The organism is Rossellomorea vietnamensis, from assembly GCF_025398035.1.
Taxonomy (GTDB): Bacteria; Bacillota; Bacilli; order Bacillales; family Bacillaceae_B; genus Rossellomorea; species Rossellomorea vietnamensis_B.
Genome location: NZ_CP104558.1, coordinates 3,287,501 through 3,345,171, shown reverse-complemented (window position 1 = coordinate 3,345,171; position 57,671 = coordinate 3,287,501). Strand labels below are relative to the sequence as shown.

Here is a 57,671-nt window from a genome sequence, read left to right as displayed (position 1 = left end):
AGAAACCCTTCATCCGGAGTAAAGCTGAATTTAATAATGAGGCCAATACGAGCGCTAACAGCACCATGATCGGTACTTGGATGACGAGCAGGATAAAGGTGTTTTTCAGTGCCGTATGGAAGATCTCATCCGACAGCAAGCGCTTATAATTATCAAGCCCCACGAACGTCAGCGTCGCTCCCTGACCTGTCTGGAAGCTGAGAATAAAAGAAGAGATGATCGGATAGAGCATGAACACACTGAACAAAATGACCGCGGGTGCGATGAATAAATATGGAATATATGATTTCGTTTTCATACATCAACCTTCTTTCCGGCAGGAAGCCGAGTGGCTGCCCTGTTTCTTGATAGAAAAAGAGAGACTTAGACCACAAGAACCCCTTGGCTCTAACTCTCTCTTTTCTTATTTCTTACTTGTTAATATCACGTTTCGTACGATCACTTAAGCGTTTTGCCGCTTCTTCAAGGGCCTTTTCCGCTTTTGTGCCATTGAATGTATCAGCCTGTGCTTTGATGGCTTCATCCAATGCAAGGGAATAGTCCTTCGTGTAGTAGGCTGTCGGGACGTCCTTCATTTCATCCGCAAACAATTTCCAGATGTTTTGTCCTCCGAAGAATTCCACTTCGCCGTTAAATACGTCTGACTCATACGTCGTATTCAGGGATGGGAACAGTCCGTAGTCCTCCATCGCCATGATTTGAGTATCCTTGTCTGTCGAGAAGTACTCCAGGAAATCGTACGCTGCATCGGCATTTTCACTTGCTGCAGGAATCATCCAGCTTGAGCCTCCGAGGTTGGAAGCACGATTGCCGCCCTCTTCGACCGCAGGAAGCAAGAACACGCCCCAGTCACCGCTTGTATCCTTCGCCTGATCGACAATCGTTCCGTAGTACCAGGCACCGAACGGGATCGTCGCAACGGAACCGTCGACTGTCGATGAAACAACACCATTCCATCCGTCTACGTTTTTAATTAAATCCGCATCGGCAAATTTCTTCTGGATTTCCATCGCCTTCACGGCTTTAGGATTTGTTAAATCGATGTTGCCTTCTTTGTCATAGTAGAAGACACCTTGCTGATTCAGCATCATACGGAAAGTCGGGTCATCCTTGAACATATCAAGCGGCATGGCGTATGAACCGGTTGCCTCCTTGATTTTCTTCCCGGCTTCAAGGAAATCATCCCATGTGTTGATGTCTTCCGCTTTCACTCCTGCTTTTTCAAACAGGCTGCGGCGATAGAACATTCCTCCAGGACCCGCATCAAACGGCATGGCGTAGTATTTGCCTTCCACTTGCGCCAGGTCATTTTTGAACGATGGGAATTGATTTTCATGATCAGAGAATCCTTTATCAGAAAGATTCAAGAACCCTTCAGGAAATGCTTCTACATAACCATGGATACGATCGTCTTCCACCAGTACGATATCCGGCAGACCGACACCGCCAGCCGCTAAGCCGGTGGATAACTTGTCATACACATCAAGTCGCCCGATATCCTCCACCTTCAATTTCACGTTCGGGTGATTCTTTTGATATTCCTTGACGGCATCATTCAGAGCCCCGACGTTGACGTTCCATGCCCAGGCAGTCAGCGTCACCTTCCCGTCCTTGCTTTCAGAACCGCTGCTTCCCGAACTGCATCCGGCAATGATCAACGTTGCAATGATACCCATTAAAACGAAAACCTTCTTCATACCCCTTGTCCCCCTTGTTTTTCATAGATTAAAAGAGCTGTAATCGTCTCCCGAAAATGCTACTTATAAGAAAGCGTTTACATCTTATGTATGATTTTAGTAAATATTCAGATATCAGTCAAGTTAATTTTAGTAAAAATTTTTATTTATTTTACTTAATAAAAAAGAACAGCCTCTCATATAGTGATAGTTGGTATGAATAAGAGAATGCTTTACACAAAAAAACCGTCCGGGATGTCAGCTATTACTGATATCCCGGACGCCGGCCATTACATTACATCATAATCCGTCACATTACGTTCCACCACCCGCGCACCTTCCACACTCACAAATGCACCCGTCGAACTTGCAAACACATTGGTGGCAATCAGGTTGTCCATCGCGGCTTTCACTGCCACTGTATCGATCGGATCGATCGGGTCATTGATGGATAACTTCGCCGACTTCCCGGTTTCCGTTTTAAATTCCAGTTCCAATACTTTCGCCATCGTTTATACCTCCTTCCCATGTGATATCACTCACCTTCTCTTACTCATTAATGTCAAAACTCTGGAGCTTCTCCACGTTGAAAAGCGCTTTGGATGAAAGACTTGCGATGGATAATGCCGCACTGTTCATCTCATCGGCTGATGCCAGGGCATTGATGTAGCTGTACGATTTGTACGCGAACTTAGGCTTGCCTTTCTCATCCTGCCCGTCATTGTAAGCGAGACGAACTCTCGTCGACTTCAGATCCGCTGTTGCCATGTGCCTCACCTCCTTTCACCCTTTATATAGGCGAAGGGAAGAAGGAAAGACACCCTGCATAAAAAAAATGAGAGGGACGGACCTCCATTCCTAGCACCAGCTCCTAGGAATAAAGGTCCGTCCCTCAAATATTAATACAGTTTTCCCTGTCGATAGAGGACCGTCGAGAGTTTCATGACGGAGTGGATGTAGCAGTTCTGGCGGAGCGGGAATGGGTCTCCGAAGAAGAGGGGCAGGACGGTGTCGAGGGTGGATTTCATTTTGTCGTAGAGGAGGTTGAAGACTTCTTCCTCTGTGTAGAACTGGGTTTCCCTGCCCTGCAGCCATTCGAAGTAAGAGACGATCACCCCTCCGGCATTGGCGAGGATATCAGGGATGATGATGACCCCCTTTTCACTCAAGTACGAATCCGCTTCTGTCGTGATCGGCGCATTCGCTCCTTCGACGATGATCCCGGCTTTCACTTTCCCTACGTTATCCTTATGCACCTGATCTTCAAGGGCAGCAAGCATCAGAACGTCAACGTCCAGATAAAGGACCTCATCTCGCTCTTGAATTTTCGCCTTGACTCCGATTTCCTTTAACTGACCATCTTCAGTAGGCAGGTCACCCTTATTCTTCATCGTAAACTCGACCAAAGCCGGAATATCGAGGCCATCTGCATTGTACATTGTCACATTCCGGTCGCTCACCGCCACCACTTTATTTTGCAGATGGGTGGACTGATGGGCTTCAAGGGCTGCAACTGATCCGACGTTCCCGAAGCCCTGGACGGCGATCGTCAGGGGTCTGTCCTCATAATCAAGGGCCGTTTTCGCAAACACATTATCCGTCTTCGTCAGCAGGCTCTTCTGTTCCTTCACGAAATTATGGACGAGGTAACGGAAGGTAAAGAACACGCCTTTCCCCGTCGCCTCCCGTCGACCAAGGGACCCGCCGTTCACGACGCTCTTCCCGGTAAAGCTGCCTCTGTAGGGCATCCCGGGGCGAATGCTCTTGTACTCGGCCATCATCCAGTCCATTTCCCGTTCACCGGACCCCATATCAGGTGCCGGGATATCCTTATCAGGTCCCAGGATATCACTGAAGTACTGCACATATTTCCTCGCGATCAAATGAAGCTCCTTCTCGGAATATTCGCGGGGATTCAGGATGATCCCGCCTTTCCCACCGCCGAACGGTACGTCATGGAGGGCATTCTTCAACGTCATCAATGACGCCAGGTTCACAACCTCTTCCTCGTTCACCGACTCATGAAAACGGATCCCTCCCTTATAAGGCCCGAGGGCATTGTTATGCTGAACCCGGAACGCCGGGATCCGGACGACCTTCTCATCATCGAGGGGAATCCTCAGATACGATTTATGTACGTGATTCGGCGTCGACAGGATCGACGTCAATGACGTAAACGCTTTCTTTCGGTTCTCTCCTTTCACTTCCGGTAAAAATGACTGGTCCTCCAGTAACGCATCCAATGATTTCTGAACGATATCTCGCGTTTGGCTGATCAAATTGGGTCCCTCCTATTGGTTTTAAGAAAATTTTGGTATTTAGTATAGGGTTACCCTTTAAGATGTGGTTAAAAACGACTATTTTCCTATCTGACACTAAAAAACCACACCTTCCCAAGAAAGATGTGGTCCCGTGATGTAAATATGCTACTCATTTCATTCCTCTACAAAAAATCTATATGTGGTAGAAGCACTATACTCTTCTCCCTTTTTTACCAATACGGAAGGGAAGTGGGGGTGGTTTATGGCATCCGGATACCCTTGGGTTTCAAGACAAAGACCAAGATGATTCCGCCCTGTGACACCACCTGTCAAGAGTTCGCCGGTGAGATGATTTCCCGTGTACAACACGACCGATTCCTGATCGGTTTCAACCGTCATCCCTCTGCCGCTTTTTTCATGTGAAAGGGAGATGACTCCATCTTCATTATTTAAAACAAAGGCATGGTCATACCCTTCCTCAAGGCCCGACTTCATCCCATCAAGGATCGTTCTTCCTTCACGAAAATCAAAGGGTGTCCCCTTTACAGGAATCAGCTTTCCAGTCGGCACATTATCTCCGGAAAGCTCAAGGATCTCCTTCGCATCCATCTTCAATCGATGGGACAGGATATCTCCTTTGTAATCACCGCTCAAATTGAAGTAGCTGTGGCTCGTCATATTGATGGGAGTATCACGGTCGGGTACAGCCCGATACGTGATCATGATTTCATTTTCATTCGTGAGCGTATATGTTACGTCCACTTTGACGTTCCCCGGGTAGCCCTCTTCTCCGTCAGAGCTCAGATGAAATAAGCGGACGCTCACTTCATCCCTTCCAACAGTCACTTCCTCGACGGTCCAGATCACACGATTAAAACCTTTGTCTCCGCCATGCAGATGATTCCCGCTTTCATTCACCGTCAGCTCCACACGTTTCCCGTTGGAAGAGTACCCGGCCCCGCCGATCCTGCCGGCAACCCTTCCGATCAGAGCCCCATAATAATGCTCATGCTCAACATATTGCTGGAGCGTATCGAAACCGAGCACGACATTCTCACATTTCCCTTCACGATCGGGGGCAAGAATGTTCGTAATGGCCCCGCCATACGTAATGAACGTCAGTTCCATTCCGGAATCATTGAGTAACGTGTACGAGTCAACTTCATGACCATCCATTTCACCAAACGGCTTTCTCTTCACATCCATCTTCATCCATCATCCTTTTCTCCGATCATGATACGTTCTACACTTCTGCTATCACGCAGTCATAAGGCTTTAACGTCAGTTCACCAAACGTTTCTTCATAGCCGTTATGATTGATGATGACCCTGTATGCCTTCCCTTCGACGGTTCTTGAGACAACTTCGACTCCAGGATTGGTTTCGACGGTTTCGATACCTGCCTCGCCAGCGGCTTTCGCTGTAATCTCTTCCACGATCCTCTTCTCGATTCCTGCTCCGATATAATACGCCTTCCCGGATCCGACTGTATTCTCCGTCACACAGGCGTACTCATTGTAAAATGGGTCATCATAGCGATAGAGGGACGTTGCCGTCGTCAGGTTCACCAGATCCCGCCAGTATTCCGCCGTCGTCCTTCGATCTGAATCGGTGGACACGACGGGTACAGACTGTCCTTCATGAAGCGATTCGGATTCTTCCACTTCTATGCCGAGAAGCGGGGACAATCCTCCCGGGATCATGCTCCCGAACACGAGATTATTGTCCTTATCCTTCACCCCTGCACGGTACGACACGATGACCCTCCCGCCGTTCCGGGTGAATTCCTCAAGCCTCTCCGTCAATGCGGGATCGATGAGTTGAGGGACAGGAACGAGTACAACCTTGTACGCTGAAAAATCCTGATCATATCTCAATACGTCGATCGCTGTATTTTGCTTATGGAACGGTTCATACAAACGAAGGACTTCTTCCGTGAAGTCGATGCTCGGGTTCTGCTGCTGGATCCGCCATGACCAGATATTATCGAAATCGTATAACAGAGCCACATCCGCTTTGACAGGAGAATTGAATAGCTCCTCATATTCTTTCACTTCATTGAAAAATTTCTTCACTTCATTGAACTTCCGTGTCGTACGGTTGTTGCTGTCAAGGATCCCCAGGCAGTATTGTTCGGCTCCCCGGTTCATCCCGCGCCAGCGGAAGAAGAGCATATTGGAACAGCCGTGGGCAAACGCGTGCCACGCCCACACTTTTGCCTGGTTCGGCCGTGGTAAATATCCGATCACATCATGCCCCTGGGCCCCCATCAGTTCTTCGACGATCCAGAAGTTCTGCTTCTTCAATCCTCTGATAAAATCCAGGGTCATGGACAGGTGGGCCGGGGAAATCGGTTCCTTCAAGCCTCCCCACACAGGATAATTATCATAGGAAACAAAATCGAGATCCCGTGAAAACTCATTGGAATCAAACCACTTTCCGAACAATCCTCCCGGAAGATTCGTCGTCACGGTCTGATGATCACCCTTCAACCGCTTCGCAAGGTCCACATGCTTCAGGGCAAATCGGCTCAACGACTTTGAACGGAAACGGGACCAATCGAGCATCATCGCCGGATTATGAACGGTGATCGTTTGTTTGGGAACCGGGATTTCAGAGAATCCGTTATACGTCTGTCCCCAGAAAATCGTCCCCCATCGCTCATTCAATTCATCAATGGACCCATATTTCTCCTCCAGGAACTCCTGGAATCCACGCAGGCAGCTACCGCAGTAGCACATGTCACTATCTTCATGCCCCAATTCATTATCGATCTGCCATGAAACGATGGCTTCTTCGTCACGGTAATGAGTGATCAATTTTTCAGCGATGCGCATGGAGTATTTCTGATACGTTTCAGAGTTAAAGCAATACTGCCTTCTTCCACCGAACGATTTTTTCACTCCATTGATATCTTCATTGAGGATATCGGGATATCTGTTTGCCAGCCACGCTGGAAATGTCGCCGTCGGTGTCCCGAACATCGCGTTCATTCCGTTCGCTTTGACTTTTTCCAGCACATGGTCAAAAAAGGAGAAATCGAATCGGCCTTCTTCCTTCTCCATCAAGTGCCAGGCGAACTCGCCGATCCTGACCATATTCACGCCCATGTCTTTCATCCGTGAAAGGTCTTCATCTATCAAATCGATATCCCAATGCTCCGGATAGTAATCGACACCTAAAAACATAGTTATCCCCCACTTTGGTTTAGTATAGAGAAAATAAGAAACCCGCACTTACTCTGGTTTCTTATTTCCCTTTCAATATTTTTTCACGATTGCTTATCTATCTGATGACTCAAACTTTTGAACAAACCGCTTGAATGCCTGCTGTCCTTGTTCATTCCGCTTGAATACACCGGCGTCTTCAAGGACGCGGGCGAATTTCTTACCGAGCTCTTCTTTGACGATGCCTGAAACATTGTCTGCAGTCACGTTCTGATAACGCTCCTTCAGCTCTCCCACCCACGGAAGATGATAATCGGCCACATGGTGATCTTCACCTGACAAGGCTTTCTCTACTTCTCCAAGTTCCTCTTTCAACCGGGCAGGCAGAACGGCCAGCCCCATCACTTCGATCAAGCCGATGTTTTCTTTCTTTATATGGTGAACATCTTCATGAGGATGAAAGATTCCCATGGGATGCTTTTCATCCGTTCGATTGTTCCTCAGGACAAGATCCATTTCATACTTCCCGTCACGCATGCGGGCGATGGGGGTAATCGTGTTATGAGGTGTGTCCCCTGTAAAGGCAAGGACGTCTGATTCGGGATCACTATACCTTCTCCACTCTGATAAAACCTCTTCCGCAGCCGCAAGCAGGGCTTCCATGTTCCCACTGTTCAAGCGGACCACGGACATCGGCCATTTCACAATCCCGGCCCCCACTTCAGGGTGATGACTCATTGAAAAGGTAAAATCGATTTCCGCCTTTTCCATGGCAAATTCGTAATGCCCTCCCTGATAATGATCATGGGAAAGGATCGATCCCCCCACAATCGGAAGGTCGGCATTCGAACCGGCAAAATAATGTGGGAACTGATCAACGAAATGAAGCAGCCGCTCGAATCCGGCACGATTGATCTCCATCGGTCGATGGGTTTCCGATAAGACAATGCTGTGTTCATTGTAATAGACGTAAGGGGAATATTGCAGCATCCAGCTTTCATTCGCAAGATTCAGGCGGATCATCCGGTGATTCGCCCTTGCCGGATGACCGATCCGGCCCTCATACCCTTCATTCTCCACACAAAGCAGGCACTGTGGGTACGTTTGATCTTTTTTCGGCATGGATTTTTCCAGGGCGATTTGCTTGGGATCTTTCTCCGGCTTCGATAGATTGATCGTAATGTCCAGTTCCCCGTACTCAGAATCCACTTTGTAGCTGATGTTTTGACTGATCCGCTTCGTCTGGATGTAGTTGCTGTCCTGACTCAGCTGGTAAAAGTAATCCGTTGCCTGTTTGGGATCCTTCTTGTAATGGGCCGCGAACGTTTGATTGATCACCGAGGGACGGGCCACCAGGCAGTCCATCACGGTTGCAGAAAGCATTTCTTTTTCATCAAACAGATCTTCGATGATGCCTTTTTCCACTGCGTATGCCGTCAGCACTTCAAGCAGGTCCGGAATCGAGGCTTTTTCAGATTGATCCGTCCCTTCCGCCTGGTACGCTTCCAATTTCAAAAGGGCAAGGATCCGGTTACGTGCATAGACTTCATCTTCTTTCCCGATCAATTCGGCCGTTACCGCTTTATCGATCAATGTGTCCACAGTCAAGAAAATGCTCATCCTCCGTCACTCTCCCTTTCTATCGTCATAACCATTCGGATGGGTTTCGTGCCACTTCCAGGCATCCCCGATCATGGTTTCAATCGAGGTGCGGGATGGCTCCCAGCCCATCACTTTTTTGGCCTTTTCCGAAGACGCGATCAGTTTGCTCGGATCTCCAGCTCTTCGTTCCCCGATTTTCTCCGGAATCGGATGGCCCGTCACTTCCCTTGCCGCATGAATCATTTCTTTCACTGAAAAGCCCCGGCTGCTTCCGAGGTTGAAGATATTGCTTTCCCCTGTACGCTTCAGGTAATCGAGGGCCAGGATATGCGCTTCGATCAGGTCGTCCACGTGGATGTAGTCCCGTATGCACGTACCGTCAGGCGTATCATAGTCCTCTCCAAAAATCGTGATATGTTCACGCTGACCGAGGGCCACCTGAAGGATGATCGGAATCAGATGGGTTTCAGGAGCATGATCCTCCCCGATTACACCCCGGGCTCCCGCCACATTGAAATAGCGCAGCGAAACAAACTTGATTCCATAGGCTTCATCACACCATCTCATCATCTTCTCCATGGCGAGCTTCGTTTCACCGTAAGCGTTCGTCGGGTCCGTCTTCATCTTCTCCGTAATCGGCACCTGTTCAGGCTCACCGTACGTTGCAGCCGTAGACGAGAACACGATATGCTTCACACCGAATTCATTCATCACTTCAAGGGTCGACTGTGTGCCGTACACATTGTTATCAAAGTACTTCAATGGATTCTCCATCGATTCGCCGACCAGGGAATTCGCGGCAAAATGGATGACTCCGTCGATTTGTTCTTTTTCAAATACAGATCGAAGGAAATCCTTGTCCCTGATATCTCCCTGATAAAAAACTGCTTCCTCATGAACGGCGCCTCTGTGCCCCGTTTCGAGATTATCCACTACGATGGTTCTATAACCCTGTTCGACAAGCTGATACACCGCATGAGATCCGACATATCCTGCACCACCCAGTACTAACACGTTCATACGATCACCTCTTTATCTAATTCTGTCGCACCATTTCCGATATCCGCTACATAGAAGGTCGCCTCATACCCGACCGCTTCCTCATACTTTCCGGCAACAGCGTCAATGAATCCTTCTACACAGTCACGTTCCACGATGGCAATCGCGCATCCGCCGAACCCTGCTCCGGTCATCCTCGCGCCGACGACACCCGGCTGCTCCCAGGCTGCTTCCACAAGTGCATCCAGTTCTTTCCCCGTCACTTCATAATCGTCCCGAAGTGAGATATGGGATGCGTTCATCAATTCCCCGAACTTCTGAAGCTGATCATTTTTCAAATATTGAAGAGCCTGAAGCGTCCGGCGATTTTCGTAAACCGCGTGCTTGGCACGTTTCCTTTCTGTCGAATCCTGAATCACATGCTTGTGGAGTTCGAACTCCTCTTCTGTCAATTCACCGAGTGAACCGATATCCGTCACCGATTGCAGGCTTTGAAGAGCCGATTCGCATTCCGTTCTCCGTTCATTGTATTTTGATCCGGCAAGCTCCCGGCGCTTATTGGAATTCATGATGATAATACTGTGATCCTCCAAATCAATCGGGGCATATTCATATCGGAGTGTGTTCGTATCCAGTAAGATCCCCGCTCCCTTTCTTCCCATTCCAATCGCAAATTGATCCATGATCCCGCTGTTGACACCAATGAATTCATTCTCCACCTTTTGTCCCGTCTTGACGAGGTCAATGCGGTCGATGGATAGATTGAATAATCCTTGGAGCATGACCCCTGTCGCCAGTTCAATGGATGCTGATGAAGACAATCCGGCCCCATTGGGAATGTTGCCGTAGAAAAGGACGTCCATTCCACTTTCGACGGAATGTCCCGCTTCCTTCACATACCGGATCATCCCCTTCGGATAATTCGCCCAGTCATGATCTATATCATACTCTAAACGATCGAGGTTGAATTCCATGACCCCCGTATGTTCAAAATTCAGCGAATACAGGCGGACCAGCCGGTCTTCCCGTCTCCGCGCCACCGCATAGGTGCCGAACGTGATGGCACATGGAAACACATGCCCGCCGTTATAATCTGTGTGTTCCCCGATTAAATTGATCCGTCCGGGAGCAAAGAAAACACGGTTCGCTCCGCTGCCGAAAATATCATTAAAGCTCCTTAAAAGTTGCCCAACATGCATGCTGATTCCTCCTACGTTTTATCCCAATCTTCCATTTTTTTCTCGTGCATTTCGCGTTGACTGAAAATACAGAAACCGCTTTCAATCTTATGATAAAACAATAGTGATGAAATTTCAATAAAATTTTAGTAAAAGTTTTACTAACTTCTTCATTCTGCTTCTAGGTAGATATAGACGAAAACAGTCAGGCGTTGGCCTGACTGTCCGTTATCGATTTTATGCTCCTATTCCCAGTGGAGAGAAAACCATATAAATGATGATCATCGCAATCGTACAGGCGACCCCGATCGGATAGACGATTTTCCATGGAGTCATATCGACTTTATGTGACTCCTCCAGCCTATATTCCGTATCTCTCGGTTTGAACTTCCCGATCAGGAGCATCAGTGCGGAACATAGCACGAACAGAATTCCCAGGATATGAAGGAAGTGAAGGCCTGTATCCCAGAACAGCTGTGTAATCGCATACAACGTAATGAATACAAAGAGGGAAATTTTCGCTGCAATGGCAGGTACCCGCTTCGTCATGTACCCGACAATGATGATGGTGAAGATCGGCACATTATAAAAACCATTTACTATCTGTAGATACTGGAAGAATCCTTGAGGCGCCTTTTCGATGAGCGGTGCCAGGATCATCGCAAATACTGCCAGCAGTACCCCAAAATACTTCCCGTTTTTCACAAGCTGCTTGTCCGACGCACCGGGCTTAACGTATGGCTTGTAAATATTTAACGTAAACAGCGTCACTGACGAATTCAACGCTGAGTTGAATGATGATAGAATCGCTCCGAACAACACGGCTGCAAAGAATCCGACAAGTGGTGTCGGCAGGATTTCATTCACCAGTCGCGGATAGGCATCCGTCGGCTCAAGATTTTCACCGAACATGTTAAACGCGATAATACCAGGCAGAATCAAGAAAAATGGTCCAATCAATTTGAGTGCGGCTGCGATCAGGACCCCTTTCTGACCTTCCTTCAGATTCTTCGCGGCGAGGGCACGCTGCATGATGTGCTGAGCCGTCCCCCAATAGAAAAGGTTGACGAGAAGCATACCCGTAAACATCGTACTGAACGGAACCGGATCCTCAGGTTTCCCGATCGCATTCAATTTCTCAGGCGTGTTTTCCATGATGGTGTTAAATCCACTGAAAAGGGAACCATCCCCGAGAACAAACAAACCGATGACCGGTATCATCAAGCCGCCGATCAATAATCCGATCCCGTTGATCGTATCGGACACAGCAACCGCTTTCAATCCACCAAAAATGGCATACAGGGAACCGATGATCCCAATTGACCATACCGTGATCCAAAGTGCAGTCGTGCGGTCCACTCCTAGCATTTCAGGAACATTGAAGATCCCGGAAAGCGCAACCGCCCCTGAATAAAGGATGGGAGGCAATAAGTTAAAGACATATCCAAACAGGAAGAGAATCGTCACGATCTGCTTCGTACTTGAATCAAATCGTTCTTCCAAAAAATCAGGAATCGTCGTGATTCCCCCTTTTAAATAGCGGGGAAGCAGATAAAACGCGACAAGAACAAGGGCAATCGCTGACCCGACTTCCCAGCCCATCACCGACATATTGTCAGAGTAACCTTGAGCATTTAACCCGATGAGCTGCTCTGTCGATAAGTTCGTCAGCATGAGCGATCCCCCGATCACCCAGCCGGTCAGGCTGCGCCCTGCAAGAAAGTACCCCTCCTGTGTGCCCAGATCCTCGTCCCTTGTTTTCCAATACGAAATCAACGCAACAAGAAGTGTGAAAAATATGAAGGAAACAATTGTGAATAACATAGGTGTAGCTCCTCTCCCTTGACCTCTCTTTTTAACCATTCATCCAAGTTGAATGGAGACTTTTCTAAATCTTTAAAACCAGTATAACGTGAAAGCGCTATTATAGTAAACATTTTAGTAAATAAAATCATTATTTTTTCCTATTTTTTTACTAGATATGGAGAATGGTGTGCAAAAGGGCTAACCATTTCAGATATTTGTGAGGGGATGATGGGAAAGAAGAGGAGGTCTTTGCCGGGGGCGGGATCTGACCTTCTAAAATACAGGTTGATATATGATTTCCACGTCATAAAAAAGACATCCCTCCACAGGATGCCTCTTGTTGGGACTTATATAGATGACTGCCTCATTCTACCAACTATGATAAACGATTGTTCCATTTTCCACCTTTAATAATTCTCCCGAGTCCCCTTCCTCGACAATATAAGGTTCTCCGCTCTGGATGACAGTGTCAACCAAGGCTGCGAACTCTTCCCTTGTATACTGTTTAGACTGGAAGGTCATCAGGTCGATAAAAAGGTCTTTATACTCCACATTGGCAGCTGATACAAGTGAAACGGTGGCGATGATTTTCCTTCCAATGATGACATACGACACATCCGAGTTTGGAGTGTAATAAAAACGCGCTCCATATCTTCTCGCAATATCGTCATATCCTTTTCCGATTTTATAGATACTGAAATCTCGACTCAGTTTAAACGTATGGCCGTTGGGGTCTGTCATCGTAAATTCCATCGGGTACAGCTCATCTTCCGGACTGCTCTCATCTACGCTTTCTTCTTTTTCTTTCGTCACCGGAACGCTTGAGTTCATTTCTTTTGGTTTCGAAGCTTGTTCTTCTTTGCGCTTTTGGGCCACTCTCTCTTCTTCCTTACGCTTATTCTCTTCAGCTTCTGCTTTCGGCTTATTGGTTTCGTCCTCCACTATGACAGACTTTTTTTTGTTTTCTAAACGGTTTTCTTGGTCCGTTATCTTCTCTGTCTTTTGGTCAACTTCCTCGACCCCCGTCCTTGGTTCCACTGCCATTTTTTTAAGATACTGAGCCGACTTCAATTTGTACTCTTCTATAGAGTTTAACATTTGGCCAGCTTCTGTACTCTGCAAGTTCCCTTCTATCTCTTCATAAACTGCTGGGTTTTCCTCCTCTGCCTGAACATATCGTTCATGTTCCGGTTCTTTCTCTGTTCCTGAAATGATGTAAATGGTAAGCAATGAAAATACGAAAATACCAAGTGCTGTTGCAATGAGACTACCCCGTTTATCACCTTTCCAAATTTTTGAAGTTCGTGAAGGGTTTTCTTTGTTTACATTTTTCATTTTTTTCCTCCTGTCATAAAGGGAAATTTTTTAACGCATGGCACGAGAAACGTGTAGATCGAATCATCCCATTCTCCCCGTTTTTCCTTTATATACATTAGACGATGCTGACCCTGTGAATATTTCATTTATTTGGATATTTTTTCATTTTATTTACAATTATCCCGATTAGGTTGACAAACCCTCCTTTTTTTCTGTTTCCAAAATAAAGGAAACCTTGACAACCTCCCCCAATATACTATAATTGTATTATTTATATTCCGACTAAACTAATAAGAATTATGAGATAAGGGGTGATGAGATGTTCATCGAGATCAACCATTTAAATAAGCAATATCTTGATAAGACGGGTAAGCCCACTGAAGTGTTAAAAGAGATTAATCTCGGGATTGATAAGGGCGAATTCGTATCCATACTGGGACCATCGGGTTGCGGGAAATCCACCCTCCTTTCGATTGTGGCAGGCTTGACCGACTCTACATCGGGAGAAGTCCTTGTCGACGGAAATCCGATAAAGAAACCCGGAAAAGACCGGGGCATGGTCTTCCAGCAGGCTGCTCTGTTTCCGTGGCTGAATGTACGGGACAACGTCACATTTCCCCTAAAAAAAGAAATGTCCAAGAAAGAAGCAAGGGCCCAGGCCGCCAAATACTTACATATGGTCCAGCTCGGAAACTATCAGGATCATTATCCCCATGAACTGTCCGGCGGGATGCAGCAGCGGGTGGCCATTGCCCGTGCCCTCTCCATGAATCCGGAGATCCTGCTCATGGATGAACCATTCGGCGCCTTGGATGAACAGACCCGCTCCCGCCTCCATCATCAGCTTGAAACAATCTGGATGGAGACGAAAAAAACCGTACTCTTCGTCACTCACAGTATCTCGGAGTCTATCAAGCTATCAGACCGGATCATCGTCATGGGGACCCGGCCCGGAACGATTCTAGCAGATATCAAAGTGGATCTCCCTCGTCCACGAGATGCCCATAAAGAAGAAATGGTAAAAATCGAAGAACATATCATGAGCTATTTAAAGAAGGAAATCGACAAAGTGATAAGTGAGGAATTGGCCTATGAACACAGCTCTTAAACGCATCATCTTCTTTGCCCTCATCATCGGCCTTTGGGAATCCGGGTCACGATTGGGATTCTGGACGGAAATCATCCTTCCATCCCCTACATCCGTTTTCCATGCCCTCTACACAGGCATTGCCGATCAGACCCTTATCATTGATTTGATCGCGAGCTTCAAACGGCTTTTCATCGGACTTGGAATTTCATTAATCATCGGCACAAGCATCGGCGTACTTCTGGCCAAATCAAAAACCGCCGACGATACGCTAGGATCTTTGCTTCTCGCTTTTCAAAGTGTACCGAGCATCGTCTGGCTGCCCTTAGCCATCATGTGGTTCGGACTAAATGAAAAAGCCGTCATATTCGTGGTCATCCTCGGGGGAACATTCGTCATGGCCCTGAATATCCGGATGGGGATCAAAAACATCTCCCCCCTCTTTTTGAAAGCCGCACAAACGATGGGCTCGAGGGGATTGGACTTATTCATCCGGGTCATCTTCCCGGCGTCGATCCCCTATGTGGTCACCGGATCACGCCTTGCCTGGGCATTCGCCTGGCGGGCACTGATGGCAGGCGAACTCCTCAGTACAGGTCCTGGGCTTGGATACACGCTTCGCTATGCCTCGGATTTCGGTGACATGAGCCTTGTGATCGCCGTCATGATCATCATTGGTGTCATCGGGGCCATCGTCGATCAATTGCTTTTCCAGCGCATCGAGAAATCCGTCATCAAACGCTGGGGATTGGAATCATAAACAAAATTTGCGGATTCACCCGCCATTAGGAGGATAAATAATGAAAAAGATGTTTTTACTACTCACGATTTTCTTCACATTCCTTGGGATTCTCGCCGGCTGCGGGACTGAAAAGAGCTCGGGAGACGTCAGCAAGAAAGTCGTCATCGGCTACTTCCCGAATATTAACCACGTTCCTGCAATGGTGGCGAAAGACAAAGGATTTTACGAAAAAGAACTGGGAGACGGCACGAAGGTTGAGTACAAAACGTTCCCGGATGGTTCGTCGTTCATGACCGCCTTGAAAACGGGTGACATCGATGCGGGTCTTGTAGGACCTGGTCCAGCCATGAATAACTATATGACCGGTGCCGACGTAAAAATCATCGGCGGCGGATCAACAGGAGGAACCGTTGTCCTTGCGAGTAAAGAAAGCGGCGTGAAGTCCGTAGAGGATTTTGCAGGTAAATCCTTCATCACTCCGGCAGTCGGCTGTACACATGATGTTCAGGTGGAAACGTTCCTCGGCGAGCACGGAATCGAGTCCCAGCGCATCGGGGGCACGATGAAACACGTAACAGGAAATCCTGCACAATATGCGAACATGCTGAAATCCGGAAAAGTCGACATTGCCGTCGCACCTGAACCATGGGCAGCCGTAATCCAACAGGAAACCGGCGCCAACATCATCATCGATCATGATGAAATTTCCTTCGGGGAAACCCTTCCTGCTTCCGTACTCGTGGCGTCAGGAAAATCGGTAAAAGAAAATCCGGACACGATTCAAAAAATCGTCGATGCCCATAAAGAAGCGACTTCATTTATAGAAGAGAATCCTGAAGAAGCAAAAGAAATCACGATCAAAGATGTAAAAGAAGTCACAGGCCAGGAACTGAGTAAAGAAGTCGTCGACCAGGCATGGGAACGAATCGGATTCACCTACAAAGTGGATTCAGACGCCGTCCAGGCATTCGCCGACTCCTCCTACGAACTCAAATTCCTGAAAGAAAAACCAGAATTCACCGATCTCATCGACAAACAATTCATCGACTAACAAGCAAGGTCCGTCCCTCCACGATGAGGGACGGACCTCTATTATAGAAGGGGGTAGTGCAGTGGGTGTGAAGTCTATGGTTTCGATTGTCGCCTTGGGTTTTCTGCTGCTGGGCGGATGTCAGGGTCAGAGTGTGGAGGAGTCGTTTCCGATGAAGGTGGAGGTCGGGAATTTGGCCGCGGTAGATCAGGATGGAGAGAAGACGTCGCTTGCCGCTCTCAATAAAGGAAAGATCGTAGTAGCCGATTTTATTTTCACCAATTGTGATACGGTCTGCCTGCCAATGACGGCGAATATGGCGAAGCTTCAAAAGAAAATTGCAGAGGCTGGACTGGAGGATGAAGTCCAATTGGTTTCGATCAGCGTCGATCCGGAGCATGACACGCCGGAAGTGCTGAAGGAATACAGCAGCCGATATGAATTCGATGCCGGGAACTGGAGCTTCCTGACGGGATACTCCCGGGATGAGATTGAACACTTCGCTAATGTGTCGTTTAAAACTCCCGCAGCAAAGGTCGAGGGTTCGAATCAGTTTGTGCACGGGACCTCCTTTTATCTGGTGAGCGAAAACGGCGTATTGTTGAAGCAGTATGAAGGGGTGTCAAATCCTCCTTATGAGGAAATGATTGGAGATATTGAGCGATTGAAGTAACCTTTCCGGATGGTTCGGGGAGGTTTTTTGTTTGATTGAGGATTTTTTGGGATTAAGGGAGGTTATTCTTCCATTGTAACCGGACTTTTTCATATCCTTCTCACGTCTATTTCAGGAATCATGCCACTTTCGGGAAGGATCAAGCGTGATTTAGGATTTTCATGCGGTATGAAAATTTTTCATGCCAGCTACACGGGAATCATGCCGAATTTCAATTAATCATGCCGACTTGTCGAAAAATCTCTGCCGTGCATCTAAACTCCCCATCCAATAACCCCCAAAACCCCATGCCTTCCTTCTCATTTATCTTTCATCCCCCTTGCTATGCAGGAAAATCCAGCATCCTCACCAAATACTACTCATCATGATACATCACACTGGAGGGATCACTCATGCACACGGGGGAAATCATTCGTTTTTACAGGGAGAAAGCAGGTCTGACCCAGTCTCAGCTCGGAGAGGGCATATGTACCACGACACATGTGAGTAAGATCGAACGGGGAAAAACAGCTTATTCGGATGAGATCATCTCCCTTTTTTCTGAACGGCTCGGGATTGATATCCATCATGAAATCGAGACATTCCAACACCTTGAAAAGCAGCTCCATCTCTGGCATAACAGTATCATCATGAGAAGGATGAATCTTGTGGAAAAGATCAAAGCACAGCTGGAGAAGTCCGCTTTTCTTGAATCCTCCAAGTACGGTACCCATTTTCATCTGCTCATGGCGAGGTACTATATCTTACATCAAAAAACGGAAGCAGCTTGTGCCATTCTCGATTCCATCAATCCTTTGAATCTACCGGCTTTTGAAACCAATCTCTTTCATCATGTCCAGGGGATCATCTATATCAATCGAAACTCGGATGAGAACCAGCAGAAAGCCATCAACGTGTTACAAAAAATTGATATGAATGACTACCATAATCATGAATGCTATTATCATTTATCCATTGCCTACCAATGCGTTGGGAATAAGGTCATGGCATACTTCTATGCGGAGAAAGCACTGGGTTATTTTAAAGAGACGAATAATTACCTTGGTTCCATTAAAGCAGAGTCCGTCATGTTGCTGCAATTAAGTGGTGAAAACCATTTGACCGAAAGGTACCGGAATCTGATCGAGGATTGTGATTCCCTCGGATTCCTTGAGCAAAAAGGAATGCTATTGAACAACTTAGGCTATGAGTATTACAATCGAGGCGATTTTTCACGGGCCAGCCTCTCCTTCAAAGAAGCACTCAAGCTTGCGGAGAAAGGCTCACTCACCTACTTGAGAAGATTGTCAAATTTTACGGATGCCTGCATGGAAGGTGAGCTGTGCACCGATAAAGAGCTGGAGAAGCACATCCACCTTGGGCTCCAATTAAGCAAACGTTTGAAAAGCTCTTTATTTCTTAAGGTGTTCGAACTGTTCTCCCTCAAAAAGAACCAGTGCCGGGATGAATATGTCTCCTATTTGGAACGTGAAGCACTGCCCTATTTTATCGAAACAAGGAACCTGCTGCTGATCGAACGGTATGGAAAGGTGCTTTATGATTACTATGTGGAAAGAGAGCAGCTGAACAACGCCATCCTGTTGACCAGGCAGCTGGAAACAAGTCGGTGAAGAACTCTTGTCAATAAAATGAAAAAATAGGAAAATTCCGTCGAAATACATGATATACTGTTATAAATAGGTATTTGGACGGAGGTACAAATGGCTGATTCTCTACTCATTTTCATCAATATAACCATGAGCGTTCTATTATCGGCCGGCTGCAGCTATTTGGCACTGAAGGAAGCGTTCAAGCGAAACGGCCAGAAACAACTGGTAACCAAAAAGGAGTTATGGCTCCCTTCCTTTATTTATACAATTTTTTATTGCCTGCTCCACGCTTCAGTGACGTTGATGGTTTCATACGACATCTTCATCCAGCGGTTCGTCTATTTCGCTCCGATCTTTATCGTGGTTTGCTTTTTCAGCATTTTTCTTTCTCTACGGCTTTTTCAGGACGTGAATACGGATAAGGTTCACTTCATCAAGGGAGGATTCATTTTTTCCCTGATCATGATGGCGGGGAATTTTGCCACGTATACAGGGTTGATTTATCCTCATGTTGAATTCAAACCGATGTACATAGGGTTGACGATTCTGATGACACTTGGCGTGACGTTTCCTTTTTTCCGGATGCTCCTGCAGCTTAATAATCAGGAAAGCAGTTCCTATGGAGGGAAAACGCACGCATTCTGGAGCTTCATTATGGGGCTTGGTTTCTCAGGAATCACCTATCTGACGGCTTATTCCCTTCTTTCACCGGAGAAATATGGCCCGCAGCTGTCCCGGGTAGAAAACAATCAGATGCTACCCTTCATCATTGAAATGGGCATCCTGCTGGCACTCTGGTTCATCCCGGACCAATTGGCCAATGATTTGCATAAAAAACAGATGAAGGACATTTACGAGAAAGAACAGGAATACAGGTCCTTATATCAGAATAATCTTTCCGCCATTTTTACGTATAATCGGGATGCCGTCATCATAGAGGCCAATAACAGGGCGGCGGAAATGACGGGCTACCCCATCGACATGATGATCGGACAAGGGTTCCATTCGTATGTAATGGAAAAGGATCTGGACCAGATCCAGACCGCTTTCCAAAAATCCCTGATTGGGGAGGCGTCAAAATTCGAAATGAAATTCCCCCACCGGAAAGGGCACATCATGTCCATTCAGGTGATCGTGGTGCCAATTCATCTCAACGGGGAAGTGACGGGTGCACATGTCCTGGCGACGGATATTACGGAGGCGATCCGGGATAAGGAGCAAATCCAGTACCTCGCCTACCATGATGAACTGACCGGATTACCAAACCGGCGCTATTTTAATGAAGAGTTCGAGAAAAAAGTACAGGAGGGTCACGAGCAGATGGCCATCCTGCTTCTCGACTTGAATCGTTTTAAAATCGTCAATGACACATTGGGCCATGGATACGGGGATGAACTCATCTCACGTGTGGGGAAAAGGTGCGTAAAAGTACTGGGTACGAAAGGCTTCATTGCACGGATGAGCGGTGACGAGTTCATTGTCCTGCTCCCTTCCATCGGTTGCCGCAACGATGTCCATAAGGTGGCGGCAGCGATTCATGAAAGTCTGGAGACCCCATTCGATATCGGGGGCCATGACATCATCACGTCCACTTCTATCGGGATATCCCTTTACCCTCAAGACGGGCGTGATTTGTCCACCCTTTTGAAAAAGGCTGATGTCGCCATGTATACGATGAAAAAGAGCGAAGGCGCGTATCAGCTTTTATTTTCCGACCAGCTTGAAGAGAAAGGAATAAACCCGATCGAGCTTGAGGAAAACCTGAGAAAAGCGCTGATCAATGAAGAGTTTGAGCTGTATTATCAGCCTCAATTCTCCTTGACGACGAATAAGATCGTCGGGGTGGAAGCATTGGTGAGGTGGAATCATCCAGTAAAAGGGCTGATTTCACCCGTCGACTTTATTCCATTAGCTGAAGAAACGGGGCTGATCATTCCACTCGGACACCGCATCCTGATTGAAGCCTGCAAGCAGCTGAAAATCTGGATTCAGGAGGGTCATACGTTCAAGGTCTCAGTCAATGTCTCTTCCCGTCAGTTCCACGATGCTACGTTTGTGGACATGGTGAGGGATGTTCTAAACACTTATGACGTCCCCCCTTCACTCATCGAACTCGAGGTCACGGAAAGCACGACAATGCACCATGTGGAAGAAGCCCTGGCAAAACTCAATGCTCTGCGGGAAATCGGCGTGTCGATCGCCATCGATGATTTCGGCATTGAATACAGCTCGTTAAGCTACCTGCAGAAATTCTCGATTCAAACGCTTAAGATTGACCGGAGCTTCATCATGGGACTCGACGATCATGAGTCCAATAAAGCGATCGTATCTGCGATTCATGCCATGGCCAAGCATTTGAATCTGACCATCGTGGCAGAAGGGGTGGAAACAGAATCACAGTTGGCATGGTTGAAGGAATTGGAATGTGAGTATGCTCAAGGGTATTACTTTAGCAGGCCTGTGCCGGCTGGGGAGCTGAAGGATTATATCGATGACATGAGAACAGTTGCGGTTAGTGGATCATAATGTTAATTAGCCCCCTGGATCTTGATGAGATCCAGGGGGTTTTAGCATATATATGATTTAGAACAGGGAAAGGATGAGATATACTCCATCCTCATACCTAAAAAACCTTCCATCAACCTGGAAGGTTTCATCGGTAATCAACATCTGTGGAAATATCGTTCCAAAGAATGGTTAGCGTTTGAGAAGTGCTGCGTACTCCACATTTTTCAATAAAGTTAGTGTCATCCACATAAGTTGGCTGCCCGGCCTTAATCTTTCCACGTACAGTACCTTTTATAAATAGCTTGCCCCCTATTTCAATTTGATTGGCTTCCAAATCACCGGCCACACACATTTTGGAATCACTACTTATGGATAGATGTTTCGAAACGGAAGCGCTCCCTCCAACGTAAACGGTGGTTTTATCCAAATCCATATGTCCGTCGACGCTCATACTCCCTCCAATCAAAACCGTGGAACTGTCCAATCGTAATTGTCCCCCAAAGGCCGTCGCACCTTTTACTTCAAGTATCACCTTTGAAGCATTATTCATATTTTTGCCGAGTGACATAGACCCATCTGTATGAATTTCCGTATCCGTCATACTGTTTGCATTTCCGTCCAGGGCCAAGGCTCCGGTTGTATAAATACGTTTGCCATCCAGGTTATTATGGTTTTGAGCATAGGAACCGGATCCTATAATTAATATTTCTTTACAGGCATTATCTATAAATGTCGGATTTTTGCATTCCTTCCGAACATTTTGAGGTATCGGGATGGAATTAAAATCAGGCAGTTCAACTGATGAATTTGAACCTTTTTTGATAGGGATGGTCATGGTGGTGTGTAAAGTCGTTGTTTTCCCTTCTTTGCTTCCTAAACTTTCAAAGTTCAAGACAAGTGGATTGTCTTTTTGAGGAAGATTAAAGGTTATTTTATCCCTCGGAATTCGAAAAAAAGATTCCGTTTCGATCTGTTTTGTCAAATCTCCATTTTCCAGAGAATCTATGACTTCTGTTCCCAATTTATCACTATCTTTGATGTCGGAAGTCCTCAGAACATTTTTCACTTTTCCTTCAAAATACTCCACACCCATCTCCGCCAACGCCACCGATTGATAGTCCTTCTCCACCTCTTTATTCTGTTTTACACTCGTAAAAGATTGACTCATGAAAGATAACGAAATCACCATGAACACGACGATCATTAATAAGACGGTTACCAGTGCATATCTCTTTCATTTGTTGGTTTAATCGTCATCATTCTTTGCCCCCCAATCGATAGAGAACCGTCTCTAGAACTATAGTATTATCGGAATGAAATTTATCCAATACTGTAAGACTTATATAATTCGAACCATTGATTTTCTTTTTTTGCTCCACTGCAAAACACATGCGGTCATCATGAAACCGTTCTGGTTGTTTACCTTTATCTTTACCATTGTATATTACTTTGATTTCACAATCAGAGCTTTCTATTGAGTAATCATTAATATTCTGGTGTATCCTGGTCAATTTCATATTTATTATATTCGCTTCCTGATGGATACGATTTTGAGAGACTGCCTTTTTGGTATAATTCATCCCTTGAAAGAAAATATTCCATATCACTACACCCACAATTGACAAGATGGTGATAGTAGCAAGGACTTCTACCAAAGTCATCCCACGTTCGTTATGTATCATTGCATAGCCCCCTTACTCATTAACCATCATGTAGCCATAGGTTTCACTTACTACTTTTTGATCTTCAAGGACCTGGACCTGGATTGAATGTGCTTTTGTTGAAGAGGGTGATCCGACCGCGTCCAGATCAGATTGTTTATTGATCATGACATGCAAATTAAATCCATCTATTGCCGCTGTATAATAAAAATACGTATCCGGCTCCGGTCCCGTCTCTTTTTTATATGGAGGCGGCGGGATTACGAGGCTCCCATTATCTTTCCACTCAGCAAGTTCTGTCCTGGCTATGTTAACAGCTTTCATTTTCTCGCCATTATATACATTCATCCTTCCCATCTGGGGAAAGAAATTCACAATGGTTAAGAGAACGATAGATAAGAGCACCATGGATAAAAGCACTTCAAGTAATGTTATCCCTTTTTCGTTGTTCATCCTTGGCCTCCCCCTTATCAAATGATTCCATTTTCCTACACCAATTATATCACTCAGATTCTATTAATCACTAAATCAATCCCTAAAAAAATACAAAAAACCGGTGTCAATCCCAATAGGTTTTGGAACTGACACCGGCAAGCCGTTCAGATGACCATATTCGATTCTACAGGAATCCCAATTGTAAACGTAGTCCACTGATCATCCGAATGACAGTATATATCCCCGCCGTGCTTTTCAATGAGCTTTTTACAAATATAAAGGCCGATCCCCGTCCCGAGGTCCTTCGTCGTGTAAAAAGGTTCAAAGATCGCTTCGATCGTCTCTTCTTTGATCTGAGGGCCATTGTTGGAGATGACGAGATTCGCCCTGCCCTCATTTACATCACAGGAGACATTGATCTGCCTGTGCCCTTCCACTTCCTGAAGGGCGTCGATGGAGTTCATGATGAGGTTGAGAAATACCTGTCTTAACTCATCACGGTTTCCGAGCACCTTGATATCTTCCTCACATCGGAAATCGATTGAAACATCCCCATCAAGGAGGCTCGGGTACAGGAACTCGATGGTTTCTTCCAGGTGATCGGTCAGGATGATTTCTTCCCTTGTACTATCGATCAGGTCTTTTCTCGATACGTGGAGGAATTGGGAGATGCGGTAATTCAATTGCTCGAGCTCATGCTGCATGATATCGAGGTACGGAAGATCAGGATAGCCGTTCTGCAGGAGCTTGGTGAAACCGATGATGGAGGTCAGGGGGTTTCGGAATTCATGAACGAAGCTTGAGCTCATCTGACCAAGGATCGTTAAGCGTTCCTTATGGGTTTGATCGATATACAGTTCCTTCTCTTGAAGCTCCTGCTCTTTGATTTCTGTATATTTTCTGACAGCCAGATAGGAAAAGCGGTCAAATAACGAATTGATATCTTCGATCAAGGGCTGCAATTCCCGCAGTTCGATCCCAGAATTACTTACCCATTTGATGATGGTGCTCTTTCCTATATTCACGTTGTATACAAATTCACTTATATTTACGTTGGCATTGACCCGTTCCTGGGCCGTCTTGTTGGCAAGTGTGGTGATTTCTTCTTCCGTGAGGGGCTTCACAATCGCACGCTTCACTAATTGAAACATCTTCACACCATTGTTCAATACTTCTTCTTTATATATATCATTATCTGAAATGACGATACTTTTGCGCCAATTATGTAGAAATTCGTCTGAATGATCCTCCAGGTATTGTATCAGCATGGTTGAAGCACTAGTCATTGATTGGCATTCCCTTCATTCCGGTTATTGTCGAAATATTCGTTGATAATATCATAACAGAAAATCAGGGGCAGGATGACAATCATTTGGTATTTTATTCAGGTTGGATCGTTTCAATCGTTGAATTGAGAAAGACGAAAGGCCACCCCTGGGGTGACCTTTCGTCTTCACAAATATGAACATTACATGCCGCTCAGCTCTTCCACCACTTGTTGAGAAATGGCCCCTTCTCCGCCAAGTACGGTGTAATACCAGGTTCTATTATCTGAAATATACGTCCTTACCGGTGCTGGCACTTTATTTTTCTGAACCAGAATGATAGGCTCATAGTATTTTGCTGCAAGCACGGATCCTGTTAGGGCATCTGCAAAATTTTCTCCTGTTGCAACTGTAATGATATCCCCCGGAATTTGAAGCTGAGTGGCGATGTTGACCGATGTTTCATAACGGTCTTTACCTGAAAGGCGAGTAGGATTCTTTTTGGCAAGTTGTTTTTCCACCTGCTCTGAGATGACTCCCTTCCCTCCCACTATAATCGTATCCGTAACAGACTTCAGGGCTTCCTTCGTTTCACTCGCTAATTCCTGTTTAGGGCTCAAAAGGATCGGAATCCCATTGGATGCAGCATACGGGGCGATGGATAAGGCGTCCGGGAAGTTACCGCCATAGGCAATGACGGCCTGGTTGTAATCGCCCAATTGTTTGGCGATGTTTGCTGCCGTTTCATATCTTGTTTTCCCTCCGATCCGCTGTACATCCAAGCCGTTTTTCTTCAGTTCCTTGGCAACTTCACCGGATATGGCCCCTTCCCCTCCTAAAATGACCACTTTCTTAGCCCCTAATTCTTTTATTCGTTCTTTCACTTTATTATTTAAGCTGGTCTTTGGATTTAATAGAATCGGCGCATCTTCCTGATAAGCGAAGGGGGCACCTGCCAAGGCGTCAGGAAATGTGGTGTCTCTTGCCAATACAACCGTATCTGAACCATCCGGCCAACCTGCCTTTGAAATTTCAATCGCCGTTTCGTACCGGTCGTTCCCGTATATCCGATACACATTATCTGTGGTTTCTTCACCAGTAAAAGCGGTAAGACCATACACTCCGTCTCCACCAAACATGTTTAGATCAGTGGCTACCAGATAATACGAACCAGGAGGTAATGAATAATAGATCAGGAGCTTTTCACTTCCCTCCTGGAGCAACTCATCCGGATAAATCGCCTCTCCTTCCGGACTGAAAAGCAAATATCCAAGGTCATTGAGGGGCGTCAATGTGGTTCCGTAAATATACGTATCTTGAGTTTCATCCATATTCAAGCTGTAAAAGTCCAAGTCTTCCTCCCACCAGAAGGTTCCGAATACAATATCGTCAAGATTGATAGCGTCAGCCTGATGAGGGGCATCATTAGGTTCCTGTTCATATATATCCCCCATCAATTTCATATCTTCCACCTTCTTCAATCCTCTCATCTTTTCCTTAAGTCCATGAGGGATTGAATCATTGATTGCCTTGGAAGATTGTTGCTTTGAAACTGAGAAAATTTCTTTTTTGATGGATGATGGATCGAATGGAACGGCAGCAAGTGTTGGAGTGATACTGAAACTGAAGATAAGTAGAAACACACATAAGCCGGTGCAGATTTTCTTCATTACCTCAACTCCTATACTATTTATTATGTAGTGCCTTGTTGCTATGCAGAAATGTAAATTTGCGTGAGAGGAATTCAACGGGTGAAACGAATTAATGATTATGTTTATTAATGAGAGCTGGGAGGTTCAGTATTTGAAATAGTGCTAGAGATGGAGAGGGCTTTTAGAAGTATTAATAATATTGGTTTTAGAAAATACGTTTCCTTGGTTTTCGGAAAACTTTTATAAAGATACTGTTTTCTTCTGATCTAAAAATCTTTATCCCAATTATCTTTAATGGAGTCCAAATCTCTTTCATACAATAACTCGGCAAAAGGAAATCCCCCTTTATTCTAATTAAATTTAAATAAATCAATATACTTATATTTACATTATAAGACCAATATCAGAATAATCTATCATTTAAAAGAAAATACTTATCGACAAATTTCTCAATTAAGGTGATCATTTTTATTATAACGAACAGAAGAAGATATATATGAGGATAATTGATTGATTGTATTTTCTCTAATTCAAATAAAAAAAGGAACTTCAATGTATGAAGTTCCCTTTCATCTCGATTCTTTGGCCTGACTCAAACAACTCTAAAAGATTCAAGTGCTCAGTACAAATTCTACCTATAACATTCACTTTAGGGTCACTTTGTAAGTTTCGTCGAACAATCTGTATTTCCCCTCTATACCGCCCATACAGATCATTATCCTGTGTAATCGTCCCTCTTGGTCTCTCCCCGGTATGTTGTGGAGGAATCCCGCTTTCCGTCCTTGTATCCAATAACCGAAACACATCCCGGCCCGGATCCGGCCGAAGCTGGTACTCCCCTTCGATTTCCCCGCTTCCACTGTAAGAGAGCTCGATGACCTCTTCCTGATCAAAGCGTACCAGTTTCCCAAGCAGTTGCTCAGAACAGCCCGGATCGCCAACGAAGACACCCGTTACGCCCCACCGCTTCAATTGTACAGCGCTGATATAAGGGCTTTGATCGCGATGGTCTTCCAAAGTGGGAAGGCCCAGATGTAGAGGCCCCCGCTTCTTTTCATCCCCTGGTATGAACGCATAGACGGGAATACCGAGCGTATCATAAAGGTTTTGCTGCCCCAGAAAATACTCCTCATCCAGGCCCGTTTCCGGTTTAGGATAAAAGTTATGCCAGGCAATCATGTTTTCTGTTGCTAGCCCGCTTTCAATCCAACCCTGAAGTTCTTTTTTTCCAACGGTACTCGCATTAATAGCGATCCGAAACTGACGGGATAACTGGAGCATTTCATCCGTCGTGAATCCATCGTCCAGTCTCAGGGACGTGACGCCCAGTTCCTTCACCTCTTCAAAATGATGAAGCCCTAACATGGCAGGTGTCTTTTTCGAGACATCGGCAAATACCCGGAACCCTTCCCTTTTAAAAAGGGAGAGGAGATCCCTCACCCGCTTGGGGCTGATACCTGATTCTTCAGGAATATGAAGGGAGGTAAAGGCGAGTTTGACACCCGATGAAGAAGCGCGGAGGATTCGCTCTTCCGCGTCTTCATCAGACACATAGACGGATATTCCGATCATTCAAACTCACTCGCCATTTCATCCTTGAACCCGAACAGGTATGTCAAAGCAAATCCTGCCGCATAGGCAATCAATAGTCCAAGAGTATAGTAGAGAATCTCCCCTGCGTTGACCAGGAAGATCAACGGCAGACCGGATACCCCGATGGCGAACGTCGCCACATCAAAGTACGCCTGGAATGCCCCACCGAAGCCTGCTCCTAAACAAGCCGTCAGGAACGGTCGGCCTAAAGGAAGGGTGACACCAAAAATCAGTGGCTCACCGATTCCAAGCATCCCCGCAGGCAGCGCCCCTCCGATTGCCCGCTTCAGCTTCTTCTTTTTCGTTTTCATGAAGATGGCGAACGCCGCCCCGACCTGACCGGCTCCACCCATGGCCAGGATCGGTAATAACGGATCGTCCCCGATTGTGTTGATCAGTTCCAAATGCACCGGTGTCAATCCTTGATGCAAGCCTGTCACCACGAGTGGCAGGAAGGTTGCGCCAAGGACGAATCCGGCAACAAGGCCGCCCATATCAATAAGAGAAAGAAGGCCATTTGTAATAATGTCTGAAATAAATCCGCCGACCGGCATAAATACCGTGTACGTCAATAAGCCTGTAACGAGTAACGCAATCGTAGGCGTCACAATGATATCGATCGCCTGCGGGATGACCTTACGAACATTCTTTTCTACAAAAGCCATAAAGATGGCAGCAATCAAGACACCGATCAATCCGCCACGGCCAGGCAATAAGTTTTCTCCAAATAGCGTCACATCACCAATGGCGGGATTGATGATCAGAATCCCGGCCAAGCCACCGAGTGCCGCCGAGCCTCCGAATTCCTTCGCCGCATTCATCCCGACAAGGATACCGAGGTAGCCGAATAATCCACTTCCGATGATGGAAAGCATCATGACAAGCTGGGATTCCCCGCTCAGCCAGCCTGCCTGTACGAAGAACTTCGTGAACCCTGTGATCAATCCTGACGCAATCAGCGCAGGAATCAGGGGAATGAAGATATTCGCCACGCGTCTGAGAAGCAGCTTGAATGGGGTCGCGTTCTTTTTCTTCAGGTCGGCCTTTTGTTCTGCTGCCCGTGCCTTCAGGTCAAGTTCCCCTTTTGTGGCGGCAACGAGCTTCCCGAATTCTTCCGTCACCTTATTGACCTTCCCCGGTCCCAGGATGACCTGATACGTTTCATCTTCCACGAACCCAAGGACACCCTCGGTTTTTTTGATTTCTGCTTTCTGAATGAGATCTTCGTTGTACACTTTCACTCTTAATCTCGTCATGCAATGTTCATAGCTTGCGATATTATCAGCACCGCCAAACCGTTCCAATAAGACTCCAGCCAGTTCTTTATTCGTCAATTTCACCTTCCCCTTTCGTTCTTTCACTCTATTGATGGCCCCTCCCATTCTATTTCTATGAACGGATATGGACAGGTACCCCTATACGATAAGACTATTTTTCTATGGCCAGACGGACATATCCGTTGGCATCTTCCAGGCGGTTCTTCGCTTCTTCATATCCGCAGCCGAGAGTAATCATCACAATCGAAGGTTTCACTTCATTATTCGCCTTCTTCAATGTCGCTGCGGCCGTTTCTTTATCAGCCCCCGTGATGCTCTCGATGATGCCGATCGCCCGCTGCTCAAGCTTGTAGTTACTGATATTCACATCCACCATCAGGTTTCCGTAGGCTTTCCCAAGCTTGATCATGCTTGCTGTGGAGATCATATTCAGGACCATTTTCTGAGCCGTACCCGCCTTTAACCGTGTGGACCCCGTCAGTGCTTCGGGACCTGCATCCACTTCGATGGCAAGCTCTGCTTCGGCAGAGATTTTCGAGCCAGTATTACAGGAAAGAGCCACTGCCGTCGCGCCTACTTCCCGTGCATATTTCAGGCCACCGATGACATAAGGGGTACGCCCGCTTGCCGCTATTCCGACAACGGTATCCAGAGGAGTCAGTCCGAATTCTTTCAGGTCGGACACTCCTAATCCCTCATCATCCTCGGCTCCTTCCACCGCCTTCACGAATGCCTTCTCACCGCCGGCAATCAATCCGACGACGACATCACTGTCCACGCTGAACGTCGGAGGGCATTCCACCGCATCCAGGACACCCAGCCTGCCGCTGGTGCCGGCTCCCATATAGATCAATCTTCCGCCTTGTGAGATCGATGTCACGACCTTATCGACGACTTCCTCTATTTGTGGGATGACGAGCCGGACGGCTTCCGCCACCTTCTGATCTTCCTCGTTCATCATGTGAAGAATCTCGCCGGTACTCGCTGTATCGATCCCGAGCGTATTCTGATTCACCTTCTCTGTTGATAATTCAAAAACATTATCTTCTTTCACAAGTCATTCCTCCCAGAAATCTGTATGCGTTTTCATTACCTTTATTATACTCGTTTTTAAAATAATATTTCAATTACATTTTGTATTATATGAAATTAAATTTTAGAATAGACCATTGTTTTTGATGGGAATAGTGGGGAAGTTTTCTATTTTAATAGAAAAACGACAAATAGGAGTTGGAATACATTCCCTACTCCTGTTTTTTTGATATTCGATTGTTTGTTCCCTTTTAAAGGTCCGTCCCTCAAAGTTGGGGGCCGAGTTCGTCCAGGTTGTGATGGGGTGAGTGGAACCCTGGCAGATGGAGTCCGGTTTCGTTGCGGTTCATGGATGAGATGGTTGGGATGGTTGAGAAGTGGGTCATGGTGATGGCTGCTCTCTCCCTCTGTCTGGTGATGACACTTTCTGAACAGTTGATTTCAAGCTGCTCTCCGTTGGTGAAATGCACATAGGTTTTTCCTTCTCTGGTGGAGGTGAATTCGATATGCTGGCAGAACAGCCATATGCAATCATAATCGGTAGGGGCCTTGGTGGGTATCGCATAGATGTATTGCTGCGGGCAGATCATGAGAGGTGTTTTTCTAAGGTAGTCGAATGCATGCCGCACGGCTTTGATCCTTCCATCGTACGTGGACCTGTAAGTCATGCAAGATTCATCCAGAATTTCCATTGCGGTTTTTTCGCTGAATGCCTTTCTACCACCGAAGTCATGGACCACTGACTGATGAACCCCATCATACGCCGGGCAAATTGCCACAGTCCTTCGAGTAACCATTTCTTTAAAACCTTTCAAATCAAACACCATCCTTTTTCCCTTTTTATATAAGCCTCTATTATCAGATTTTTCTTGGATATGAGACTTTATTACTATTATATACCAATCCCAGAATATTTCCATTTATATTTGTATATTTTTAAGAAAAATCTCATAATTTGAGGAAATGGATTATTTCCTGGGAGATAGTGTCGAAAAAATGCTTTTACCTGCAAAAAAATCCTCCATTTGATACATAAGATATCAAATGGAGGATGACTATTTTTATTGGGCTAAAAGTGATTCAATCACAGAATCCGAGATGGCTCCCTCTCCACCGAGGATATAATACTGATCCGTAACGGGAGCGAACATCGCAAGGGTATCCATCGTTGTAAACTGTGCCTCTTTCGGATGAGTCAGGACGACAGGATTCCCTTCAACCGCTGCAAGGGCAGAACCGGCAAGGGCATCAGGATAGTTCTTTCCAGTCGCGATGAAAGGAGTGGTGATGTTCAATTCACCTGCGAAATAACTGATGATGCTGCTATTCGTTTCATAACGGTCACTTCCACTCAATCGCTCATAGTTCATGAACTCTTCAGCCACCATTTCCGGTATGACGGATTCGCCGCCGATGACGTAGAACTGCTCGAACATGCTTTCTTCAATATAGTTCTGAACAGAATCAGGTGTTCCGTTCTTTGATGTTAATAAAATCGGCATCTCCAATCTAGCCGCTATCGGGGCAATGGAGAGGGCATCCGCGAAGCTTTGGCCGGTTGCCACGACTGCCCGATCCGTGAAGCCCAATTGTTCAGCGATTTTCACGGACGTTTCATAACGGTCGGCACCGCTGATGCGGGAAACCGTCTTGATACCTAAATCTTTCACTTCTTTCTCGACATTTGCACTAATGACCGATTTTCCTCCAACCAGTATCACCTTCTTCACTTTCAGGCGCTTCAATTCGTCCTTCACCGACTTAGGAAGGGTGGTCGTATTGGTCAAGAGTAATGGTGCTTGGTGGTGATAAGCTAGCGGTGTGGCGCTCAATGCGTCCGGATAATTACGCCCCGTCGCAATGACCGCTACATCCGATTGCTCCCAGCCTTTACTTGAAATCTTCACGGCCGTTTCATAACGATCGCTTCCGAAGATCCGTTCCGTTCCAATATTAGCTTGAGCGATTCCTGTCACTGCACCCAATGCATCCAGTCTTCCCCAGCCGGAGACGGTATCATATCCCGGAAGGACCATTTCTGCAGGGTATGGATACTCATCTTCGTAGTAGTAACCATCACCCGGGTTATCTTCTTCACTAAATGAAATATCAAGGGCTGTCCTTGTTAATACCCTTTCGACTTGAGCAGGCGTCAATCCGGCATCCTGGGATAGCAGCAAACCGGCTACCGCAGCTACGTGAGGTGTCGCCATGGACGTTCCACTCATATACGTCACGTTTCCATCGGGCACAAGACTTGGGATATCCGTCCCAGGTGCCACAAGGTCGATTCCATTTCCAAAGTTTGAGTAATCTGAAACAAGGTCCATATTATTTGTCGCCCCGACAGACACGACATATTTTGAGGAGCCGGGATAAGAAATCCCTTCCATCCCGTCATTACCGGTTGCGGCTACGACGGTCACTCCATGGTCATGGGCATATTTCAGCGCATACTCGATGACACGGCTATATGAACCGCCAAGACTTAAATTAATGACCTGTGCCCCGTGATCGACGGCATATTTGATCCCGTAAGCGATTTGTTCTGTATCACCACTTCCTGAAGCATCGAGTACTTTAACAGGAAGAATCTTCGCATGAGGGTTGATTCCCGCCATGGAGTAATGATTATTCGCCTCTGCTGCGATAATGCCCGATACATGTGTTCCATGGCCGTGGTCGTCCATCGCATCTGAATTGCGTCCTACAAAATTATAGCCGTCCTCTTTCAGGACAACATTGCTTAAATCGGCAAGGGTGTGATCCACTCCCGTATCGACTACGGCAATGACCGTATCCTTAAGCGTTTTATCCTTTAGAAGCTCTTGAAGCTCTTCGTATTGAATATCCGCATCTGGTGTACCACCGTTGTCCCCTTTATTATCAAGGGACCATTGGTACGGATATTGAGCATCTGTTGATAGGGCTTTATACTGCTGAACCGGTTCAACGAATTCCACTTCATCAAGCTGTGAAATCTCTTTCGAAGCAGCTTGTACTGAAGCGGCAGATGCCTTTCCTTCCACCACATACATATTAGAGAAGAACGCATCCTTCGACTTTAACGGAGAAACAGATTCCACATCCATTGATTTCGTTTTCCCCTGGATCGTTGCTGCGGCCTTTTTATCCTTTAGTTTCACAATCAAGCGTGTTTCTTCACCAGCTGACTTAACAGGGGAAAGTCCTGCTTTCGCCAAAATCGAAGAAACGGTTTTACTCGTCAGGTTCGAAATCCCGACGTTTTTAGCTGTGCTTGCAATTTTCTCCTGGATGAAATCCGGAGTCGATTCAAGTGCATGGTTGTATAGATCATTGATTGCTTTCTGATCTTCTTTAGTGATGGTATATGAGCTTGCACTGCCATTCGTTGCAACATCGGCAAATAAGTCCTTTAATTGAACAAGATCCCGGTAAACATCATCACGCAGCCCTTTGCTGAAGACCATTTTCGAGCTGATGAAAGGAGCCGCTTTGTAATAAAGTGCCGATAGATCTTGGCCATTTTCTGTTTTCGCTAGAACCGTTTCACGGACGGTACGTAAATCTCTTAAAATACTTTTTCCATTTTCTCTTTCTTTCGTACTTAACTCCGCCGGACACTCCTCAGCGATGGCTTCGTCAGATGGAGGCAGCGTCACGCCATCATAACTGATTGTGTACGGAGTCACCATATCGTCCATTTCTTCATCGAACTCTGCATACTCTTCTTCCATCCCATACGATTCAATCTTAATGTAATAAGGACCTACCCATGAGATCGGGAAGTCGATGATCGCTGGTTCGTTTTCATAGGAGTAACTCATATAACGGTCAAAAGCACGATTGTCGATGGCATTTTCCAAGCTTGAATAAATCGTTACATTTACTTCACTTTCAGACTGAAGCTTTACCCGTAAATGAGTGTAGTCGGCAATCTCCCTTTCAGAAGGATCGACCTTATACCAATGAACGGTCTCTGATGCAGCGAATTCCCCATCGACAGGGTTCCCGATCGTCAACGTCCCTTCCTCATTCGGTACACCAGACTCTTCCGCCCCTGCTTCCTTCACGGAAAACTGGCTGAAGATAAGCGAAAAAACGAAAACCAAAGCTACTAAACTACGAATCTTCCTTTTCATTAGAACCTCCACTTATTAATAAAATGAACTACAAAATCTATTAAACCACAGAAAGTTTAAATTGGAAATATTTTATATATAAAGGAAAATATAGTTTATTAGTAGTTAATATAGAAAACAAAAAATAGAGCCAGCCACGGTTCATGTTGAACAGTGGCTGGCTCTTTTCATTATAGAGGTCCGTCCCTATATCCCGGTCAGGAACATGGACAGTGCCGGGAAGTAGGTGATGAGTAAGAGGTCGAATACCATGACGATAATGAATGGTGTGACGGCCCGGATTAGTTTATCGTAGGAAACATCTGCGATTCCTTTTACGATGAAGAGGTCCAGTCCGACTGGAGGTGTGATCAACCCGATGGAAAGATTCACAACCATGACGACTCCGAAGAATACGGGGTCGATTCCCACTCCCATGGCAATTGGCAGAAGCAAAGGTGTCAAAATCGTAATCGCGGCAGAAGCGTTCAGGAAGCAGCCTGCGATGAAGAATATGATATTGAACATAAGTAAGATGAGCAGCTTATTATCAGAGATGCTGGTCACAAGCTGGGTCAGTTGCTGTGGAATCTGTTCTGCCGTCAATAGCCACCCGAATAAGTTCGCCGCAGCGATGATAAAAACGACCATCGCTGTCATCTTGCCCGCTCTCAGGAATGACTCGGGTATATCCTTCCAATCCATATCTTTGTAAACGAATTTATTGATAATGAATGCATATGCTGCCGCTGCAGCCCCTGCTTCGGTCGGAGTGAAGATGCCTCCACGGATCCCGAAAATGATGATCAGCGGCAGGACGAGGGCCAGTGCCCCTTCAACCAATGTACGCCTGAATGTAGTGAATTCAAACTTCCCTGCTTCTTCGGAATAGTTATTCTTTCTGGTGATCCAATAATTCAACATCATGATGGAAAGACCGATGATGATTCCCGGGACAATCCCTGCGGTGAACAGATCCCCGATCGACACCCCCGCGGTCACTCCATATACGATCATAGGAATGGAAGGGGGAATGACAACCGCAATCGTACCGGCACTTGCTACCGTAGCGGCAGCGAAACCTTTATCGTACCCTTTCTGTTCCATCATGGGGATCATCATTTTCCCGACTGCAGCCGTATCAGCAGCCCCCGAACCTGAAATCCCCGCGAAAAACATACTCGTCAACGTCGATACCTGGGCCAGGCCTGCACGAATCCAGCCGACCGTCGCAAAGGCAAAGGCCGCAATCCTCCGTCCCATGCTTCCGGACATCATGAACTCCCCCGTCAGCATAAAGAACGGAATGGCCAATAGTGGAAATGAATCCGTCGATGTGATCAACCTCTGAGGAATGACTTCCAGTGGAACATAATATATACTCGCGAGGAATCCGGCTACGGAAGCCCAGATGAGAGAAATGGCGATCGGGACTCCTATCAGCATTAATAGAAACAACACACCAAGAGCGACTAAAGCAACGGTCATACGATCTCCCCCTTTTCATTAACTGATATTTGTTTGCTGCTGGACTTCTTCCACCTTCATGGCGTCTTCCACGACAACTTTTCCTTCTTTCACTTCATATATATTGTTGACAGAATGGATCAGACAAATCACGGCGCTCACCAGAACGGTAACGTAAATGAAGGTCATGTTGATCCCCATCGCCGGGGAGATCTGCAGTTTCGTATATTGCAGGATTCTTCCGCCAAAAAATATGAGAAAAAGAAACAGGGCCGAGTTGATAACTTCCATAAAATAGTGAAGATACTTTTTTGATTTTTCAGATAAATAATGGTGCAGGATTTCTACTTGAGCATGACCTTTTGCTTTGTATACGATACCGATTCCCAGAAATACAATCCATACAAATAAATAACGAATGAGTTCTTCCGCCCACGTCAAGTTAAAGACGGAAAAGTCCACCATAGGCAAAGCATCATTTAAAAAGGTGCTTTGAAGAACAAATCGGGAAAAAACCTGATAAACGGTAGTGATAAACGCAATCATAAAGAACCCTATCATGATCCATCGACTGAACCGATCCATCCTATTACTCAAGTGAAAGACAAACTGTTTCATCGTGTAACCCCCTTTTATTCCCGTAAACTTTCAATCTTCTCAAATAACTCTTTTCCGATGGATGCTTCAAACTCCTTGTAAACAGGTTCAACTGCCTTTCTGAATGATTCTCGATCAGGATTCTCCTCGATTTGGATATCTGTTTTCTTTAAATCTTCGAGAAGTTTCTCTTCGTCTTCAAGTGCTACCTGTCGTTCATATTGGATGGCTTCTTTTGCAGATTCATCGACCACTTTTTGTAGATCTTCCGGGAGGGTGTCATGGGTTGTTTTACTCATGATGAATACGGCGGCATCGTAGTTGTGGGCGGTCAAGGATAAGTATTTTTGAACTTCGTTGAATTTATTGAGGTAAATCTGGGCCAGCGGATTTTCCTGTCCGTCTACCACATGCTGCTCTAAAGCAGTATACAATTCCCCGAACGGAATCGGGACGGGAGTGGAATCAAGTGCTTTGATGAAAGAAATATAGGGTGGTGATTCTTGGACGCGGAGCTTCAGATTCGCTGCATCGGCACTGGTCTTGATCGGTTTCTTGTTATTCGTCATATGTCTCCAGCCGTTTTCCATGTACCCGAGATTAATGAGTCCCCTGTTCTCCAGGTCAGAGGCAATATCCTTTCCAACCTCACCATCCAGCACTTTAAATGCATGTTCCCTGCTTTCGAATAAGTATGGAAGATTAAGAAGGTTGAACTTTGGTGCAAAGTTGGTGACAGGAGCCACAGAACCTATGTGGAAATGGATTGATCCGATCTGGGCGCCTTCAATTTGGTCACGTCCGTTCCCGAGTTGACTGCTCGGGAAGATATCGATTTGAATCCTGCCGTTTGATCTTTCTTCAACCAGTTCTTTGAATTTCAACGCACCTTTGTGATATGGATGTGTTTCTGTCTGCAGATGTCCAAGCCTCAGCACGTACTCTGCCGATCGTTCATTTCCCTTTGCCTTGTTTGAACATCCACTTACCAGGATCATCATGATGATGGTTAGTAATGCCACGTACTTTTTCATGTAACACCCTCCTACTACCAAAATGTAAGCCCTTACAAATTTCTGTAGTTTAAATGATTACATTCTAGATGCAACACTCTAATGAAAGTCATGACATAGCCATCATCACGACTTATTCTACTCCAAGGGGTGACCCACGCAATGTATTCTTGACCAGCCATGCCAAGTCCTTCTTAAACCAATATAATGGGACTTTGGGTATACATCAGCATGATCCACATTTAGGTACAGTCACCCAACCACTAATACTTATTTTATTTTCAATTTTCTAAAAAATCAATACTTTTTCACAATTTACAGAAAAATAATCATTGAATGAACCAGTTAAAAGTGGTTTAATGGAATTATATTGGTTGGGTCACTGTACCATTCGTATATTTTCATGAAACTAAAGGGGGTTTTAAAGTGAGTCCGATTGGAGCTGCAAAGACGAAGGAAACGTCTATTTCCTTGGAATCCAGGAAGATGCGTAAATCACTTCGATTAAAAAAGGGTTGGATGAAAGGAGTCATCTTAACTTTAGTACTTGCTTTACTCGCGGGGATTGTAGCGGATTTCCCCATCTTCTCCGTCATGGGTGTGATGATTATTTCCATACTGCTCGGGATGAGCTGGAAGGGATTGATGGACGTTCCGGCTGATGCTGCCCCTGGGATCACTTTCAGCAGCAAGATATTACTGAGGGCCGGGATCATCCTCATGGGATTGCGATTAAACTTTGAACAAATCCTTTCCGCCGGCTTCTCCATTGTGATCATTGATGTTGCAGTCATTGTGTTCACACTGGTCTTCATGTTATATCTCGGAAAGCTTCTATCCATTGACCGCCATCTCTCAACATTGATTGCAGTCGGAACGGCCGTTTGTGGAGCTGCAGCCATAGTTGTCGTTGCACCCCTCATAGGGGCAAAAAAAGAACTGACGGCCATTTCGGTGGCCTTCATTGCCATCATGGGAACAATCGTGACGATATTCTATACGTTTTTATATCCCGTCCTCGGCTTCACCCCATATGAATACGGTATATTGACGGGGTCCACCCTGCATGAGCTTGCCCACGTGATCGCCGCTGCCACCCCTGGTGGAGACATCAGCAGTGATACAGCCATCCTTGTTAAACTTGGGAGAGTCGCCCTTCTAATCCCCGTTGCCATTGTGCTGGGCTCCATCTTTTCCAAGAAAAGCGGAAACGTCCCTGCCCAAAAGCGGACATTCAAAGATTTACCTGTTCCCTGGTTCATTTTCGGGTTTTTATTCATGTGCTTAATCAATACTGTGGGATTTCTACCTGACGCATTGACTAAAATGCTCATTGCATTAAGTATTCTGCTTTTATCCATGGCCATGGCCGGTCTTGGCCTCAGTGTCAATTTCTCTGAATTCAAGAAACTAAGTTCCAAAGTGCTGATAACAGGTGTCGCTGGATCTTTTGCCTTGATCTTATTGGGCCTTCTCCTTACGAAGTTGTAGGGCCCCGAATGTTTCACTAGAGGTTGAGCCACCTGACATGGTAAACTGAATATACAGAATGATCCCTGTCATGACATGTATCTATTCAGGCGGGAATCAATCACATGTAAGTCTAAGAAGGTTGGTACAACCTGATGAAGCTACCATTTTACAAATGGATAGGGGCGATTATATGCAATTAAATCGAAAAGGCATATCTGAACAAGTGGCAGATAGCATAAAGAAGAAAATACAAGATGGCGAATTCAAAGTCGGAGACAAGATCCCCGGGGAACGGGAAATGGGAATCGAGCTTTCCGTCAGCCGGAATACGGTGAGGGAAGCATATAAGATCCTGGAAGCATACGGCTATATCACGGCGAAGCACGGGACCGGCGTATTCGTAGCAACACCTGAACATCAGATTCAAAAAATGACGGAAGCGTTCTTCGTATCTTCCGACCAGATCGATGATTTCTTCAGCGTTCGTAAGATACTGGAGGAGTGGACGGTGAAATGGTCCATCGAGAACTCCAACGAGGAGCAATTCCGTGAATTGGAACAGATCCTGGAAGAAGCCAACGAGATCCTCGGCGCCGGGGAAGTGGATTATGAAAGGCTTGCGGAGCTTGACCATAAATTCCATCTAACATTAGCGAACAATTCAAATAACATCGTTCTCATCCGCATCATGAATTTCCTTATTGATCTACTATCGGAATCACGCACCAAATCGATCCAGATCCCCGGCAGGGCCATCCAGTCGGTCCAGGAGCATGTGAGGATACTGGAAGCCATGAAACAGAACAATATCAATCTGGCTCAGAAATACATGAAAGAGCATATAGATAGCGTTGAGCATTCCATTAAAGAAAATATCGATTCCATTTAACTTCACAATGAAAGCCAGCTTCCTCATCCCGGAAGCTGGCTTTTTTTGATTATCGGTTAATGGCTTGTTGAGAAGAGAGCGGCAAAGGGAATTCCACTCCGTACCGGCTCCCCAATGACTGCAGCTCCTCCAACACACTCTCGGATAACTGCACACCCTCCTGTTGACGTTTGTCCCGCTCCCTTTTCCTTCTTTCTCCCGGATAACGGATTTCATCGTTCCCCGGTGCTTTCGGAACGTCCTTCATTTCGACCAACAAGCTTTTAATAGACTCAAAGAATACATTCACGTTCATGAATTTCTCAATATCCATCAGGATGAAAAAGTGCCCTACATTCGCATTCCCCTTTTCCCCATCCTCATAAATACTCTTCACATGAGGTCCGAACGCAGCCCCCGTCAAGAGCCCTGTCAGGATTTCGACCGCCAGTGCCAGTGCTGACCCCTTTGCTCCCCCTAAAGGCAGGACAGACCCATTCAGGGCCGCCTTCGGATCATTCGTCGGCTCCCCTTTTTCATCGATAGCCCAACCGTCCGGGATCATCTGTCCCTGTTTCTCCGCCAGAATGATTTTTCCCCTCGCGACAATGCTAGTGGATAAATCGATGATGACAGGCTGGTCATCCCCGGTGGGAAAACCGAAAGCCATAGGGTTTGTGCCGAAGAATGCTTCCTTCCCTCCCCACGGGGCTATGCCAGGGGGCGAATTGGTGAAACCGATACAGGCCAGGTTCTCTTCACAAGCCAGCTGGCAGAAGTAAGAGGCTGTCCCGAAGTGATTGCTATTACGAATCGCGATGGCTGTCACACCGCTCTGTTTGGCCATCTCGATCCCTTTTTTGATCGCCTTATAGCTGATGACATGACCAAGCCCATTATCGCCGTTCACCATGAGGACAGACGGGCTTTTTTCCTCCATTACAATGGATGGGGTCAGATTGATCCTTTGATCGGTGAAGCGCTTGGCATAGATGGGCAGCCTGCTGATCCCGTGGCTGTCCACCCCTTCTAAATTGGCTCTCAAAAGGGATTCTGAGACGACTGCGGCATGATCCCCCATCATCCCCATTTCCTCTAACACCGTTTTGCAAAATTGTCGTAAATCAGATTCGGCATACGTAGTCATTTTCTGCTCCTTTTCATTCATAATGTCCTCTCCATAAACATGGACTCCCCACACATAAAATGTGCAGGGAGTAAGGAATCAGGCACTGCGATATAATTTCGTCATAACAAACTCTTTATGACCTAACGCTTCCGCACATGTGAGTCGTCCGTTCACCGTACGGCAGATCATTTCCATTAATTGATCTCCGGCCTGCTCCAAGGAAATTTGACGGGAGAGGAGTCCCTGGACATCCACATCGATATGTTCGCTCATCGTACCCGCCGTAATCGGATTTGCCGTGATTTTCACAACCGGCTCAATCGGGTTACCGATGATATTCCCCTGGCCTGTCGGGAAAAGGTGGAGGACCGCTCCGCCGGCAGCCATAAGGGTGATGCATTCTGCCGCTGCAGAGGACGTATCCATGAAATACAGCCCGTTGCCATTGGCCGGTGCTTCAGCGGGATCCAATACGCCGATGACCTCTTTCGTACCGGTCTTGGCAATATTACCAAGTGCTTTCTCTTCAATGGTGGAAAGTCCTCCGGCAATATTACCCTGAGTAGGCTGGGACCCTAATAAATCGACTCCCTTTGAATCGATTTCACCTACATAGTCATTGTAGACCGCCATGAACTTCTCATGTAATTCAGGTGTCGCCATCCGGTCGCGGATGAGATGCTCCCCGCCTGTCAATTCCGATGTCTCACCGAAGAATACAGTGGCACCGGCTTCAACCAGACGGTCGACCGCCTGGGCCACCGTAGGGCACGATCCAAGACCTGTCGTCGTATCAGACTCACCGCATTTGATACTGACGGTCAAATCCTTCAATTCCACAGGCTCTTTCTGAAGCTCCGAAGCCCACTGAGCATACTCCTTCGCTTTCCATGAAGCAGCACGGATCGTTTCTAAATCCCCGTTTCCTTCAATGGAGAAGTATGAAACAGGCTTCCCGGTCTCAGCAATCCCGTCAGCAATCTTCTTCGACCAGTTCTCTTCGATCCCAATGACCACCACAGCCGCCACATTAGGATTGGAGCCCGTTCCAATCATGGTTCTGAAGTGCAGGTCAAGATCGGGTCCATACTGAAGTCTTCCATAAGCGTGAGGCAAGGCCAATGTACCTTGTACTTGTCTTGCCACAGCTTCACAAGCCGCATTCGAAATATCATCCACCGGTAAAATAATGACGTGATTACGAATTCCAACTTTTCCATTCTCTCTGCGATAACCGTATAATGTTTGTTCCATCCTTACCACCTCGCCGTTTTAATGTTATGAGTGTGGACGTAGTCTCCTACTTCCCATTTTTCCGTCGTTACACCAATTTGAACGCCATATTTCAGCACTGGCTCATCCTTGTCTAAAGAGACCAATGAAATCTTGTGGCCCAATGGAACATCCCCTTTAGAGGTGACTTCCACTTCTGAATTATCATCCATGAAGATCCCCACCACTTTTTCCCCCGCTGCAATCGGGGATGTGGCGACTCCTACGTGATCACCGTTGTGATGGATAAGAAACTTATGGGTGCTCACCGCTTTTGAATCTTGAGCATTTCTTTCCGTAACCTGACTATTGTGACTCATTATGGTGCCTCCTTTTAAATTGGTTGAGTGACCCAACCACTTAATCTATCTTTATTAAACCACCTATGGATCTGTTAGTCAATGAGATTATTTAAATTTTCAGAATTTATTTTCGACAAATTACACAGTGCAGAGAGAACGCTCTCCTTTTAGTACTTTCCCGATTTCCTTGGCCACCAGAAAGGACGTTCGAACCTGTGATTCTTCTGTCAATCCGGCTACGTGAGGGGTAAGGGTGACGTTTTCACAAAGAAGCAGGGGATGGGAGTCCAGGATCGGTTCCTGTTCCAACACATCCAGATAAGCTCCTGCAATCTGCTGATTCTGTAAGGCTGCAGCCAAGGCCTGCTCATCGATGATGCCCCCCCTTGATGTATTGATGACATAGGAAGAAGGCTTCATCCTATTTAATTCGGGTGTTGAAAGCAGATGCTCGGTTGATGGAGTCAAAGGGACATGAAGTGATATGAAATCGGATTCCAGCAACAATTCCTCCAGGGTTTCTTTTACGTGTACACCGGTTTCTGCCACCACATGATCATATTCTGTAATGAACGGGTCATAGCCGATGATCGTCATGCCAAATGCATGGGCCCGCTTTGCCACACGATGGGAGATTTCCCCGAGCCCGATCAATCCAATTGTTTTCTGATAAAGCTCCCCACCCGTATATTTCTTTCGATTCCATCCTCCATTCCGAACATCGACACTTGCCAAATGAAGGGGTCTTGATGCACTCAGGATCGCCGTGAGTACATACTCCGCCACGGAAGTTGCATTGGCATGGCGGGCAAATACCACCGGGATCCCCTTCTCTTTCGCCCGTTTCACATCAATATTATCCAACCCGACCCCGAGCCTCCCGATGGCCTTAAGGCGGCTACCCGCTTCCATTAATTCTTCATTGACGATTGTCTGGTTCCTGACAATCACCGCGTCATATTCAGGGATAACCTGAAGCAGCCTCTCTCTGTCTGTCCACAGATTTTCATCATAGTGGACCTCAAATCCTTGATCCTTAAGCTCTTCAATGCCTTCACTCCAAATTAACTCCGTGATTAATGCTTTCATTTCCATTCCTCCCCTAAGTCATTCCTTTATGGTTCAGTCACCCAACCAATAACTACTTTCATTTAATCACTTTCCGGTTGCCCGGTCAATATTATTTGAATATTCTATATGTTTTAAGAGTTCTTCTAATAGGTTCTACGTATCTATGAAATCCCCTCCTTGAAGAGTGCACATCCCATTCATTTCTTCCCTTAAACAAACGTTTGATTAGTGAGACTAAATCCTTTCGTAGCAATGATAGTGCCGTTAAACGATCGTTTAATAGAAAAAAGCCCCGGACCATTTATAAAATAGTCCAGGACTCTAGCGTTTAAATTTACTTCACTAATTTCTCAACCACACCACTCTCAACGGCGCCTTCCCCACCTAATATCATGAAGTGCTTCAGTCCGTTTTCCATCACCAATCCTTTTGTCTGCTGAGGCAGGTCATCCTTTTTCACCAGCAGTAAAGGAACCTCATTGATTGCCGCGAAGACTGACCCCGTAAGAGCATCGGCAAAATCCTGGCCGGTTGCAACTACTGCATAGTTGGCAGGACCCTGGAACTCCTTATAGATGGCGGCGGCTGTATCATAACGCGTGTCACCGGCCAAACGTTCTCCGTTTTTAAATGTTAAATCTTCACTGATGACGCCACCTCCCCCAATCACATAAGTGTTCTCGACATCCTGAAGGGCGAATCCCGTTGCTTCTGGAACCGACATGGTCTCCGTTAGCAAAATCGGATACCCTTGCTGGGCCGCATAAGGAGCAACGGCCAGGGCATCAGGGAAGTCATATCCGTACGCCACCACTGCCGTATCTGAATGACCCAATTCATTCGCGACGAACGCGGCCGTTTCGAACCGGTCATCTCCCCCGATTCGATCCACGTTGAGTCCCAGATCTTCAAGCTCCGACTCGATCTTCTCCGGTACGGCTCCCACTCCGCCAAGAATCACGGCATGCTCTGCTCCGAGACGACCGATTTCTTCTATCGTCTCATCGGATAATCGGGATCCATTGGTCAACAGGATCGGTGCTTCCAATTGATAGGCAAGGGGCGTCCCGACGAGTGCATCAGGGTACTCATTCCCTCTTGCAATGATGACGGTTCCAGTTGAATCCCAGCTTTCTTCTGAGATTTCAGCCGCCGTACCGTAACGATCCTGACCGAATAAACGAGCCGTGGATTTCCCTACTGTATCATTGACAGGTTCCATGACCTTCCAGAATTCCCCGGCCATGGCTTCATATCCCGCTTCACTCGGGTGGACATTTTGCGGGTTCGGCAGTTTCACCTGGAAGTTATCGGCCATCGCTTCTTCCACCGGTACAAATACTCCTCCACCGTGCACACTCGCTGCCTGGATCGCTTGATTCAATCCATCTAAAGCAGGCTTTAATTGTGCCTGGGTTTCTTGTGGCAAGTAAGGGAATGCGTTATAGTATCCCATGACATACACGGGTACGTCAGGATTTAATTGACGGATGATTCCTAAAGAGGTGGCGATATTCACCCCGACTTCCTTCAGGGCGGCCTGCACTTTTACAGGATCAATGGAAATCCTGCCATCCTTCTGCTCAATCAACTGCAATAAGTCATTGGCACCGGCGTCCAGTGTAATGGTATCGGCTTCCATGATTTCCTTTTGTAACCCTTTAGCTGGATCCTGTATGTCCGCCAAGACTTGTTTAGACGTATAACCGGGGACCGCAAAGTTCTTGTTGAAATCCACTTGAAAGCCGTCTTCCTTGAATTCATCTGCAAGGATATCGGGATATCCCTTACCGAGGGAATTGTCATACAACACCCCTGCCGCTAACGAATCTCCCAAAGCCAAATAATCTACATAGGCCTTCTCATCTTTTACTTCAGCAAGAGTTGTCGTCGGTGCCACCATTAACGCCATTGTCATTGCTCCGGTTAACACTTTCAAAGAACGTTTCAGATTTTTTTTCAAAATGGTTCTCCTCTCTATTTTGGCAATCCAATTATAGGTATTGGCGCAAACAGTAGGATATTCCTCCTAATTTCTATCGACAAAACCTGCAAACCGATCCTTTTGGAGGATAAATGTCATATCCCACGGTTCCATCTGCAAATTTTGTAATAAAAATAAACAACAATCCCTATATATTCGAGACCCTTTATGGGGGAAAATAAATGAATCAAGTATAAGGGGAGTGAAGATCGAAATGAAGATGATCCATAAGTTTCTCGCCACTTACTACTACACCCTGATCCAGGACTGTCTTGATGAAAAGCTAAAAGAACACCTGATCCGGAAATTACACTATCATGAATCAAAGTTAATTACATGACCCGCTCCCGCAATTTTCCTCAATGTTTTTTAGAATGCCCTTTTCTTCATTAAAAAAAGCCCTCAACCACTATGGATTGAAGACCACGGAGGGCTTATTTCCTTACAAAATACTTCATCAAGTAATCAAGCCATACCTTATTTCCTTTTTCATTAGGTATATTTTCATCTGTTAAATAGTCCTTTAACTCTGTGCTTCTGTGATCGGGCCATGCATCCCAGTGGTTAAGATACACATACTTTCTCTCTCTGGAAAACTTCTCTAAGTCGGCTTCTTCCTGAGGATAATAGTAGGCACCCGAGATGGGATTGGCCGGCTGGATGATGAAGGTGATGTCAGGATTCTGTTTCTTGAAATCTGAAAGGATCGTCTCAAGATTCTTAAGGCGTTCCGGCATCCTTATTTCCCCATTGTCATACAGTAAAAAGGGTTCCAGCAAAAGAATATCCGGCTTCATTTCAGCCAGTGGTTTATGTATTCCCTCCTTCACAACCTGTTGTGAAGTCTTTTCGGCGATTTCTTTACATGTCACCTTTATCAGATCCTGACCGTACGTGTCGAGAAGCGCCTTTTCCAGTTCTTTCGGCCATGCCCCATTATCCCCGGAAGTAGAGGAGGACCCAATGATCATCAGGTGCACGGATTCATTCTTTTCAATCTTCTTCTTGAACGTCTCCTTCAACTCCGGCGGAAGATAATTCACCTTATCCAGTTGTAACAGTCTCTTTCTCTCTTTCTCTGCCTTCTCTTTCTTTTCTTCCTCTCCATCCCCCTGAACGCTGACTACCTCTTCTTTTTGACCGTTAAACTGAACGGCCTCGACTCTTTGATCCCAATGATATTTCCCTCCTGCCAATGTAGATAATGTAACAATGGCCAAAACCCCTAACAAAAACTTCCTCATCCTCATCCCCCATATCATAAAGTCTATGAGTCATATGATAGACCAGAGAGAATACAGAATTTGTATATACGTGTAGATGCCGGTTCGAAAAGTTACGACAAAATACCCCGTTTTCCATTGGTTTTGCGCAATATGCATCAAAAAAAAGAGCCTATCCATATTCAATAGATAGACTCCATTTCACTAACGCTCCGGCACCAATTCAAACATCCCATTCTTATGCTTAACACGGTACACACCTTCGGAAATCTCATTTTCGGTGTACGGGGCTAATCCAGCTTTTATATCTTCGTCGCCTTCGAGCACCATCAGAAAATCCGATTTCATCAATACTTTTTTCAAATAAGAGAGTTGACTTTCGGTTTCGGCCCCCTTGATGAAAGAATAGTTCTTCGATAAGTGTTCATACCGGATCAAATAGCTGAAATATCCTCCATCACCGGCACTTCCGGGACTATAATAGGTAATCATGGGTTTCGATACCCCGGAAGTTTTAATCACAGAAGAGAACTCTTTCACGGCACCCCTAAGCTCAACATGCGCTTCAGGCCTCGTCACCAATACTTCCAAATGCCCCAGATAGGGGATGAGGAAACAGGCTGCCAGTAGAAAGCCCGTTACCTTTTTAACGGATTCCACATAATTGCTCCATACATAAGCAACCACCGTCATGAGCATGCCCGCTGCATACACGGTGATGGTCGACTGATAACGGTTGAAGCCTGCAAGCCTTGATGCTTCATTCTCAGGCATCAGAAAGACATACATGTAATAGAGGGAACACATATACAGCACATAAAAGAGATTAAAGAGGATAAACGAAGCCACCAGTTCATTAGGGGTTTTGCGCTTCAATCGGACCATCAACAGGAGGGCAATCAGATTGACCACCAATAAGAGCATGACGTGAGGCGACGACATAGGATTCAACGCCGCGTCCAGCATCATTCCGTCGAAGCCTGCCATAAACTGCTCCGATTTCCCGATATCCTGAAGCTTCTCTTCCGTAATGGCAAATTTATTATTTCCGTAACTCTCACTATACGCTTGCAACGTATACGTGTGCCAGAGCACATTCACCAATAAAGGAAGCACCATCAGTAGAAAGAGCGAAGCATAAGACATGACCATATCGATCCTCTTTACAATTCCCTCCCGGTGAGAGGCAATCAGGATCCCTAACATAGCAATCCCGTTAAATAGCAGAAAGACCTTTCCACTATCTTTCAATAAAATTAAGAAAATCACAATCGGAAGATTCACAAGCAGCAGTCTCTTCCAATCTTTACGGTAATAATAAGCGATGATAGGGATCGCCAAAGCCACTGCCCCCAGAATAATATCCACCAGTAAACTGTAGAAGATTTTCGCATTCACCAATAAGAGGGTAAAAGCAATCACCGAGGAAAGGATGATCGTCCATGGCTTTTTCCATGAACTCCACGTAAAAAGCACGGTGAAGCAAGCCATCGTCATGAATCCCTGTGCCATCAGGGCCACACTTTCATGAAACCCCAAGCGATGGAGAAAATAGTAAATGAACACGGCACTTCCAGGCGGATAGTTCTGAAACGTCACCAGCGTACTCGCATCCGGCAGCCCATCAAGCCTTACAATCTCTTTCAGCACCAGTCCCCAATGACTGAAATCATCATAGTTTAAAAAAACGGACCCTTTCATATAAAGCATGACAAACAGAACAGCCAAGGAAAAAAAGATAAGCGAAGGATGCAGCAAACGCTGCACCTCGATCTTCTTGAAAAAGAATAATATGAAATAAATCAAACATAGTACTAAACCGGAATAATAGATGATATTCGCAGCCAATGGCATATGATGAATCAACCCGGCACAGAACAGTACCGTCGTGACAACTGAAAATAGAAATAGAGGAATAAAGGCAGGATGAACTTTCATCTTATAGAGAGAAAACATTCCCCATCCAGCCAGGGAAAGAAGTGCCGAGAATAATAATAGTATAGACGTGAACATAAATCCTCCCAATACGTTAAAAACAAGTTAGTAGAATACCAATTATATCATTATTCGTTGGAACAAAATTGCTCATCAATTAAAAAAGGAATCTCCTGCTACTTTATGAAAGTAAAAAAAGAACTCCTTAATACAGAAGTTCTTCTACTTTACGATCTGACCCTTGTTACATCCTTCAAAGATTGCAGCTGACTTTCAGGGCAATATCAGTAACAATCACTAATCAACAATCCTTTGAAAAAGTGCGTCGGATTGCATGTTCAAATTCCGTTTCAGAGACCCGTGACTTCGCATACCTTTTCGTCACATTATTGTCCCTGTGACCCGCGAGCTTGGATACGATTTCAAGACTGACACCTTGATCGATTAAATGCTGGCAAAACGTGTGACGCAGCTTTTGGGCATTGGTGTGATACTTTTTAAGCATATACTGGACCGATCTCTCGGTTAACCGCTCATTCGTTTTGGAAACGAACAGGGCTTCCTGCGGCTGGACAGCCTCCATGTAGTCAGAAAGGGATTGCACCACCTCTTCCGACAGGGGAATAATCCGGTCAGCCCCATGAGTATCCGAAATGCTTACCTGCTTCGTTTCCAAATCAATATCAGCTATATCTAGCGCACAAAGCTCCGATACCCTTATGCCCGTATGAAGCAGCATATACACAATCGCTATATTTCTTTCATTTGCACTTTCTCGTACTTCTCTTAAAAGCACCTCGCACTCTTCTTTAGAGAGCGATTCTATTTCATCTTTTTTGGTTCCTTGCTTGATCTTTATATCAAACGTAATGTCAGGTTTCTTTAGAAATTTAGAAAAAGTACGGATCACTCCCAAAATTTTATCCGTCGTGACCGGGCTCTTTCCCTTCTCTTCCAAAAATGAAATGTACTCCTGAACATCACAATGAGTAATATCCACTAGTTCTCTGTGATTCTCCTGGAGCCACTTCTCATATTTCCTAAGCTCCTGATGGTAAGTCGAGATGGTATTTGATGATTTTCCTTCATGTTCAAGCCATGTTAAAAACTGATCAATCGTAGTGCCAGATCCCTGCAAGAGTACCACCCTTTCGAATCAATCCTCTATTTACTATTATCGTAGAGCTTATAGAAGAAGAAGTCAACTTCTCCGAATGTAAGTAGTGGGATTCTTCGTTGAATCCAGGAATCGTGCGGGATTTGGAGGGGATCGAGCCGGATTGATGATAATCGTGCGGGAAGTGAGTTTTTCATGCGGGATTGTAATTTTTCATGCGGCATCAAACGAAAATCAAAACAAAAAAGAGTAACTCCCAAGAGCTACTCTTTTCCCTATTTGCCTGGCGACGTCCTACTCTCACAGGGGGAGATCCCCCAACTACCATCGGCGCTGAAGAGCTTAACTTCCGTGTTCGGCATGGGAACGGGTGTGACCTCTTCGCCATTATCACCAGACGAATATTCAATTGAAGGGGTTGTTCCTTCAAAACTAGATAAAGAATTGATGTCAAGAAAGCCGAATATCGACCAATGTTGTTCATTAAAATAATGACTCTTTGTGGTTAAGTCCTCGATCGATTAGTATCAGTCAACTCCACATGTCGCCATGCTTCCATCTCTGACCTATCTACCTAGTCATCTTCTAGGGATCTTACTCACTTACGTGATGGGAAATCTCATCTCGAGGGGGGCTTCATGCTTAGATGCTTTCAGCACTTATCCCTTCCGCACATAGCTACCCAGCGATGCCTTTGGCAAGACAACTGGTACACCAGCGGTGCGTCCATCCCGGTCCTCTCGTACTAAGGACAGCTCCTCTCAAATTTCCTGCGCCCACGACGGATAGGGACCGAACTGTCTCACGACGTTCTGAACCCAGCTCGCGTACCGCTTTAATGGGCGAACAGCCCAACCCTTGGGACCGACTACAGCCCCAGGATGCGATGAGCCGACATCGAGGTGCCAAACCTCCCCGTCGATGTGGACTCTTGGGGGAGATAAGCCTGTTATCCCCGGGGTAGCTTTTATCCGTTGAGCGATGGCCCTTCCATGCGGAACCACCGGATCACTAAGCCCGACTTTCGTCCCTGCTCGACTTGTAGGTCTCGCAGTCAAGCTCCCTTGTGCCTTTACACTCTGCGAATGATTTCCAACCATTCTGAGGGAACCTTTGGGCGCCTCCGTTACTCTTTAGGAGGCGACCGCCCCAGTCAAACTGCCCACCTGACACTGTCTCCCACCCCGATAAGGGGCGCGGGTTAGAATTTCAATACAGCCAGGGTAGTATCCCACCGATGCCTCCACCGAAGCTGGCGCTCCGGTTTCCAAGGCTCCTACCTATCCTGTACAAGCTGTACCAAAATTCAATATCAGGCTACAGTAAAGCTCCACGGGGTCTTTCCGTCCTGTCGCGGGTAACCTGCATCTTCACAGGTACTATAATTTCACCGAGTCTCTCGTTGAGACAGTGCCCAGATCGTTACGCCTTTCGTGCGGGTCGGAACTTACCCGACAAGGAATTTCGCTACCTTAGGACCGTTATAGTTACGGCCGCCGTTTACTGGGGCTTCGATTCGCACCTTCGCTTGCGCTAAGCACTCCTCTTAACCTTCCAGCACCGGGCAGGCGTCAGCCCCTATACTTCGCCTTACGGCTTCGCAGAGACCTGTGTTTTTGCTAAACAGTCGCCTGGGCCTATTCACTGCGGCTCTCTCGGGCTTGCACCCTACCAGAGCACCCCTTCTCCCGAAGTTACGGGGTCATTTTGCCGAGTTCCTTAACGAGAGTTCTCTCGCTCACCTTAGGATTCTCTCCTCGCCTACCTGTGTCGGTTTGCGGTACGGGCACCTTTTTCCTCGCTAGAGGCTTTTCTCGGCAGTGTGGAATCAGGAACTTCGCTACTATAATTCGCTCGCTGTCACAGCTCAGCCTTCGCGATGACGGGATTTGCCTCATCATCAGCCTAACTGCTTAGACGCACATATCCAGCAGTGCGCTTACCCTATCCTCCTGCGTCCCCCCATTGCTCAAACGGAAAAGAGGTGGTACAGGAATATCAACCTGTTGTCCATCGTCTACGCCTATCGGCCTCGACTTAGGTCCCGACTAACCCTGAGCGGACGAGCCTTCCTCAGGAAACCTTAGGCATTCGGTGGATGGGATTCTCACCCATCTTTCGCTACTCATACCGGCATTCTCACTTCTAAGCACTCCACCAGTCCTTACGGTCTAGCTTCGCAGTCCTTAGAACGCTCTCCTACCACTGACACCTAGAGGTGTCAATCCACAGCTTCGGTGATACGTTTAGCCCCGGTACATTTTCGGCGCAGAGTCACTCGACCAGTGAGCTATTACGCACTCTTTAAATGGTGGCTGCTTCTAAGCCAACATCCTGGTTGTCTAAGCAACTCCACATCCTTTTCCACTTAACGTATACTTTGGGACCTTAGCTGGTGGTCTGGGCTGTTTCCCTTTCGACTACGGATCTTATCACTCGCAGTCTGACTCCCATGGATAAGTCTTTGGCATTCGGAGTTTGTCTGAATTCGGTAACCCGATGAGGGCCCCTAGTCCAAACAGTGCTCTACCTCCAAGACTCTTACACATGAGGCTAGCCCTAAAGCTATTTCGGAGAGAACCAGCTATCTCCAAGTTCGATTGGAATTTCTCCGCTACCCACACCTCATCCCCGCACTTTTCAACGTGCGTGGGTTCGGACCTCCATTCAGTGTTACCTGAACTTCATCCTGGACATGGGTAGATCACCTGGTTTCGGGTCTACGACCACATACTAAAATTCGCCCTATTCAGACTCGCTTTCGCTGCGGCTCCGTCTTATCAACTTAACCTTGCATGGGATCGTAACTCGCCGGTTCATTCTACAAAAGGCACGCCATCACCCGTTAACGGGCTCTGACTACTTGTAGGCACACGGTTTCAGGTTCTATTTCACTCCCCTTCCGGGGTGCTTTTCACCTTTCCCTCACGGTACTGGTTCACTATCGGTCACTAGGGAGTATTTAGCCTTGGGAGATGGTCCTCCCAGCTTCCGACGGGATTTCACGTGTCCCGCCGTACTCAGGATCCACTCAAGAGGGAATGAAGTTTCAACTACAGGGTTGTTACCTTCTTTGACGAGCCTTTCCAGACTTCTTCGTCTACTCCATTCCTTTGTAACTCCGTATAGAGTGTCCTACAACCCCAAGAGGCAAGCCTCTTGGTTTGGGCTATATCCCGTTTCGCTCGCCGCTACTCAGGGAATCGCAATTGCTTTCTCTTCCTCCAGGTACTTAGATGTTTCAGTTCCCTGGGTCTGCCTTCCATACTCTATGTATTCAAGTAAGGATATTGTTCCATTACGAACAATGGGTTCCCCCATTCGGAAATCTCTGGATCAAAGCTCACTTACAGCTCCCCAAAGCATATCGGTGTTAGTCCCGTCCTTCGTCGGCTCCTAGTGCCAAGGCATCCACCGTGCGCCCTTCATAACTTAACCGAATTGGTTGTTACATCAGGTTTAAAACCTAAAATGGCGATACTCGGTAATTTCTTGACTATCAATTTATCTTTATCTAGTTTTCAAAGAACAATCACAAATTCTCATCTCGTAAGAGATAAAAAATGTTTTGATGGTTGAACCATCAAAACTGAACAAAACTTCGACGTGTCAAACGTTTTAGTAAATCTTCCTTAGAAAGGAGGTGATCCAGCCGCACCTTCCGATACGGCTACCTTGTTACGACTTCACCCCAATCATCTGTCCCACCTTAGGCGGCTGGCTCCAAAAGGTTACCTCACCGACTTCGGGTGTTACAAACTCTCGTGGTGTGACGGGCGGTGTGTACAAGGCCCGGGAACGTATTCACCGCGGCATGCTGATCCGCGATTACTAGCGATTCCAGCTTCATGTAGGCGAGTTGCAGCCTACAATCCGAACTGAGAACGGTTTTATGGGATTGGCTAAACCTCGCGGTCTCGCTGCCCTTTGTACCGTCCATTGTAGCACGTGTGTAGCCCAGGTCATAAGGGGCATGATGATTTGACGTCATCCCCACCTTCCTCCGGTTTGTCACCGGCAGTCATCTTAGAGTGCCCAACTGAATGCTGGCAACTAAGATCAAGGGTTGCGCTCGTTGCGGGACTTAACCCAACATCTCACGACACGAGCTGACGACAACCATGCACCACCTGTCACTCTGTCCCCCGAAGGGGAAAGCCCTATCTCTAGGGTTGTCAGAGGATGTCAAGACCTGGTAAGGTTCTTCGCGTTGCTTCGAATTAAACCACATGCTCCACCGCTTGTGCGGGCCCCCGTCAATTCCTTTGAGTTTCAGTCTTGCGACCGTACTCCCCAGGCGGAGTGCTTAATGCGTTAGCTGCAGCACTAAGGGGCGGAAACCCCCTAACACTTAGCACTCATCGTTTACGGCGTGGACTACCAGGGTATCTAATCCTGTTTGCTCCCCACGCTTTCGCGCCTCAGTGTCAGTTACAGACCAGAAAGTCGCCTTCGCCACTGGTGTTCCTCCAAATATCTACGCATTTCACCGCTACACTTGGAATTCCACTTTCCTCTTCTGCACTCAAGTTCCCCAGTTTCCAATGACCCTCCACGGTTGAGCCGTGGGCTTTCACATCAGACTTAAGGAACCACCTGCGCGCGCTTTACGCCCAATAATTCCGGACAACGCTTGCCACCTACGTATTACCGCGGCTGCTGGCACGTAGTTAGCCGTGGCTTTCTGGTTAGGTACCGTCAAGGTGCCGCCCTATTTGAACGGCACTTGTTCTTCCCTAACAACAGAGCTTTACGATCCGAAAACCTTCATCACTCACGCGGCGTTGCTCCGTCAGACTTTCGTCCATTGCGGAAGATTCCCTACTGCTGCCTCCCGTAGGAGTCTGGGCCGTGTCTCAGTCCCAGTGTGGCCGATCACCCTCTCAGGTCGGCTACGCATCGTCGCCTTGGTGAGCCGTTACCTCACCAACTAGCTAATGCGCCGCGGGTCCATCTGTAAGTGGTAGCCGAAGCCACCTTTCAACATTTCCTCATGCGAGGAAATGAGTTATCCGGTATTAGCCCCGGTTTCCCGGAGTTATCCCAGTCTTACAGGCAGGTTACCCACGTGTTACTCACCCGTCCGCCGCTGATATCAGGGAGCAAGCTCCCATCAATCCGCTCGACTTGCATGTATTAGGCACGCCGCCAGCGTTCGTCCTGAGCCAGGATCAAACTCTCCGATAAAAGTTTGAATAGCTCTTTAAAAATAAATCTAGAATTAACGTTGACGTATTGTCTTGTTTTGTTCAGTTTTCAAGGTTCAATGTGTAAGTGCTTCTCTCGAAGCGACCCTTACTATGTTACATGAATACTAACTTGTTGTCAACAACTTTTTAAAAGAAGTTTTTATCAAGTTTTCATGTTGCGTTGCTTGTTTGCGGCAACAAATAATACTTTACCAGTTAACTTCGTAGAAGTCAACTTCTTTTCAAATATTTAATATCTTTTTTATTTATAAGTTAGTAAACACTTAAAAAGAGCCTCAAAGAGCTAAAGTTAGTTAGGTCTTCTTTGAAAAAGGCGGAAAAGCAATAATATCACATAAATCAACTTGATAGCAATATATATTTTATATTTTTCCAGATGACTAATGAAATAACTTTTCATTGCTATAGGTGGTTGCTGCTGATTCATTGTGTCCAAATGGGTTAGAACTGTACTAAGAACGATTGTTGAGTCTACATCTTACTATTCCCCGTTCATATTCCACCCTCTTACTCCTTCTTCCTATGTAATATGAGCTTTTACCGTAATAGATTGATTGTTAAGATCACCTTTGGGTGAAATTCATGCGAGATCTGATAGGATCATGCCGGATTGATGATTATCGTGCGGGATTTGGGGCTTTCATGCGAGGTTGTGATTTATCATGCGACATTTCAAATAATCGTGCCAAGTTGTCGAATATTCTTTACGCCGTCCTTAGCTATACACTCATCCATCACCCATTCCCTTCTTCGTCAACAGGCATACTCTCTATTCTTAAAACAGCGTCTCTTTCACAAAGTTCTTCGAACTCCAAACCAACACAAAAAAGAGTAACTCACAAGAGCTACTCTTTTTCTATTTGCCTGGCGACGTCCTACTCTCACAGGGGGAGATCCCCCAACTACCATCGGCGCTGAAGAGCTTAACTTCCGTGTTCGGCATGGGAACGGGTGTGACCTCTTCGCCATTATCACCAGACGAATATTCAATTGAAGGATTATTCCTTCAAAACTAGATAAAGAATTGATGTCAAGAAAGCCGAATATCGACCAATGTTGTTCATATAAATATGACTCTTTGTGGTTAAGTCCTCGATCGATTAGTATCAGTCAACTCCACATGTCGCCATGCTTCCATCTCTGACCTATCTACCTAGTCATCTTCTAGGGATCTTACTCACTTACGTGATGGGAAATCTCATCTCGAGGGGGGCTTCATGCTTAGATGCTTTCAGCACTTATCCCTTCCGCACATAGCTACCCAGCGATGCCTTTGGCAAGACAACTGGTACACCAGCGGTGCGTCCATCCCGGTCCTCTCGTACTAAGGACAGCTCCTCTCAAATTTCCTGCGCCCACGACGGATAGGGACCGAACTGTCTCACGACGTTCTGAACCCAGCTCGCGTACCGCTTTAATGGGCGAACAGCCCAACCCTTGGGACCGACTACAGCCCCAGGATGCGATGAGCCGACATCGAGGTGCCAAACCTCCCCGTCGATGTGGACTCTTGGGGGAGATAAGCCTGTTATCCCCGGGGTAGCTTTTATCCGTTGAGCGATGGCCCTTCCATGCGGAACCACCGGATCACTAAGCCCGACTTTCGTCCCTGCTCGACTTGTAGGTCTCGCAGTCAAGCTCCCTTGTGCCTTTACACTCTGCGAATGATTTCCAACCATTCTGAGGGAACCTTTGGGCGCCTCCGTTACTCTTTAGGAGGCGACCGCCCCAGTCAAACTGCCCACCTGACACTGTCTCCCACCCCGATAAGGGGCGCGGGTTAGAATTTCAATACAGCCAGGGTAGTATCCCACCGATGCCTCCACCGAAGCTGGCGCTCCGGTTTCCAAGGCTCCTACCTATCCTGTACAAGCTGTACCAAAATTCAATATCAGGCTACAGTAAAGCTCCACGGGGTCTTTCCGTCCTGTCGCGGGTAACCTGCATCTTCACAGGTACTATAATTTCACCGAGTCTCTCGTTGAGACAGTGCCCAGATCGTTACGCCTTTCGTGCGGGTCGGAACTTACCCGACAAGGAATTTCGCTACCTTAGGACCGTTATAGTTACGGCCGCCGTTTACTGGGGCTTCGATTCGCACCTTCGCTTGCGCTAAGCACTCCTCTTAACCTTCCAGCACCGGGCAGGCGTCAGCCCCTATACTTCGCCTTACGGCTTCGCAGAGACCTGTGTTTTTGCTAAACAGTCGCCTGGGCCTATTCACTGCGGCTCTCTCGGGCTTGCACCCTACCAGAGCACCCCTTCTCCCGAAGTTACGGGGTCATTTTGCCGAGTTCCTTAACGAGAGTTCTCTCGCTCACCTTAGGATTCTCTCCTCGCCTACCTGTGTCGGTTTGC

42 protein-coding genes and 5 rRNA genes (2 of these 47 running past the window's edge) are annotated in these 57,671 nt (G+C 46.5%); 9 read left to right on the top strand and 38 right to left on the bottom strand.

Annotated features, from left to right (window positions below):
• From N5C46_RS17135 to N5C46_RS17080, 12 genes are all read right to left on the bottom strand, one after another.
• Positions 1-298, bottom strand: the 5' end (the start) of a protein-coding gene (locus N5C46_RS17135; RefSeq protein WP_261749532.1) for a carbohydrate ABC transporter permease. 557 nt of this gene lie to the left of the window's left edge; 298 of the gene's 855 nt are visible here — the first part of the coding sequence; its start codon is at positions 296-298; the stop codon falls past the left edge of the window.
• A 112-nt stretch (positions 299-410) separates the two neighbouring features.
• Positions 411-1,697 carry an ABC transporter substrate-binding protein gene (locus N5C46_RS17130; protein WP_261749531.1) on the bottom strand — a complete coding sequence of 429 codons (1,287 nt, stop codon included), beginning with the start codon at positions 1,695-1,697 and terminating at the stop codon, positions 411-413.
• A gap of 269 nt (positions 1,698-1,966) precedes the next feature.
• Positions 1,967-2,185 carry a DUF2922 domain-containing protein gene (locus N5C46_RS17125; RefSeq protein ID WP_061810406.1) on the bottom strand — a complete coding sequence of 73 codons (219 nt, stop codon included), beginning with the start codon at positions 2,183-2,185 and terminating at the stop codon, positions 1,967-1,969.
• Positions 2,186-2,225: 40 nt separating this feature from the next.
• On the bottom strand, positions 2,226-2,444 hold the full coding sequence (locus N5C46_RS17120) for a DUF1659 domain-containing protein (RefSeq protein ID WP_261749530.1): 219 nt from the start codon (positions 2,442-2,444) through the stop codon (positions 2,226-2,228).
• 131 nt (positions 2,445-2,575) lie between these two features.
• Positions 2,576-3,955: a Glu/Leu/Phe/Val family dehydrogenase gene (locus tag N5C46_RS17115; protein WP_261749529.1), complete on the bottom strand. Its 1,380-nt coding sequence runs from the start codon at positions 3,953-3,955 to the stop codon at positions 2,576-2,578.
• A gap of 156 nt (positions 3,956-4,111) precedes the next feature.
• Positions 4,112-5,143, bottom strand: a complete 1,032-nt coding sequence (locus tag N5C46_RS17110) for an aldose epimerase family protein (RefSeq protein WP_261749528.1) — start codon at positions 5,141-5,143, stop codon at positions 4,112-4,114.
• Between the two features lie 37 nt (positions 5,144-5,180).
• The gene (locus tag N5C46_RS17105) at positions 5,181-7,124 is read right to left on the bottom strand and encodes a beta-galactosidase (protein WP_261749527.1); all 1,944 of its coding nucleotides are present in this window, start codon (positions 7,122-7,124) and stop codon (positions 5,181-5,183) included.
• A 93-nt stretch (positions 7,125-7,217) separates the two neighbouring features.
• Positions 7,218-8,723 (bottom strand): UDP-glucose--hexose-1-phosphate uridylyltransferase, encoded by a 1,506-nt coding sequence (galT, locus tag N5C46_RS17100; RefSeq protein ID WP_261749526.1) that lies wholly within the window; start codon positions 8,721-8,723, stop codon positions 7,218-7,220.
• A gap of 6 nt (positions 8,724-8,729) precedes the next feature.
• The gene (galE, locus tag N5C46_RS17095; protein ID WP_261749525.1) at positions 8,730-9,725 is read right to left on the bottom strand and encodes a UDP-glucose 4-epimerase GalE; all 996 of its coding nucleotides are present in this window, start codon (positions 9,723-9,725) and stop codon (positions 8,730-8,732) included.
• On the bottom strand, positions 9,722-10,903 hold the full coding sequence (locus tag N5C46_RS17090) for a galactokinase (RefSeq protein ID WP_261749524.1): 1,182 nt from the start codon (positions 10,901-10,903) through the stop codon (positions 9,722-9,724). Before N5C46_RS17090 ends, galE begins: the two co-directional genes overlap by 4 nt.
• A gap of 216 nt (positions 10,904-11,119) precedes the next feature.
• The gene (locus tag N5C46_RS17085; RefSeq protein ID WP_261749523.1) at positions 11,120-12,706 is read right to left on the bottom strand and encodes a solute:sodium symporter family transporter; all 1,587 of its coding nucleotides are present in this window, start codon (positions 12,704-12,706) and stop codon (positions 11,120-11,122) included.
• A gap of 351 nt (positions 12,707-13,057) precedes the next feature.
• Positions 13,058-14,023 carry a hypothetical protein gene (locus N5C46_RS17080; RefSeq protein WP_261749522.1) on the bottom strand — a complete coding sequence of 322 codons (966 nt, stop codon included), beginning with the start codon at positions 14,021-14,023 and terminating at the stop codon, positions 13,058-13,060.
• Between the two features lie 301 nt (positions 14,024-14,324).
• Between N5C46_RS17080 and N5C46_RS17075 the strand changes: the two genes are divergently transcribed.
• The 6 genes from N5C46_RS17075 (at position 14,325) to N5C46_RS17050 (ending at position 21,652) form a co-directional block, all read left to right on the top strand.
• Positions 14,325-15,113, top strand: a complete 789-nt coding sequence (locus N5C46_RS17075) for an ABC transporter ATP-binding protein (protein WP_261749521.1) — start codon at positions 14,325-14,327, stop codon at positions 15,111-15,113.
• Positions 15,097-15,852 carry an ABC transporter permease gene (locus tag N5C46_RS17070; RefSeq protein ID WP_261749520.1) on the top strand — a complete coding sequence of 252 codons (756 nt, stop codon included), beginning with the start codon at positions 15,097-15,099 and terminating at the stop codon, positions 15,850-15,852. Before N5C46_RS17075 ends, N5C46_RS17070 begins: the two co-directional genes overlap by 17 nt.
• Positions 15,853-15,892: 40 nt before the next feature.
• Complete coding sequence (locus N5C46_RS17065; RefSeq protein WP_261749519.1) at positions 15,893-16,885, top strand: aliphatic sulfonate ABC transporter substrate-binding protein; 993 nt, start codon at positions 15,893-15,895, stop codon at positions 16,883-16,885.
• Positions 16,886-16,946: 61 nt separating this feature from the next.
• Positions 16,947-17,537 (top strand): SCO family protein, encoded by a 591-nt coding sequence (locus N5C46_RS17060; RefSeq protein WP_261749518.1) that lies wholly within the window; start codon positions 16,947-16,949, stop codon positions 17,535-17,537.
• 392 nt (positions 17,538-17,929) lie between these two features.
• Positions 17,930-19,147 (top strand): helix-turn-helix domain-containing protein, encoded by a 1,218-nt coding sequence (locus N5C46_RS17055; protein ID WP_261749517.1) that lies wholly within the window; start codon positions 17,930-17,932, stop codon positions 19,145-19,147.
• A gap of 90 nt (positions 19,148-19,237) precedes the next feature.
• Entirely contained in the window at positions 19,238-21,652 is a 2,415-nt protein-coding gene (locus tag N5C46_RS17050; protein ID WP_261749516.1) for a putative bifunctional diguanylate cyclase/phosphodiesterase, read from the top strand.
• Positions 21,653-21,779: 127 nt separating this feature from the next.
• On the opposite strand, the gene N5C46_RS17045 is transcribed toward N5C46_RS17050, so the two are convergent.
• The 13 genes from N5C46_RS17045 to N5C46_RS16985 form a co-directional block, all read right to left on the bottom strand.
• Entirely contained in the window at positions 21,780-22,721 is a 942-nt protein-coding gene (locus N5C46_RS17045) for a hypothetical protein (protein WP_261749515.1), read from the bottom strand.
• Positions 22,722-22,890: 169 nt separating this feature from the next.
• A complete protein-coding gene (locus N5C46_RS17040) occupies positions 22,891-23,316 on the bottom strand; it encodes a type II secretion system protein (protein WP_261749514.1) in 426 nt (141 codons plus the stop codon).
• Positions 23,317-23,328: 12 nt separating this feature from the next.
• Positions 23,329-23,748 (bottom strand): type IV pilus modification PilV family protein, encoded by a 420-nt coding sequence (locus tag N5C46_RS17035; protein WP_261749513.1) that lies wholly within the window; start codon positions 23,746-23,748, stop codon positions 23,329-23,331.
• 146 nt (positions 23,749-23,894) lie between these two features.
• Positions 23,895-25,016 carry a sensor histidine kinase gene (locus N5C46_RS17030; protein WP_261749512.1) on the bottom strand — a complete coding sequence of 374 codons (1,122 nt, stop codon included), beginning with the start codon at positions 25,014-25,016 and terminating at the stop codon, positions 23,895-23,897.
• A 182-nt stretch (positions 25,017-25,198) separates the two neighbouring features.
• A complete protein-coding gene (locus N5C46_RS17025) occupies positions 25,199-26,665 on the bottom strand; it encodes a cell wall-binding repeat-containing protein (protein WP_261749511.1) in 1,467 nt (488 codons plus the stop codon).
• Positions 26,666-27,196: 531 nt separating this feature from the next.
• Entirely contained in the window at positions 27,197-28,219 is a 1,023-nt protein-coding gene (locus N5C46_RS17020) for a MupG family TIM beta-alpha barrel fold protein (protein ID WP_261749510.1), read from the bottom strand.
• Positions 28,216-29,580, bottom strand: a complete 1,365-nt coding sequence (locus N5C46_RS17015) for a PTS transporter subunit EIIC (RefSeq protein WP_261752368.1) — start codon at positions 29,578-29,580, stop codon at positions 28,216-28,218. Before N5C46_RS17015 ends, N5C46_RS17020 begins: the two co-directional genes overlap by 4 nt.
• An 88-nt stretch (positions 29,581-29,668) precedes the next feature.
• Positions 29,669-30,571, bottom strand: a complete 903-nt coding sequence (murQ, locus tag N5C46_RS17010) for an N-acetylmuramic acid 6-phosphate etherase (RefSeq protein ID WP_261749509.1) — start codon at positions 30,569-30,571, stop codon at positions 29,669-29,671.
• 244 nt (positions 30,572-30,815) lie between these two features.
• Positions 30,816-31,346: a competence protein ComK gene (locus N5C46_RS17005; protein WP_261749508.1), complete on the bottom strand. Its 531-nt coding sequence runs from the start codon at positions 31,344-31,346 to the stop codon at positions 30,816-30,818.
• Positions 31,347-31,610: 264 nt separating this feature from the next.
• Complete coding sequence (locus tag N5C46_RS17000; protein ID WP_261749507.1) at positions 31,611-34,673, bottom strand: cell wall-binding repeat-containing protein; 3,063 nt, start codon at positions 34,671-34,673, stop codon at positions 31,611-31,613.
• 186 nt (positions 34,674-34,859) lie between these two features.
• Positions 34,860-36,140, bottom strand: a complete 1,281-nt coding sequence (locus N5C46_RS16995; protein ID WP_261749506.1) for a TRAP transporter large permease — start codon at positions 36,138-36,140, stop codon at positions 34,860-34,862.
• Between the two features lie 18 nt (positions 36,141-36,158).
• Positions 36,159-36,737, bottom strand: coding sequence for a TRAP transporter small permease (locus N5C46_RS16990; RefSeq protein ID WP_261749505.1), 579 nt, complete (start codon positions 36,735-36,737; stop codon positions 36,159-36,161).
• Positions 36,738-36,751: 14 nt separating this feature from the next.
• On the bottom strand, positions 36,752-37,750 hold the full coding sequence (locus tag N5C46_RS16985) for a TRAP transporter substrate-binding protein (RefSeq protein ID WP_261749504.1): 999 nt from the start codon (positions 37,748-37,750) through the stop codon (positions 36,752-36,754).
• A gap of 405 nt (positions 37,751-38,155) precedes the next feature.
• On the opposite strand from N5C46_RS16985, the gene N5C46_RS16980 reads away from it, so the two are divergent.
• Positions 38,156-39,220 (top strand): YeiH family protein, encoded by a 1,065-nt coding sequence (locus N5C46_RS16980; RefSeq protein ID WP_261749503.1) that lies wholly within the window; start codon positions 38,156-38,158, stop codon positions 39,218-39,220.
• 172 nt (positions 39,221-39,392) lie between these two features.
• Positions 39,393-40,091, top strand: coding sequence for a FadR/GntR family transcriptional regulator (locus N5C46_RS16975; RefSeq protein ID WP_261749502.1), 699 nt, complete (start codon positions 39,393-39,395; stop codon positions 40,089-40,091).
• Positions 40,092-40,140: 49 nt separating this feature from the next.
• Here the strand turns inward: N5C46_RS16975 and N5C46_RS16970 are convergent, their stop codons facing one another.
• The 5 genes from N5C46_RS16970 to N5C46_RS16950 form a co-directional block, all read right to left on the bottom strand.
• Positions 40,141-41,238 carry an Ldh family oxidoreductase gene (locus N5C46_RS16970; protein ID WP_261749501.1) on the bottom strand — a complete coding sequence of 366 codons (1,098 nt, stop codon included), beginning with the start codon at positions 41,236-41,238 and terminating at the stop codon, positions 40,141-40,143.
• Positions 41,239-41,295: 57 nt separating this feature from the next.
• Positions 41,296-42,453 (bottom strand): UxaA family hydrolase, encoded by a 1,158-nt coding sequence (locus N5C46_RS16965; RefSeq protein WP_261749500.1) that lies wholly within the window; start codon positions 42,451-42,453, stop codon positions 41,296-41,298.
• Positions 42,454-42,455: 2 nt separating this feature from the next.
• On the bottom strand, positions 42,456-42,791 hold the full coding sequence (locus N5C46_RS16960) for a UxaA family hydrolase (RefSeq protein WP_261749499.1): 336 nt from the start codon (positions 42,789-42,791) through the stop codon (positions 42,456-42,458).
• A gap of 120 nt (positions 42,792-42,911) precedes the next feature.
• On the bottom strand, positions 42,912-43,862 hold the full coding sequence (locus N5C46_RS16955) for a hydroxyacid dehydrogenase (protein WP_261749498.1): 951 nt from the start codon (positions 43,860-43,862) through the stop codon (positions 42,912-42,914).
• A gap of 316 nt (positions 43,863-44,178) precedes the next feature.
• On the bottom strand, positions 44,179-45,807 hold the full coding sequence (locus N5C46_RS16950) for a cell wall-binding repeat-containing protein (protein ID WP_261749497.1): 1,629 nt from the start codon (positions 45,805-45,807) through the stop codon (positions 44,179-44,181).
• 235 nt (positions 45,808-46,042) lie between these two features.
• Here N5C46_RS16950 and N5C46_RS16945 point away from each other — a divergent pair, with 235 nt between their 5' ends.
• Positions 46,043-46,168, top strand: a complete 126-nt coding sequence (locus tag N5C46_RS16945; protein ID WP_261749496.1) for a hypothetical protein — start codon at positions 46,043-46,045, stop codon at positions 46,166-46,168.
• A 94-nt stretch (positions 46,169-46,262) separates the two neighbouring features.
• Here N5C46_RS16945 and N5C46_RS16940 read toward each other — a convergent pair whose 3' ends face one another.
• From N5C46_RS16940 to N5C46_RS16905, 8 genes are all read right to left on the bottom strand, one after another.
• Positions 46,263-47,072 (bottom strand): SGNH/GDSL hydrolase family protein, encoded by an 810-nt coding sequence (locus N5C46_RS16940; protein ID WP_261749495.1) that lies wholly within the window; start codon positions 47,070-47,072, stop codon positions 46,263-46,265.
• Positions 47,073-47,255: 183 nt separating this feature from the next.
• A complete protein-coding gene (locus tag N5C46_RS16935; RefSeq protein ID WP_261749494.1) occupies positions 47,256-49,064 on the bottom strand; it encodes a hypothetical protein in 1,809 nt (602 codons plus the stop codon).
• 223 nt (positions 49,065-49,287) lie between these two features.
• Positions 49,288-50,124, bottom strand: a complete 837-nt coding sequence (locus N5C46_RS16930) for a tyrosine-type recombinase/integrase (RefSeq protein ID WP_261749493.1) — start codon at positions 50,122-50,124, stop codon at positions 49,288-49,290.
• A 260-nt stretch (positions 50,125-50,384) separates the two neighbouring features.
• A 5S ribosomal RNA gene (rrf, locus tag N5C46_RS16925) occupies positions 50,385-50,501 on the bottom strand.
• A gap of 103 nt (positions 50,502-50,604) precedes the next feature.
• A 23S ribosomal RNA gene (locus N5C46_RS16920) occupies positions 50,605-53,541 on the bottom strand.
• 198 nt (positions 53,542-53,739) lie between these two features.
• Positions 53,740-55,290: ribosomal RNA gene (locus N5C46_RS16915) — 16S ribosomal RNA — on the bottom strand.
• A gap of 885 nt (positions 55,291-56,175) precedes the next feature.
• A 5S ribosomal RNA gene (rrf, locus tag N5C46_RS16910) occupies positions 56,176-56,292 on the bottom strand.
• A 101-nt stretch (positions 56,293-56,393) separates the two neighbouring features.
• Positions 56,394-57,671: ribosomal RNA gene (locus tag N5C46_RS16905) — 23S ribosomal RNA — on the bottom strand; it runs 1,658 nt beyond the window's last position.
• Together the 16S, 23S and 5S rRNA genes form the textbook arrangement of a ribosomal RNA operon.

Coding starts and splice junctions, on each gene's coding strand:
- N5C46_RS17130 (WP_261749531.1), bottom strand. CDS start 1,697: ATGAAGAAGGTTTTCGTTTTAATGGGTATCATTGCAACGTTGATCATT.
- N5C46_RS17125 (WP_061810406.1), bottom strand. CDS start 2,185: ATGGCGAAAGTATTGGAACTGGAATTTAAAACGGAAACCGGGAAGTCG.
- N5C46_RS17120 (WP_261749530.1), bottom strand. CDS start 2,444: ATGGCAACAGCGGATCTGAAGTCGACGAGAGTTCGTCTCGCTTACAAT.
- N5C46_RS17110 (WP_261749528.1), bottom strand. CDS start 5,143: ATGGATGTGAAGAGAAAGCCGTTTGGTGAAATGGATGGTCATGAAGTT.
- N5C46_RS17105 (WP_261749527.1), bottom strand. CDS start 7,124: ATGTTTTTAGGTGTCGATTACTATCCGGAGCATTGGGATATCGATTTG.
- galT (WP_261749526.1), bottom strand. CDS start 8,723: ATGAGCATTTTCTTGACTGTGGACACATTGATCGATAAAGCGGTAACG.
- galE (WP_261749525.1), bottom strand. CDS start 9,725: ATGAACGTGTTAGTACTGGGTGGTGCAGGATATGTCGGATCTCATGCG.
- N5C46_RS17090 (WP_261749524.1), bottom strand. CDS start 10,903: ATGCATGTTGGGCAACTTTTAAGGAGCTTTAATGATATTTTCGGCAGC.
- N5C46_RS17085 (WP_261749523.1), bottom strand. CDS start 12,706: ATGTTATTCACAATTGTTTCCTTCATATTTTTCACACTTCTTGTTGCG.
- N5C46_RS17080 (WP_261749522.1), bottom strand. CDS start 14,023: ATGAAAAATGTAAACAAAGAAAACCCTTCACGAACTTCAAAAATTTGG.
- N5C46_RS17075 (WP_261749521.1), top strand. CDS start 14,325: ATGTTCATCGAGATCAACCATTTAAATAAGCAATATCTTGATAAGACG.
- N5C46_RS17070 (WP_261749520.1), top strand. CDS start 15,097: ATGAACACAGCTCTTAAACGCATCATCTTCTTTGCCCTCATCATCGGC.
- N5C46_RS17065 (WP_261749519.1), top strand. CDS start 15,893: ATGAAAAAGATGTTTTTACTACTCACGATTTTCTTCACATTCCTTGGG.
- N5C46_RS17055 (WP_261749517.1), top strand. CDS start 17,930: ATGCACACGGGGGAAATCATTCGTTTTTACAGGGAGAAAGCAGGTCTG.
- N5C46_RS17050 (WP_261749516.1), top strand. CDS start 19,238: ATGGCTGATTCTCTACTCATTTTCATCAATATAACCATGAGCGTTCTA.
- N5C46_RS17040 (WP_261749514.1), bottom strand. CDS start 23,316: ATGATACATAACGAACGTGGGATGACTTTGGTAGAAGTCCTTGCTACT.
- N5C46_RS17035 (WP_261749513.1), bottom strand. CDS start 23,748: ATGAACAACGAAAAAGGGATAACATTACTTGAAGTGCTTTTATCCATG.
- N5C46_RS17030 (WP_261749512.1), bottom strand. CDS start 25,016: ATGACTAGTGCTTCAACCATGCTGATACAATACCTGGAGGATCATTCA.
- N5C46_RS17025 (WP_261749511.1), bottom strand. CDS start 26,665: ATGAAGAAAATCTGCACCGGCTTATGTGTGTTTCTACTTATCTTCAGT.
- N5C46_RS17020 (WP_261749510.1), bottom strand. CDS start 28,219: ATGATCGGAATATCCGTCTATGTGTCTGATGAAGACGCGGAAGAGCGA.
- N5C46_RS17005 (WP_261749508.1), bottom strand. CDS start 31,346: ATGGTTACTCGAAGGACTGTGGCAATTTGCCCGGCGTATGATGGGGTT.
- N5C46_RS17000 (WP_261749507.1), bottom strand. CDS start 34,673: ATGAAAAGGAAGATTCGTAGTTTAGTAGCTTTGGTTTTCGTTTTTTCG.
- N5C46_RS16995 (WP_261749506.1), bottom strand. CDS start 36,140: ATGACCGTTGCTTTAGTCGCTCTTGGTGTGTTGTTTCTATTAATGCTG.
- N5C46_RS16990 (WP_261749505.1), bottom strand. CDS start 36,737: ATGAAACAGTTTGTCTTTCACTTGAGTAATAGGATGGATCGGTTCAGT.
- N5C46_RS16985 (WP_261749504.1), bottom strand. CDS start 37,750: ATGAAAAAGTACGTGGCATTACTAACCATCATCATGATGATCCTGGTA.
- N5C46_RS16975 (WP_261749502.1), top strand. CDS start 39,393: ATGCAATTAAATCGAAAAGGCATATCTGAACAAGTGGCAGATAGCATA.
- N5C46_RS16970 (WP_261749501.1), bottom strand. CDS start 41,238: ATGAATGAAAAGGAGCAGAAAATGACTACGTATGCCGAATCTGATTTA.
- N5C46_RS16965 (WP_261749500.1), bottom strand. CDS start 42,453: ATGGAACAAACATTATACGGTTATCGCAGAGAGAATGGAAAAGTTGGA.
- N5C46_RS16960 (WP_261749499.1), bottom strand. CDS start 42,791: ATGAGTCACAATAGTCAGGTTACGGAAAGAAATGCTCAAGATTCAAAA.
- N5C46_RS16955 (WP_261749498.1), bottom strand. CDS start 43,862: ATGAAAGCATTAATCACGGAGTTAATTTGGAGTGAAGGCATTGAAGAG.
- N5C46_RS16945 (WP_261749496.1), top strand. CDS start 46,043: ATGAAGATGATCCATAAGTTTCTCGCCACTTACTACTACACCCTGATC.
- N5C46_RS16940 (WP_261749495.1), bottom strand. CDS start 47,072: ATGAGGAAGTTTTTGTTAGGGGTTTTGGCCATTGTTACATTATCTACA.
- N5C46_RS16935 (WP_261749494.1), bottom strand. CDS start 49,064: ATGTTCACGTCTATACTATTATTATTCTCGGCACTTCTTTCCCTGGCT.